The 42,406-nt window shown below is 66.9% G+C and carries 37 protein-coding genes and 1 CRISPR repeat array (1 of these 38 running past the window's edge); of the genes, 26 read left to right on the top strand and 11 right to left on the bottom strand.

What is annotated here, in order from left to right:
* From ACFX59_RS03120 to ACFX59_RS03110, 3 genes are all read left to right on the top strand, one after another.
* The coding region (locus ACFX59_RS03120) for a hypothetical protein (protein WP_387429534.1) at window positions 1–197 on the top strand (197 nt) is incomplete at its 5' end.
* Between the two features lie 96 nt (window positions 198–293).
* A complete protein-coding gene (locus ACFX59_RS03115) occupies window positions 294–593 on the top strand; it encodes a DUF1153 domain-containing protein (protein ID WP_307104629.1) in 300 nt (99 codons plus the stop codon).
* 106 nt (window positions 594–699) lie between these two features.
* Window positions 700–957, top strand: coding sequence for a GlsB/YeaQ/YmgE family stress response membrane protein (locus ACFX59_RS03110; protein WP_042483991.1), 258 nt, complete (start codon window positions 700–702; stop codon window positions 955–957).
* A gap of 146 nt (window positions 958–1,103) precedes the next feature.
* On the opposite strand, the gene ACFX59_RS03105 is transcribed toward ACFX59_RS03110, so the two are convergent.
* Window positions 1,104–1,847, bottom strand: coding sequence for an SIMPL domain-containing protein (locus ACFX59_RS03105; protein WP_387429531.1), 744 nt, complete (start codon window positions 1,845–1,847; stop codon window positions 1,104–1,106).
* A 215-nt stretch (window positions 1,848–2,062) separates the two neighbouring features.
* On the opposite strand from ACFX59_RS03105, the gene ACFX59_RS03100 reads away from it, so the two are divergent.
* From ACFX59_RS03100 to ACFX59_RS03050, 11 genes are all read left to right on the top strand, one after another.
* Complete coding sequence (locus tag ACFX59_RS03100) at window positions 2,063–3,241, top strand: efflux RND transporter periplasmic adaptor subunit (protein ID WP_387429634.1); 1,179 nt, start codon at window positions 2,063–2,065, stop codon at window positions 3,239–3,241.
* Between the two features lies 1 nt (window position 3,242).
* Window positions 3,243–6,446: an efflux RND transporter permease subunit gene (locus ACFX59_RS03095; RefSeq protein WP_309700946.1), complete on the top strand. Its 3,204-nt coding sequence runs from the start codon at window positions 3,243–3,245 to the stop codon at window positions 6,444–6,446.
* Between the two features lie 159 nt (window positions 6,447–6,605).
* The gene (locus tag ACFX59_RS03090; protein WP_387429631.1) at window positions 6,606–7,811 is read left to right on the top strand and encodes a DUF445 domain-containing protein; all 1,206 of its coding nucleotides are present in this window, start codon (window positions 6,606–6,608) and stop codon (window positions 7,809–7,811) included.
* A 97-nt stretch (window positions 7,812–7,908) separates the two neighbouring features.
* Window positions 7,909–9,015: an MlaE family lipid ABC transporter permease subunit gene (locus ACFX59_RS03085; protein ID WP_387429529.1), complete on the top strand. Its 1,107-nt coding sequence runs from the start codon at window positions 7,909–7,911 to the stop codon at window positions 9,013–9,015.
* On the top strand, window positions 9,015–9,932 hold the full coding sequence (locus ACFX59_RS03080) for an ABC transporter ATP-binding protein (protein WP_387429526.1): 918 nt from the start codon (window positions 9,015–9,017) through the stop codon (window positions 9,930–9,932). The genes ACFX59_RS03085 and ACFX59_RS03080 overlap by 1 nt, the downstream gene beginning before the upstream one ends.
* Window positions 9,932–10,894, top strand: a complete 963-nt coding sequence (locus ACFX59_RS03075; protein WP_307100754.1) for an MlaD family protein — start codon at window positions 9,932–9,934, stop codon at window positions 10,892–10,894. Before ACFX59_RS03080 ends, ACFX59_RS03075 begins: the two co-directional genes overlap by 1 nt.
* 20 nt (window positions 10,895–10,914) lie before the next feature.
* Window positions 10,915–11,499, top strand: coding sequence for an ABC-type transport auxiliary lipoprotein family protein (locus ACFX59_RS03070; RefSeq protein ID WP_387429524.1), 585 nt, complete (start codon window positions 10,915–10,917; stop codon window positions 11,497–11,499).
* A gap of 188 nt (window positions 11,500–11,687) precedes the next feature.
* Window positions 11,688–13,163 carry an efflux transporter outer membrane subunit gene (locus ACFX59_RS03065; RefSeq protein ID WP_309697346.1) on the top strand — a complete coding sequence of 492 codons (1,476 nt, stop codon included), beginning with the start codon at window positions 11,688–11,690 and terminating at the stop codon, window positions 13,161–13,163.
* Window positions 13,163–14,542 carry an efflux RND transporter periplasmic adaptor subunit gene (locus tag ACFX59_RS03060; protein WP_387429522.1) on the top strand — a complete coding sequence of 460 codons (1,380 nt, stop codon included), beginning with the start codon at window positions 13,163–13,165 and terminating at the stop codon, window positions 14,540–14,542. The genes ACFX59_RS03065 and ACFX59_RS03060 overlap by 1 nt, the downstream gene beginning before the upstream one ends.
* Entirely contained in the window at window positions 14,532–15,278 is a 747-nt protein-coding gene (locus ACFX59_RS03055) for an ABC transporter ATP-binding protein (RefSeq protein ID WP_309697342.1), read from the top strand. The genes ACFX59_RS03060 and ACFX59_RS03055 overlap by 11 nt, the downstream gene beginning before the upstream one ends.
* On the top strand, window positions 15,278–16,483 hold the full coding sequence (locus tag ACFX59_RS03050) for an ABC transporter permease (RefSeq protein WP_354296614.1): 1,206 nt from the start codon (window positions 15,278–15,280) through the stop codon (window positions 16,481–16,483). Before ACFX59_RS03055 ends, ACFX59_RS03050 begins: the two co-directional genes overlap by 1 nt.
* Here ACFX59_RS03050 and ACFX59_RS03045 read toward each other — a convergent pair.
* From ACFX59_RS03045 to ACFX59_RS03025, 5 genes are read right to left on the bottom strand one after another with little or no spacing between them, the layout of a single operon-like run.
* Window positions 16,452–17,072: a nucleotidyltransferase family protein gene (locus tag ACFX59_RS03045; protein ID WP_307100740.1), complete on the bottom strand. Its 621-nt coding sequence runs from the start codon at window positions 17,070–17,072 to the stop codon at window positions 16,452–16,454. The genes ACFX59_RS03050 and ACFX59_RS03045 overlap by 32 nt on opposite strands.
* A complete protein-coding gene (locus ACFX59_RS03040; protein ID WP_387429518.1) occupies window positions 17,059–17,982 on the bottom strand; it encodes an XdhC family protein in 924 nt (307 codons plus the stop codon). Before ACFX59_RS03040 ends, ACFX59_RS03045 begins: the two co-directional genes overlap by 14 nt.
* Window positions 17,982–20,222, bottom strand: coding sequence for a xanthine dehydrogenase family protein molybdopterin-binding subunit (locus ACFX59_RS03035; RefSeq protein WP_387429515.1), 2,241 nt, complete (start codon window positions 20,220–20,222; stop codon window positions 17,982–17,984). The genes ACFX59_RS03040 and ACFX59_RS03035 overlap by 1 nt, the downstream gene beginning before the upstream one ends.
* 4 nt (window positions 20,223–20,226) lie before the next feature.
* Window positions 20,227–21,210, bottom strand: a complete 984-nt coding sequence (locus ACFX59_RS03030) for an FAD binding domain-containing protein (RefSeq protein ID WP_387429512.1) — start codon at window positions 21,208–21,210, stop codon at window positions 20,227–20,229.
* Window positions 21,207–21,743: a 2Fe-2S iron-sulfur cluster-binding protein gene (locus ACFX59_RS03025; RefSeq protein ID WP_387429510.1), complete on the bottom strand. Its 537-nt coding sequence runs from the start codon at window positions 21,741–21,743 to the stop codon at window positions 21,207–21,209. The genes ACFX59_RS03030 and ACFX59_RS03025 overlap by 4 nt, the downstream gene beginning before the upstream one ends.
* Before the next feature lie 113 nt (window positions 21,744–21,856).
* On the opposite strand from ACFX59_RS03025, the gene ACFX59_RS03020 reads away from it, so the two are divergent.
* On the top strand, window positions 21,857–22,855 hold the full coding sequence (locus ACFX59_RS03020) for a glycerophosphodiester phosphodiesterase (RefSeq protein ID WP_387429507.1): 999 nt from the start codon (window positions 21,857–21,859) through the stop codon (window positions 22,853–22,855).
* A gap of 14 nt (window positions 22,856–22,869) precedes the next feature.
* On the top strand, window positions 22,870–23,160 hold the full coding sequence (locus tag ACFX59_RS03015; protein WP_309697328.1) for a hypothetical protein: 291 nt from the start codon (window positions 22,870–22,872) through the stop codon (window positions 23,158–23,160).
* Here ACFX59_RS03015 and ACFX59_RS03010 read toward each other — a convergent pair.
* Window positions 23,154–23,864, bottom strand: coding sequence for an esterase/lipase family protein (locus tag ACFX59_RS03010; RefSeq protein ID WP_387429505.1), 711 nt, complete (start codon window positions 23,862–23,864; stop codon window positions 23,154–23,156). The two genes, ACFX59_RS03015 and ACFX59_RS03010, sit on opposite strands and share 7 nt — an antisense overlap.
* The gene (locus ACFX59_RS03005; protein WP_387429503.1) at window positions 23,855–24,550 is read right to left on the bottom strand and encodes a TIGR02117 family protein; all 696 of its coding nucleotides are present in this window, start codon (window positions 24,548–24,550) and stop codon (window positions 23,855–23,857) included. Before ACFX59_RS03005 ends, ACFX59_RS03010 begins: the two co-directional genes overlap by 10 nt.
* Before the next feature lie 14 nt (window positions 24,551–24,564).
* On the opposite strand from ACFX59_RS03005, the gene phhA reads away from it, so the two are divergent.
* The 10 genes from phhA to lpdA all read left to right on the top strand — a co-directional run bounded on the left by phhA (window position 24,565) and on the right by lpdA (window position 36,737).
* A complete protein-coding gene (gene phhA, locus ACFX59_RS03000; RefSeq protein WP_387429500.1) occupies window positions 24,565–25,434 on the top strand; it encodes a phenylalanine 4-monooxygenase in 870 nt (289 codons plus the stop codon).
* A gap of 145 nt (window positions 25,435–25,579) precedes the next feature.
* Window positions 25,580–26,155 carry an ATP-dependent Clp protease proteolytic subunit gene (locus ACFX59_RS02995; protein ID WP_387429498.1) on the top strand — a complete coding sequence of 192 codons (576 nt, stop codon included), beginning with the start codon at window positions 25,580–25,582 and terminating at the stop codon, window positions 26,153–26,155.
* 109 nt (window positions 26,156–26,264) lie between these two features.
* A complete protein-coding gene (locus ACFX59_RS02990) occupies window positions 26,265–27,044 on the top strand; it encodes a succinate dehydrogenase iron-sulfur subunit (RefSeq protein WP_261268934.1) in 780 nt (259 codons plus the stop codon).
* Window positions 27,045–27,272: 228 nt separating this feature from the next.
* The gene (zapE, locus tag ACFX59_RS02985) at window positions 27,273–28,391 is read left to right on the top strand and encodes a cell division protein ZapE (protein ID WP_387429497.1); all 1,119 of its coding nucleotides are present in this window, start codon (window positions 27,273–27,275) and stop codon (window positions 28,389–28,391) included.
* 127 nt (window positions 28,392–28,518) lie between these two features.
* Window positions 28,519–29,481 carry a malate dehydrogenase gene (gene mdh, locus ACFX59_RS02980; protein ID WP_261268936.1) on the top strand — a complete coding sequence of 321 codons (963 nt, stop codon included), beginning with the start codon at window positions 28,519–28,521 and terminating at the stop codon, window positions 29,479–29,481.
* A 58-nt stretch (window positions 29,482–29,539) separates the two neighbouring features.
* Window positions 29,540–29,839, top strand: coding sequence for a GIY-YIG nuclease family protein (locus ACFX59_RS02975; RefSeq protein WP_387429495.1), 300 nt, complete (start codon window positions 29,540–29,542; stop codon window positions 29,837–29,839).
* Window positions 29,840–29,892: 53 nt separating this feature from the next.
* Window positions 29,893–30,777 (top strand): succinate--CoA ligase subunit alpha, encoded by an 885-nt coding sequence (sucD, locus tag ACFX59_RS02970; protein ID WP_307100711.1) that lies wholly within the window; start codon window positions 29,893–29,895, stop codon window positions 30,775–30,777.
* 130 nt (window positions 30,778–30,907) lie between these two features.
* The gene (locus tag ACFX59_RS02965) at window positions 30,908–33,886 is read left to right on the top strand and encodes a 2-oxoglutarate dehydrogenase E1 component (RefSeq protein ID WP_387429492.1); all 2,979 of its coding nucleotides are present in this window, start codon (window positions 30,908–30,910) and stop codon (window positions 33,884–33,886) included.
* A gap of 114 nt (window positions 33,887–34,000) precedes the next feature.
* On the top strand, window positions 34,001–35,233 hold the full coding sequence (gene odhB / locus ACFX59_RS02960; protein WP_387429490.1) for a 2-oxoglutarate dehydrogenase complex dihydrolipoyllysine-residue succinyltransferase: 1,233 nt from the start codon (window positions 34,001–34,003) through the stop codon (window positions 35,231–35,233).
* A gap of 109 nt (window positions 35,234–35,342) precedes the next feature.
* Window positions 35,343–36,737, top strand: coding sequence for a dihydrolipoyl dehydrogenase (lpdA, locus tag ACFX59_RS02955; RefSeq protein WP_387429488.1), 1,395 nt, complete (start codon window positions 35,343–35,345; stop codon window positions 36,735–36,737).
* A 122-nt stretch (window positions 36,738–36,859) separates the two neighbouring features.
* Window positions 36,860–38,277: a CRISPR direct-repeat array (repeat unit 36 nt; unit sequence GTTGTCGCTGGACCGCAATCTCTGAGCGGCTATGCT).
* A gap of 73 nt (window positions 38,278–38,350) precedes the next feature.
* On the opposite strand, the gene cas2 is transcribed toward lpdA, so the two are convergent.
* The 3 genes in view from cas2 to cas9 are tightly spaced (at most 44 nt apart) and all read right to left on the bottom strand, a layout consistent with a single transcriptional unit that may run on beyond the window.
* On the bottom strand, window positions 38,351–38,656 hold the full coding sequence (gene cas2, locus ACFX59_RS02950; RefSeq protein ID WP_387429485.1) for a CRISPR-associated endonuclease Cas2: 306 nt from the start codon (window positions 38,654–38,656) through the stop codon (window positions 38,351–38,353).
* A gap of 44 nt (window positions 38,657–38,700) precedes the next feature.
* Window positions 38,701–39,630 carry a type II CRISPR-associated endonuclease Cas1 gene (gene cas1, locus ACFX59_RS02945; RefSeq protein WP_387429482.1) on the bottom strand — a complete coding sequence of 310 codons (930 nt, stop codon included), beginning with the start codon at window positions 39,628–39,630 and terminating at the stop codon, window positions 38,701–38,703.
* Between the two features lie 15 nt (window positions 39,631–39,645).
* On the bottom strand, window positions 39,646–42,406 hold the 3' portion of the coding sequence (cas9, locus tag ACFX59_RS02940; RefSeq protein ID WP_387429479.1) for a type II CRISPR RNA-guided endonuclease Cas9. The gene runs 512 nt beyond the window's last position; only the last 2,761 of its 3,273 coding nucleotides appear in the window; its start codon lies off the right edge, out of view; its stop codon occupies window positions 39,646–39,648.

The following is a 42,406-nucleotide window of genomic DNA, read 5'->3' as shown; positions in this document are numbered from 1 at the left end:
CTGAACTGACGGTGTTGCCGCCCGATCTGGCGGTGCTGATGGTCGGCGCGACCGCGCGGCAGGCGGCCAGTCATACGGCCGCGGTGCAGGCGGGCTTTACCCGCGAGCCAGTCGATCCGGCGCTGTTCGCCCCGCTGGACGGGGCGTTCAACGGGGCGATGGCACGGGCTCTTGCCGAATGGAGTCAGGGTAAATGAAGAATTAACCGGTTGGTTTTAAGCCGTGTTCAACGGCCTGTGTTACCCATTCCCTGGTAGACGATATGGGGTAGGGAGCCCCGACGAGGTTGCATGATGATCGAGAACCAGAAGATCCGCCCTGCCAAGGTAATCGGGCCGCTCGGCGAACCGCTGACGCTCGAAACCTTGCCGCCGGCCAGCACGACCCGCTGGGTGGTCCGCCGCAAGGCGGAGGTGGTGGCGGCCGTCAATGGCGGATTGCTGTCGGTCGATGAAGTGTGCGACCGCTATGGCCTGTCGGTCGAGGAATTTGCGGGGTGGCAGCGCGCGATCGACCGGTCGGGCATGCCGGGCCTGCGCGTGACCCGCATCCAGCATTATCGCACCCTTTACGAACGCCAGCAGAAATATTGACAAATCGATTTTTGCGTCGAGTTGATGATACGGGTACGGAACAAGTAACGCCATTCGCACGTCTAAACCCCGTGTCCCGCTTGCGGGCCCAACGGAGGGAAAGACAATGGGTATTATCCTGTGGCTTATCGTCGGTGGTGTCATCGGCTGGCTGGCTAGCATCATCATGCGTACCGATGCTCAGCAGGGCATCTTCCTGAACATCGTCGTCGGTGTGGTCGGTGCGTTCATCGGCGGCCTGATCTTTGCCGGCGGTTCGATCAACAATGCCGGACTGACGCTGACGTCGTTCCTGGTTTCGCTGCTGGGCGCCGTCGTCCTGCTGGCGATCGTGAACCTGGTTCGTCGCGGCCGGGTACGTTAATCGCTCCCACAAAGGGCGATTAAACGAATGGGCCGTCCGGGCGACCGGGCGGCCCTTCTCGTATCACAATATGTTTTTGCCGCCGGGATCGTCCCGGCGGAATGAGCGACGCCCCCAAGCCGATCGGCCATGGGGGCGTCGTCCGTTCAGTTCAGCAGGAAGCGGACCGAGACATTGACCGTCACGTCGCGCTCGCCGGGGGCGATGCTGGTCTTGGCCACCGCGTCGCGCGCCATCGCCTGCATCATCATCGGGCGCTCGGGGCCGCCCGCATCCTGGCCATTTTCGGTGATCGACACGATCCGCGCGACCCGCAGCCCCGCCGCCTTGGCATAAAGCTCGGCACGCGCACGGGCTTTCTGGATGGCATCGGTGCGCGCCTCGTTCAGCGCGGCATCGGGATTGTCGATCGACAGATTGGGCCCGTCAATCTGGTTCGCGCCCTGCGCGACCAGCGCGTCGAGGACGCTGCCCGATTTGGCGATGTCGCGGAAACGGATGCTGAGCGTGTTGGTCGCCTGATAGCCGGTGATGGTCGGCGGGACATTCTCGCCATAGCGATATTGCGGCTGCAACTGCACCGTCGCGGTCTGGATGTCGCGATCGGCGACCCCGGCGCGTTTCACCGCCGCCAGCACGCGCGCCATGCGCTGCGCATTGTCGGACAGCGCGGCGGCGGCGGTCGCGCCCTGGCTGACCACACCCGCACGGATCGTCGCCAGGTCGGGGACGCGGCTCGTCCGCCCCTCGGCCGAGACGTCGAGGACCGCACCCGCCGCCGGGACCAGCGGCTCGACCGTGGTCGGCACGGACGCGCTCTGGGCCCAGGCGGCCCCCGGAATCAGCACGGCGGGCGCCAGTGCGGCGGCAAGCAGAATTTTGTTCATCATCATCTCCCGTTGATGCAGTTTGAAGCTGGCAAAGCTTTGGCGAGGCTCGGCAAAACGTGCGATGAACGCGCCGGAATCATTCTTGAGCCATCTTGATCCAGTATCGCGCAAAGACGCTTGAGCATGGTGATATATTTCTATAACACAGCGGGTCATGGCGCATCCCAAGGGTGAAAATGCGCACGAAGGATGCGGATCGGGGATCGGTGACGAACATGAATTACGAGACGGGGGCGATCGGTGGCGGCCGGCATCTGGGGCTGGAGGGGCCGACGCCCGCGCGGCGTGGGCGCTGGATCGCCATCGCCCTGGTGGTGATCGTGCTGGCGCTGGGCGGCTGGTACATGCTCGGCGGCAAGAAGCATGAGGCGGCCTCCGCCGCGGGTGCGGGGACGCAGGTGCCCAACATCACCGTCGTCGTGCCGGGGCAGCAGGCGGTCAGCCGGGTGGTCTCGGCCACCGGCACGCTGGCCGCGCGTCGCGAGATGCCGGTCGGCGTCGCGGGCGAGGGGGGCATGATCACCCGCGTCCTGGTCGAACCGGGCCAGTGGGTCCGCGCGGGCCAGGTGCTGGCGACCGTCGATCGCTCGGTCCAGACCCAGACCGCCTCGGCGCTGAACGCGCAGGTCGCGGTCGCGCAGTCGGATCAGCAGATCGCGCAGGCCGAGCTGGACCGCGCGCAGCAGCTGGTCGATCGCGGCTTCATCTCCAAGGCCGATCTCCAGCGCCGCGCCGCCACCCGCGACGCCGCCGCCGCGCGCGTCCGCGCCGCGCAGGCGACGTTCCGGGAAGCGCAGGCGCGCAACGGCCGCCTCGACATCCGTGCGCCCGCCGAAGGGCTGATCCTGACCCGCGCCGCCGAGCCGGGCCAGATCGTCAGCTCGGGCTCGGGCGTCCTCTTCCGCATGGCGATGGGCGGCCAGATGGAGCTGCGCGCGCAGCTGGCGGAGGCCGATCTGGTCGGCCTGGCCGTCGGGGCGCCCGCGACCGTCACTCCGGTCGGCGGCGACAAGACCTTCAAGGGCGAGGTGTGGCAGGTGTCGCCGGTCATCGATCCGCAGACGCGGCAGGGCGTGGCGCGCATCGCGCTGGCCTATGACCCCGCGCTGCGTCCCGGCGGCTTTGCGGCGGCGACGATCCGCGGCGGCGCGGGCCATGCCCCCGTCCTGCCGGACTCGGCGATCCAGAGCGACGACAAGGGCAGCTTCGTCTATATCGTCGGCGCAGACAACAAGGTCGCCCGGCGCGACATCAAGATCGGGCAGGTGTCCGACGACGGCGTCACCATCGCCTCGGGCCTGACCGGCAATGAGCGGGTGGTCCGCTCGGCGGGCGGCTTCCTGGCGGCGGGCCAGCTCGTCCATCCGATCCTCGGCGGCCCGGAGGCCAAGTGACATGAGTTTCCGCAACATCTCCGCCTGGGCGATCCGGAACCCCGTTCCGCCGATCGTCCTGTTCGTCGCGCTGACGCTGGCGGGGATCGTCAGCTTCATGCGGATGGACGTGAACAACGACCCCGACATCGACTTCCCGATCGTCGTGGTCGTGGTCAGCCAGCCGGGTGCGGCGCCGACCGAGCTGGAGACCCAGGTCACCCAGCGGGTCGAGGCGGCGTTGCGGAACCTCCAGGGCGTCGACCAGATCACCTCGACCGTGACCGAGGGCCAGTCGCAGACGCTGGTCCAGCTCGATATCGGCACCCCGATCGACCGTGCGGTCAGCGATGCGCGCGACGCGATCACCCAGATCCGCTCGATGCTGCCCGACGGCATCCTCGAGCCGCAGGTGATCCGCGTCGATTCGACCGATAACGACCTTGCCAGCTATTCGGCGGTCGCGTCCAACATGACGCCCGAACAGCTCAGCTGGTATATCGACAACAATGTCACCAAGGAGCTGTTGTCAGTCCCCGGCCTGTCCAAGGTCATCCGCAACGGCGGCGTGACGCGCGAGATCCGCGTGATCCTCGACCCGCTCAAGCTCCAGGCGCAGGGGCTGACCGCCAGCGAGGTCAACGCACAGCTGCGCATGACCAACCTGAACGCCGCCGGTGGTCGCGCCGAGATCGCGGGCACCGAGCAGGCGGTCCGCGTGCTGGGCAATGCGCGCAACGCCTATGATCTGGGCCAGAGCCAGATCAACGTGCGCGGCGGTCGCACCGTGCGGCTGGCCGATATCGCGACGGTGCGCGACCTTTATGCCGAGCGGCGCTCGCAGGCGGCGGTCGACGGGCGCCAGGTCATCAGCTTCGACTTTCAGCGTGCCAAGGGCGCCTCGGACGTCAGCGTCTATAATGGCGCGGTGGAAAAGCTGAAGGCGCTGGAAAAGCGCAATCCGGAGGTGAAGTTCGTCCTTCGCTCGAACAGCGTGAAATATACCGAGCAGCAATATGAAAGCGCCATCCATGCGATGATCGAGGGCGCGGTGCTGGCGGTGATCGTCGTGTTCCTGTTCCTGCGCGACTGGCGCGCGACGGTGATCTCGGCGCTGGCGATCCCGCTGTCGGCGATCCCGACCTTCTGGGTCATGGACCTGCTGGACTTCACGCTGAACCAGATGACGCTGCTGGCGCTCAGCCTGGTGGCGGGCGTGCTGGTCGACGATGCGATCGTGGAGATCGAGAATATCGTGCGCCATATGCGCATGGGCAAATCCGCCTATCAGGCGTCGATCGATGCGGCGGACGAGATCGGCCTGGCCGTGCTGGGCACCACCATGGCGATCGTCGCGGTGTTCCTGCCGGTGTCGATCATGCCGGGCGTGCCGGGCCAGTATTTCAAGAATTTCGGCCTGACCGTCGTCGTCTCGGTCCTTATGAGCCTGGCGGTGGCGCGCATGATCACCCCGATGATCGCGGCCTATTTCCTGAAGTCGGCGGGCCATGCCAGTCACGGCGAGGGGCGGCTGATGGACGCCTATATGGCGACGCTGCGCTGGTCGCTGCGCTATGACCGGCCGACCGACGGCGTGCGGCGCGGGGTGGTGCGGCGTTTCTTTGGGCGGTTCCGCGACCATCGCCTGTGGGTGATCGGCATCGGCTTTGCCGCCTTCGCGCTGACCGTCGTGATGTTCGCGGTCATCCCCAAGACCTTCCAGCCGCCGCAGGACAATGACCAGGCGGTCGCCAAGGTCGAGATGGTGCCGGGCACGACGCTGGCCCAGACCGACCAGGTCGTCCGCCGCGTCGCCGCGTTCCTGAAGAAGCAGCCCGATGTCGAATCGGTCTATTCGCGCACCAGCGTCGGCAATGGCCGCGTGGTCGCGACGCTGAAGGAGGATCGCTCGATGAAGAGCACCGACTTCGAACGGTCGCTGGCGCCCGAGCTGGCGGCGATCCCCGATGCGCGCGTGTCCTTCCAGTCGCAGTTCGGCTGGGGATCTAGCGGCCGCGACCTGACCATCACCCTGGGCGGCGACGATCCGGCGGTGCTGCGCGATACCGCCAACAAGATCGTCGAGCAGATGGGGACCGTCCCCGGCTTGGTCGCGCCGCGCATCGTCGGCAATCTCGACCGGCCCGAAATCGTCATCCGCCCGCGCCTCGACCTCGCGGCCAATCTGGGCGTGACGACGCAGGCGCTGTCGAGCGCGATCCGCATCGCGACGCTGGGCGATATCGACCAGAATTCGGCCCGCTTCTCGCTGTCCGATCGTCAGGTGCCGATCCGCGTCGCGCTAGACCAGAATGCCCGCGCCCGCCTGTCGACCATCCAGAACCTGCCGGTCCAGACCCAGACCGGCGGCTCAGTGCCATTGAGCGTCGTGGCGGATATCGGCCTGGGCGCGGGGCCGACTCAGATCGACCGCGTGAACCAGCGGCGGCAGATCACGGTCGGCGCCGACCTGGCCAAGGGCGTCATCAGCGGCGACGCGATGAAGAAGGTCCATGACCTGCCCATCATGAAGACCCTGCCCATGGGGGTCAGCGAGATGGTGCTGGGCCAGGCCAAGATGCAGAACGAGATGATGACCAACTTCTTCACGGCCATCATCTCGGCGGTGTTCATGGTCTTTGCGGTGCTGGTGCTGCTCTATCGCCGCTTCCTGCCGCCCTTCGTCAACATGGCCTCGCTGCTGCTGGCGCCACTGGGCGGGTTGCTGGCGCTGTATTTCACCGGCAATCCGCTGTCGCTGCCGGTCTATATCGGGCTGCTGATGCTGCTCGGCATCGTCGCCAAGAACTCGATCCTGCTGATCGACTTCGCGCTGGAGGAGATCGCCAAGGGCGTGCCGATCCGCGAGGCGGTGCTGGATGCGGGCCACAAGCGCGCCCAGCCGATCGTGATGACCACGGTGGCGATGGTCGCGGGCATGGTGCCGACCGCGCTGTCGCTGGGCGGCGACGGATCGTGGCGCAGCCCGATGGGCGTGACGGTGATTGGCGGGCTGGCGCTGTCGACCATCCTGACCCTGTTGATCGTGCCCGCGGCGTTCAGCCTGGCGGTGGGGGCGGAGCGCTGGATCGGGCCGCGCCTCGGCCGGCGTCTGCTGACCTACACCCCCGGCGACGAGCGGGGCGGGCCGGTGATCGAGGGGCCCGCGGGCGGCCCCGCGCTGCCCCCTGCGACGGGCAAGCTGGGCTATGATCCGGCGGAGTGACGCGGTGAATTGCTCCCCTTGCAGGAGAGCAATGGGTGGTTTCGTTACGCTTGGGAAAGATTCCGCTTGAACAAAGCCGCCGTTCACGAATTGTCATGATCGATGGACCTGAACGCGCGACCGGGGGGTAGCCAGCCCGTTCCGCCCGCCCTGCGAAAGATGCGGGTGGTGGCGACCGGACTGTTGCTGTCGATGGCGGCGCTGTTCCTGATCGCGCGCACCTTTCAGCCGCTGCATCCCGCCTGGGGCTTCGTTCGCGCCTTTGCCGAGGCGGCGATGGTCGGCGGGCTGGCCGACTGGTTCGCGGTGACGGCGCTGTTCCGCCATCCGCTCGGCCTGCCCATCCCGCATACCGCGATCGTGCCGCGCAACAAGGATCGGATCGGCGACACGCTCGCCAATTTCCTGCGCACCAATTTCCTGATCCCCCGCGTCGTCGCGCGCCGGATGAGCCGGGTCGACGTGGCGGGCGCGGCGGGGCGCTGGTTGGCGCAGCCGCCGCAGGAAAGCGGGCGGATCCGGCGCGGGGCCTCGCGCCTGTTCGCCGAGATGCTGACCGCCTTCGATCCGCAGCGGCTGGGCGGCATGGTCAAGGCGGGGATCGGATCGCGGCTGCGCGCGACCGAGGTGGCGCCGATCCTGGGCCAGTTGCTGAAGGCGACGATCGCCGAGGGGCGGCATCTGCCGCTGTTGGACTCAGGGCTGCGCTGGGCGGCGGGTGCGCTGGAGTCGAACGAACCGATCCTGCGCGCGATGGTGCATGAGCGGGCCGGGGCGATCCTGCGCTGGACCGGGCTGGACGAGACGCTGGCCGACAAGCTGATCGACGGGCTGTACAAGCTGCTGAACGACGTCGCCGAGGATCGCGAGCATCCGCTGCGCCAGAAGATCGAGGAGGGGCTCGACCGCCTCGCCTGGGACCTGCAATATGACCCCGACACGCGCGCGCGGGTCGAGGCGATGAAGGCCGAACTGATCGCCAATCCGGCGATGCAGCGCTGGCTGGACGGGCTGTGGGAACAGGCGCGCGAAGCGTTGCTGCGGCTGGCGCGCGATCCGGAGGCGGTGACGGCGGGGCGACTGGGCGATGCGCTGCGGCAATTGGGGCAGACCTTGCAGGCCGATCCCCGGCTGGCGGCGACGATCAACCGCTTCGTCCGGCGCGCGGCGGTGGGCGTGGCCGCCGATTACGGCGACGGGATCGTCCGGCTGGTGTCGGAGACGGTGCGCGGATGGGATGCCGACACGATCACCACCCGGCTGGAAAATGCGGTTGGCCGCGACCTGCAATATATCCGGATCAACGGCACGCTGGTCGGCGGCAGCGTCGGCCTGGTCCTTCATGTCGTGGACAGGCTGCTTTGAAAACGTCACCTATCCGTATAATTAAGGCGCGGGATCGATTCGTCGCGAGGCGGAAGCGCCTTGTCGATGCCCCCGCTTTCCCGCAAAGAGGCAGGTGATGAACGCCAAGGCCGATTATCAGCACGACCCGGCCGACGGAGGGGCCCTGCGCTTCACCGGCAGCCTGTCGCTGGCGATGCTGGGCGACCTGCCCGAACGGCTGGATCGCGAGGACGCCTCGGTCCGCCGCCTCGACCTGTCGCGGGTGGACCGGATTGACACGGTGGGCGCGTGGCTGGTCCACCGCTTCGCCGCGCGCAACGACGCCCGGATCGAGGGGCTGAGCGAAGACCAGCGCCACCTGATCGACAAGGTGGTCGAGGCGGACCAGCCGGTGGCGATGCGGCCCAAGCCGATCAGCCCCTTTGCGCGCGTGGCGGGCGAGGTCGGCGATGCGGTGGTGGCGGCGTTCCAGACGCTGTACGGCCTGCTCGGCTTCATGGGCGCGACGGTGATCGCGGGGCTGGCGGTGATCCGCCATCCGCGCCGCTTCCGCTTCAACGCGGTGGTGCACGAGTTCGAGACGGTCGGCGTCTCGGCGCTGGCGATCATCGGCCTGATGAGCTTCCTGATCGGCATCGTCATCGCACAGCAGGGGGCGGTGCAGCTTCGGCAGTTCGGTGCGGAGGTCTTCACGATCAACCTGGTCGGCCGCCTCACCTTGCGCGAACTGGGCGTGCTGATGACCGCGATCATGGTCGCAGGGAGGTCAGGCTCGGCCTTCGCCGCGCAGATCGGCACGATGAAGCTGACCGAGGAGATCGACGCGATGCGGGTCATCGGCGTGTCGCCGATGGAATCGCTGGTCGTGCCGCGCGCCCTGGCGGCGATCACCCTGATGCCGCTGCTCGGTTTCTATGCCTCGCTGATCGCGATGATCGGCGGCTGTTTCCTGGCGGCGGTGTCGCTGGGCATCCCGCCCGTCACCTTCATCGCGCGCATCCGCGAAGTGGTGCCGATCACCGACCTGTATGTCGGGCTGATCAAGGCCCCCGTCTTCGGGGCGATCATCGCGATCGCGGGCTGTTTCCAGGGGATGCAGGTCAAGTCGGATGCCGAGCAGGTCGGCCTGCGCACCACCGCGGCGGTGGTGCAGGCGATCTTCCTGGTGATCGTGCTCGACGCGTTCTTCGCGGTCTTCTTCACCTGGATCGGATGGGATTGATGGCCGAACAGGACGAGCATCTGATCCAGGTTCGAGGCCTGCGCAACAGCTTCGGCGAGCAGGTCATCCATGACGGCCTCGACCTGGACGTCCGCAAGGGCGAAATACTGGGCGTGGTCGGCGGGTCGGGCACCGGCAAGTCGGTGCTGATGCGCTCGATCATCGGGCTCCAGACCCCCGATACCGGCGAGATCACCGTGTTCGGCGAACCGACCATCGGGCGCGAGGCGACCGAGGCGACCGAGGTCCGCAAGCGCTGGGGCGTGCTGTTCCAGGGAGGCGCGCTGTTCTCGACGCTGACCGTGGCGGAGAATGTCGCGGTGCCGTTGCGCGAATTCTATCGCGAGCTGCCCCAGGCGCTGATGGACGAGATCGCCTCCTACAAGGTGGTGATGACCGGCCTGCCCGCCGATGCCGGGCCCAAATATCCCGCCGAACTGTCGGGCGGCATGAAGAAGCGGGCCGGGCTGGCGCGCGCGCTGGCGCTCGACCCCGAGCTGCTGTTCCTTGACGAGCCGACGGCGGGCCTCGACCCGATCGGCGCGGCAGCGTTCGACCAGTTGATCAAGTCGCTCCAGAAGACGCTGGGGCTGACCGTCTTCCTCATCACCCATGACCTCGACACCCTCTATGCCATTTGCGACCGCGTGGCGGTGCTGGCGGACAAGAAGGTTATCGCGGTCGGCACGATCGACGAACTGATCGCGCTCGACCATCCGTGGATCGAGGAGTATTTCAAGGGGCCGCGCGGCCGCGCCGCTATCGCCGCCAAGGACGAGATCGCCGACATGACGCCCCGTTCGGCGGATGCGGACGCCGCACGCCACCCCACCGAAGTCGAAGCCCACGCCACCGGCCAGCATAGCCAGGGCAGTGGGGCCGATGCCCATGCGAGAGGCGAAGCAGGGACACGCTGATGGAAACCCGTTCGAACCACGTCCTTGTCGGCTCTGTCGTGCTGATCCTGCTCGCAGTGCTGGCGATCTTCACCGTCTGGATCGCCCGGCTGGGCGGCACGTCGGAGAAGGAATATGACATCTTCTTCCGCCAGTCGGTGGACGGCCTGGCCAAGGGCTCGGCGGTCACCTATTCGGGCGTGCCCTCGGGCCAGGTGAAGGAAATCGCGCTGTGGCGGCCCGATCCGCAATTCGTGCGGGTGCGGGTCGCGGTCAACGACCAGACGCCGATCCTTCAGGGGACGACCGCGTCGATCTCGGCCAGCTTCACCGGCACCAGCACCATCTCGCTGGACGGCGCGCGCAAGGGCGCACCGCCGATCACCTGCCCGACGCCCGAAAACCGGACCGTCTGCCCCTATGACGTGCCGGTCATCCCGACCAAGCAGGGCGGCATCGGCGCGATCCTGAACTCCGCGCCGCAGTTGCTGGAGCGGCTGTCGACGCTGACCGAGCGGCTGACCGGGCTGTTGTCGGATCGGAACCAGGCGTCGATCGCGGGCATCCTCGACAACACCAACCGCCTGACCGATGCATTGGCCGATCGCGGGCCGGAGATCGCGGCGACGCTGGCGCAGACCCGCGTGGCGATCCAGCAGGCGGGCGATGCGGCGCAGTCGATCGGCCAGCTGGCGGCGACGACCAACGGCCTGCTCGCCGAGGACGTCAAGCCGACCATGGTCAATCTGAACAAGGCGATCGCGTCGGCCCAGAAGAGCGCCGATACGCTGAATTCGGCGATCGGCGATGCACGGCCGGGCCTGCAGACCTTCTCGAAGCAGACCGTGCCCGAGGTCGATCGTCTGGTGCGCGACCTGCGCGTGATGACCCAGTCGCTGTCGGCGGTCGCCGAAAAGGTCGACCAGCAGGGCGCAGGGTCGCTGATCGGGCAGCCCCAGCTGCCGGACTATAAGGGCAAGTGAGGAAGTCGATGAGGACCGTCATGAAGACTCCGCTGATCGTTCTGATGGCATCGCTTCCCCTGGCGGGCTGCATCAGCTTCGGCGCCAAGCCGCCGCCCTCGCTGCTGACCTTGCAGGCGCAGTCGCAGCCGACCGTGGGGCAGACGCAGGATTCGGGGCGCGGCAAGTCGATCACCGTCCAGGTGCCGACCGCGCCGCAGGAACTGGCGACCCCGCGGGTGCCGGTGCAGGAGAATGCGACCAGCATCGCCTATGTGAAGGACGCGCAATGGGCCGAGCCGCCCGCGCGGCTGTTCGCGCGGCTGATGGCCGATACGCTGACCGCGCGGATGGGCCGTGTGGTGCTCTCGGCGCGTGAGTCGGTGGCCGATCCCGGCGATCGGCTGGGCGGGGAATTGCGCCAGTTCGGCCTGGACGCGACCCGGCGCGATGCCGCGGTGGTGTATGACGCCGCGCTGGTCCGCGAAGGCCAGACCACGGTCGAAAAGCGCCGGTTCGAGGCGCGCGTTCCGGTCGGCAAGATCGACAGCACCAGCGTCGGCCCCGCGCTGAACCAGGCCGCCAACCAGGTGGCGCAGCAGGTCGCGGACTGGGTGGGACGGTAATCCTTCCCGGCAAGGGAGGATGTTGCAGGACAACCGCAGCCCCGCGATCCTGTGGGCAAGAGCGCATGGACCTGGGATGGACCCACCCCTCTCCCTCAGGGGTGGGTGACAGGAATTTGTCGGCGCTGTAACATTTTGCGACATAATCGCACTGGACGGGGCCGTATCGGCGGGGCAGGTTCGCGGGCATGAAGCCTCGCGCCCGCGTCCTTCTTCTGGCCTCGGCGGCCCTGTCCGCCTGCACGGTCGGTCCCGATTATCATCCTGCCGCTCCCCAGGCGCTGGGGGTGCCCGCCAGCTGGTCGGTTCCCGCCGCCACGGCGCAGGCGCAGGATATGGGCCGCTGGTGGCGGTCGTTCGACGATCCGCTGCTGGCCGAGCTGGTCGAACGCGCGGTGGTCGCCAATACCGATGTGGTCCAGGCCGTCGCCCGGCTGCGGCAGGCGCGCGAAAGCCTGGTGCAGAGCCGGTCCTCGCTGCTTCCCACCCTGTCCGGCTCGACCGGCTATCAGCGCAACGAGAATCTGCGCGGCGGCGGGCGCAGCTTCACCCTGCCCGACGGCACGGTGGTCGATACCGGCGGGGGCGGCAGCAACAGCTTCACCGTGGGCCTGTCGGCCAGCTATCAGGTCGGCCTGTTCGGCGAGTTGCGCCGCACCGTGGAGGCGACGCGCGCGACCTATGAGGGCGCGGGGTTCACCTATGCCGCGACGCTGCTGACCGTCGAGAGCGAGCTGGCGCGCAACTATGTGCTCGCGCGGGCCTATCAGGCGCAGCTTGCCAATGCGCGCGCCAGCCTGGCGTTGCAGGACGACAATCTGGAGATTGCGGGCTTCCGGGTGCGGGCCGGGCTGGTGTCCTCGCTCGACGCCGAGCAGGCACGGGGGCAGCGGGCGCAGACCGCCGCGACCATCCCGACGCTGGAGCAGCAATACAACACCGCCGTCTCGCGCCTGGGCGTGCTGACCGCGCAGGCGCCCGGTGCGCTGAAGGCGCGGCTGGAGGCGGTGCGGCCGATCCCCAGCGGACCGGCGGTGATCGGCGTCGGCATCCCGGCCGACATATTGCGCCGCCGCCCCGATGTCCGCGCGGCCGAGCGCAACTTGGCCGCCGCCACGGCGCGGATCGGCGTGGCGCAGGCGGCGCTCTACCCCGCGCTCGCCATCTCCGGGAACATCAACGCCGCGGCGACCAGCATCGGCTCGCTGGGCGATGCGATCACCGGCAGCCTGTTCGCCGGGCTGACCCAGGCGATCTTCAACGGCGGCCGCCTGCGCAGCCAGGTCCGCAACGCGCGGGCGCTCGCCGATCAGAGCTATGCCGCCTATCAGGGCACCGTGCTGCTGGCGCTGGAGGATGTCGAGAACGCCATCGTCGCGCTCAACACGGCGCGCGAGCGGGAGCGGCTGTTCGCGATCCAGCTCGACGCGGCGCGCAACTCGGCGATCCTGGCGCGCAGCCAGTATCGCACGGGCCTGACCGATTTCACCACCCTGTCGCAGCAGGAGGCGTCGTTGCTGAGCGCCCAGAACGGGCTGGTCCAGGCGCGCTCGGACGCCGCCACCGCGCAGGTCGCGCTGTTCGCCGCGCTGGGCGGCGGATGGGACGACAGCACCACCCCCGAAGCGCCGCCGCGCGCGACGCAAACCCCGGACAACCGCTGATGGCCGATCAGACTCTCGACGATTTCCTGGGCGTGAAGCCGCAACCGCGCTGGCGCAAATGGGTGCAGTGGGGCGTCGTGATCCTGGGCGTCGTGCTGCTCGCGGTGCTGCTGAAAAGCTGTTTCGGCGGGTCGGATCAGGCGGGCTATGCCACCGCCGCCGTCTCGCGCGGCAACCTGACCGTGACCGTCTCGGCCACCGGCAAGCTCGCCCCGACCAACCAGGTGACGGTCGGTTCGCAGCTATCGGGTCTGGTGACGAAGGTCGTGGTCGATGTGAACGACCGGGTGAAGGCGGGCGAGGCACTGGCGCTGATCGATCCCGAACAGATTGACGACCAGATCCGCGCGGCGCAGGCGACGCTGTCCGCCAATCAGGCGCAGGTGGCGCAGGCGCGCGCGACCGTGGCCGAATCGCAGGCGCAGCTGCGGCGGCTGGAGGAAGTCTACAAGCTGTCCAACGGCCGCGTGCCCTCCGGCACCGAACTCCAGACCGGGCGCGCCGATGCGCAGCGCGCGGTCGCGGCGCTGAGGGTCGCGGAGGCCAATGTCGCCGCCGCGCGTGCGCAGCTGGCCCAGTCGCAGACCCAGCGGCAGCGTGCGATCATCCGCTCGCCTGTGTCGGGCGTGGTGCTGGCGCGGCAGGTCGATCCCGGCCAGACGGTCGCGGCGTCGTTCAACACGCCGACCCTGTTCGTCATCGCCGAAGACCTGACCAAGATGAAGCTGGAGGTGGCGATCGACGAGGCGGATGTCGGCGAGGTGAAGGTCGGGCAAAAGGCCAATTTCACGGTCGACGCCTTTCCGGGGCGCACCTTTCCCGCGACGATCACGCGGGTCGACCTGGGGTCGAACCTGACGGTCAGCGCGGCGACCTCGTCCTCCTCGTCCTCGACCGCCAGCACGTCGACCACGGGACAGGTGGTCAGCTATGCCGCCGACCTGACCGTCGCCAATCCCGACCTGCAACTTCGCCCCGGCATGACCGCGACCGCCGATATCGTGACCTCGGACAAGCGTAACGTCGTGCTGATCCCCAATGCCGCGCTGCGCTTCCAGCCGTCCGATGGGGCGAGCCAGGGTGGCGGCGGCGGCATTGCGGGCTCGCTGACCTTCCGTCCGCGCCGCGACCGGGCGGCGCGTACCGCGACCGTCCAGCGCGGCGCGACGCAGACCGTCTATGTCCGGGGTACGGACGGCAAGCCGCAGCCGGTGCAGATCGTCACCGGCGACACCAACGGATCGATGACCGAAGTCCTGTCGGGCGGGCTGAAGCCGGGAATGCAGGTCATCACCGGCCAGCTGGCGGCGGGAGAGGCCGCGCCGGCGGCGGGGGGACAGCGTCGCCAGGGCCAGCAAGGGGGCGGTGGTGGCCGCTGATGCGCCCCTGATCCGGCTTCGCGGCGTCACCAAGACCTATGGCAGCGGCGCGACGCAGTTCCAGGCGCTAAAGGGCGTCGATCTGGACATTGCGGGCGGCGATTTCGTCGCGGTGATGGGGCCTTCGGGGTCGGGCAAGTCGACCACGATGAACATTCTGGGCTGTCTCGACGTGCCGAGCGGCGGCAATTTCCTGTTCCGCGGCCATCATGTCGAGACGCTGGACCGCGACCAGCGCGCGATGCTGCGGCGGCGCTATCTGGGCTTCGTGTTCCAGGGGTTCAACCTGTTGTCGCGCACCACCGCGCTGGAGAATGTCGAGCTGCCCCTGCTGTATCGCGGCGAGGACAAGAAGACGCGGCGCGAGATGGGCATGGCGGCGCTGGAGAAGGTCGGGCTCGACCAATGGTGGGACCATACCCCCGCCGAACTGTCGGGCGGGCAGCAGCAGCGCGTGGCGATCGCGCGCGCCATCGTCACCAGCCCCGACGTGCTGCTGGCCGACGAGCCGACCGGCAATCTCGATTCCGAACGCTCGGTGGAGATCATGGAGTTGCTGACCGGGCTCAACCGGGACAGCGGCATCACCGTGCTGATGGTCACGCATGAGCCCGACATGGCGGCGTTCGCGCGCACCGTCATCCACTTCAAGGACGGGCTGGTCGACCGGATCGAGGCACAGCATCGGCCGGGCACCATGCCGGAGCCGGATGCGCCCGCGACGGATATGCACTGATGTTCGGCACCACGCTTCTCCTCGCGATCCGGTCGATCCGGCGGCATATGCTGCGGTCGTTCTTGACGACGCTGGGTATCATCATCGGCGTCGGCGCGGTCGTGACGATGGTGACGCTGGGCAAGGCGACCACGGCCGCGGTGCAGCAGTCCATCTCGTCGCTGGGCACCAACATCCTTCAGGTCCGCCCCGGCCAGGGCTTCGGGCGCGGCGGCGGCGGCCCGCGTCCGCCCGACTTCAAGCCCGAGGATGTCGAGGCGATCGCCGACCAGATCGCGGGCGTGACGGCGGTCGCGCCCCAGGCCCAGACGACCGCGACCGCGATCTATGAAGGCGCGAACTGGTCGACCACGGTGACCGGCACGACGCTGGCCTATTTCACGGTGCAGCCTTGGCCGCTGGCATCGGGGCGTCTGTGGACCCCGGCCGAGCAGGCGGCGGGCAAGGCGGTGTGCATCATCGGCAATACCGTGCGCAAGAACCTGTTCCCCAGCACCGAGGCGGTGGGCAAGCGCTTCCGCATCGGCGCGATCAGTTGCGACGTGGTCGGCGTGCTGACCACGCGCGGCCAGGGCGGGTTCGGCGATCAGGACGATGTCGTGCTGATGCCGATCAAGGCGGTGCAGCGTCGCTTCACCGGCAGCCGCGATATTCGGCTGATGCTGGTGGGCATCGATCAGGCCTATCAAGCCAGCGCGGTGCAGGCCTCGCTGACCGACCTGCTGCGCGAACGGCGCAACATCACGGGCGGCAAGGAAGATGATTTCAACATCTTCGACACCAAGCAGATCAGCGACACGCTGACCAGCACGACGACGATGCTGACCCGGATCGTCGCGGCGGTGGCGGCGATCAGCCTGGTGGTCGGCGGCATCGGCATCATGAACATCATGCTGGTGTCGGTGACCGAACGGACGCGCGAGATCGGCATTCGCCTGGCCATCGGCGCGGTCGCGCGCGAGGTGCTGATGCAGTTCCTAGTCGAGGCGGTGGTGCTGTCCTGCCTGGGCGGGATCATCGGCCTGATCCTGGCACAGGCGATCATCGCCGCGCTGGTGCCGTTGATGCAGGTGCCCTGGACCTTCGATCCGCAGATCAACGTCATCGCCTTTGCAATCTCGGCGGTGATCGGGGTGGTCTTCGGCTATTTCCCTGCGCGGCGGGCGGCGGCGCTCAATCCGATCGATGCTCTACGGCACGAGTGATCCGCTCGGGTGCGTGGACGAGCTGGCGTAGCCGTTCCAGATCCTCGGGCGTGTCGATATCGATCAGCTCGGCCGGGGCGGTGACGACATGGCGCCCACCGGCGACCAGCTTGCGGCCGCCTTCGTCGCCCTCCAGCTTGAGCAGCGCGTCGAACCGGCCCGCGCCGAAGACGCCGGGCGGGGTGGGATGCTCGCCATTGCTCGACACGACGACCGCATCCGGGCCGTCAAAGGCATCGAACAGGCGATAGATATGCGCTGCCGTCACGCGCGGCATATCGGCCAGCGCGATCAGGATCGCCTTGGGGCCGGACTTGATCGCCTCCTGCACGCCCAGATGCAGCGAGAAGGACATGCCCTTGGCAATGTCGTCATTATGGATCACGCGGTAGCCACGCGACGCGAAGTCGAGCTGGCACCCGTCGGTCACGACGATCCGGTCGGCAAAGGGAATGCTTTCCAGCGCGGTGGTGACGTGGAAGCCCACCGGCTTGCCGAGGAATTCCGCCTCCAGCTTGTTCTCCATCCCGAAGCGGCTCGATTGTCCCGCCGCCAGCAGGACCAGAACCACATCCTCAGCGTCGATCATGAAAGGCTCCTATCATCGCCGCCGCGATCGACAGCGCGATCTCGGACGGGCCGATCGCCCCGATGTCCAGCCCGACCGGGCCATCGATCCGGTCGATCGCTGACGGGGAAACGCCCAGCGCCGCCAGACGCTCCCGCCGCGCGGCATGGCTGCGCCGACTGCCCAGCGCGCCGACATAGGCGGTATCGGTAGCGAGCGCAGCGACAAGCGCGGGATCGTCGATCTTTGTATCGTGGCTCAGCGTCACGACGGCGGTTGCCGGGCCCGGTGCATAGGCGGCGACCGCCTCGTCGGGCCAGCGATCGTCCAGCGTGACCCCGGGGAAACGCTCCTCGGTCAGGAAGCGGGCACGCGGATCGATGACGACCACCGCGATGCCGAGCGTCTGCGCGAGTTGCGCGAGGCTTTGCGCGATCTGCACCGCGCCGACGATCAGCAACCGGCGCGGCGGGTCGTAGCGATTGGCGAAGACCTCGCCGGTCTCAACCGGGCGCAGGTCGGAATGGCCGGTCGCCAGGTCAGTGGTGACGGTCAGCGACCGACCCGCTGCGCGCGCCTCGGCGATCCGGTCGAACAGTTCGGGATCGAACCCGTCCGCCGACACCGGCTGGACCATCACCGCGATCTCGCCGCCGCAGGGCAGGCCGACCTCCCAGGCCGAGGCGTCCGCCACGCCATAGCGCTTCACTTGGAACGGCGCGCCCGCGATCACCTCGGCGGCGGTGTGGAGGATGTCGTTCTCGACACAGCCGCCCGAGACCGACCCCTCGAACCGGCCATCGGCGTGGACCAGCATATGGCTGCCGCGCGGACGCGGGGCCGACCCCCAGGTCGACACCACCGTCGCGATCGCCATCTTCTCGCCCCGCCATTCGCGGGCGGCGGCGAGGACGCTGTCATTCTCGCTCATCAAAGCGCCGGAAGATGATCGAGCAGCTTGTCGAGCGTCACCGGCATCTCGCGCACCCGGACGCCGGTGGCGTTGTAGATGGCGTTGACCACCGCAGGCGCCGCGCCCGAGATGCCCAGCTCGCCGATCCCCTTGGCGTGGATCGGGTTGGCGTGGATGTCGCGCTCGTCGAGGAAATGGACCTCCAGCTGGGGGACATCGGCATTCACCGGCACATGATATTCGGCCAGATCATGGTTCACCAGCTTGCCGGTGCGCGGATCGTGGATCAGCTTCTCGGTCAGCGCGGTGCCGATGCCGAAGGTCATGCCGCCCAGACATTGCGAGCGCGCCGTCTTGGCATTGAGCACGCGTCCCGCCGCGAACACGCCCAGCATTCGCCGCACGCGGACCTCGCCGGTGACGACATTGACGCCGACCTCGGCGAAATGCGCGCCGTAACTCGCCTGCTGGAACTGCTTCTCCTGCTGCCCCGGCTTGATCTCGCCGATCGCGGACAGGCCGTCCTTGCCGACCAGCTCGGCCAGCGGCACCGAGCGATTGTCGCCGATCGCCATGCCGTCCTTCAGCGTCAGGTCGGCGGGCTTGACGCCCATCGCCTTGGCCAGCTTCTCGCGCACCCGCTCGGCGGCGAGATAGACCGCCGAGCCCGCCGAGGCCGCGCCCCAGGAGCCGCCCGATCCGGCGGCGGGGGGATCGTTGGTGTCACCCAGCGACATGCTGACCTTCTCGACCGGCAGGCCGAGGATCTCGGCGGCGATCTGCGCCATGATCGTATAGCTGCCCGTGCCGATATCGGTCATCGCAGAGGACACGGTGGCGCTGCCGTCCGGGTGGAGTTCGACCTTGGCCGCCGATTGCTGGAGCTGGTTGGAGCGGCACGCGGCGGCGACGCCCATGCCGATCAGCCAGTCGCCCTCGCGTCGCTGGCCCGCCGCCTTACGCTGGTCCCAGCCGAAACGCTTCGCGCCTTCCTCCAGCGAACGGGTCAGGTTGCGCGAGGAATAGGGGACCTTGAGTTCGGGGTCCTGTTCGGGATCGTTGATCTTGCGAAGATCGATCGGGTCGATGCCGATCTTCTCGGCGAGTTCGTCCATGGCGCATTCCATGCCGACCATGCCCACCGCCTCGCCCGGCGCGCGCATCGATCCCGACAGCGTCCAGTTCAGCCGCACCACGTCATGGTTGATCCGCCGGTTCTCGCCCGCATAGAGGAAGTGGGTGCCGATCCCGACGGGCTCGAAGAAATCCTCGTCCGGCAGGTTGGAGGTGATCGCCTCATGCCCCAGCGCGACGATCCGGCCACCCGCTTCCGCGCCCAACCGCATCCGCTGTTCGGTGTTGGAGCGGCGGACGGTGGCGTCGAACACTTGCTGGCGCAGCATCACCGCCTTGACCGGGCGGTTCAGCCGCTTGGCGGCGATGGCGGCGGCGACGCTTTCGGGCGCGATGCCCAGCTTCGACCCGAAGCCGCCGCCGATATAGCGCGAGATGATCCGCACCTTGGACTGCGAGACGCCCAACGCCTTGGCGAGCTGCTGCGCGTCCGAGGAAGGCATCTGGTACGCGCCGTACAAGGTCAGCGCACCGTCCTCCCACACCGCGATCGAGGCATGCGGCTCCATCGCGGCCGAGTTCTGGCTGGGGGTGGTGTAGGTGACGTCGAGCCTGACCGCCGCATTTTCGAACGCCTTGTCGAAATCGCCCTGGTCGTAATGGCCCTTGATCAGCCCGTCCGGCGCGGGTTCGGCCTTGTCCTTGTTCGCCTCATAGTCGAACGCGCCATCGTCCAGCTCTTCATACTCGACCTTCAGCCGCTTGGCGGCGTCGCGCGCGACCTCGAAGCTCTCGGCGACGACGATCGCGATGATCTCGCCGAAATAGTCGATGGTGCGCACGCCTTGCGTCGGGGCCTCGGTCTCGCCGCCCTGCTGCGAATTGCGGATGAAGGTCTCGTAATCGGTGATGACGTCGATCACGCCGGGGATCGCCTTCACCGCATCGGCGTCGATCGCCTTGATCTTCGCATGGCCCTTGGTCGCGCTGACGAGGACGCCATGCGCGCAGTTTTCGATGGCATATTCGGCGGCATAGGTGGCGGTGCCCGTCACCTTTTTCGGCCCGTCCACCCGGTCGAGCGGTTTGGAGATCACCCCCTGCACGCCCGTATCGAGCAGGCTGTCGGGATGCGGCTGATTCATGGTCAGCGAATGTGTGTCGTCCTTGCCGAATCCGAACATGGGATCAGCCCTCCTGAGTCAGTTCACGGAGCGTCGCGACCAAAGTGCGGCGCGTCAGCGGAATCTTGAAGTCGTTCGAGCCATAGCCCTTGGCGTCGGCCAGCAGGACATCGGCGGCGGCGTGGAAGGCGGCGTCGGTGGGCTCCTGTCCGACCAGCGCGGCTTCCACCGCCTCGTTACGCCAGGGCATCGGGCCGAGGCCGCCGAATGCCAGACGGGCCGAGGCGATCCTGCCATTCTCCACCGCGACGATCCCGGCGACCGACACCAGCGCAAAGGCATAGGAGGCGCGGTCGCGCACCTTGCGATAGGTCTGGCGGCCCGCAGGGGCGGGGGGCAGTTCGACATGGGTGATGAGTTCGCCCGGCTCCAGCACGGTCTCGATCTCGGGCGTGCTGCCCGGCAGGCGATAGAAGTCGCCGATCGCGATCCGGCGGCGGTCGCCGTCTGGCTTCTGGGTGATGATGACGGCCTCCAGCGCGCGCATCGCGACGGCCATGTCGCTGGGGTGCGTCGCGATGCACTGGTCCGAAGTGCCGAGGATCGCGAGGATACGGTTCTCGCCGCCGATCGCTGAACAGCCGCTGCCCGGATCGCGCTTGTTGCACGGGGTGGCGGGGTCGTAGAAATAATAGCAGCGGGTCCGCTGGAGCAGATTGCCCCCGGTCGACGCCTTGTTGCGCAACTGACCCGACGCACCCGCCAACAGCGCGCGCGACAGGACCGGATAGCGTTCGATCACGCGGGGGTCGGCGGCGAGGTCGCTATTGGGCACCAGCGCGCCGATGGTCAGGCCGCCATCCTCGCGCGCCTCGATCTCGCCCAGGTCCAGGCGGCTGATGTCGACCAGCGTGTCGGGCGTCTCGACCTGCAATTTCATCAGGTCGAGCAGGTTGGTGCCGCCCGCGATGAAGCGCGCGCCCGGCACCGCGCCGTCGCAGGTGGCGGTGCCGATCGAGTCGGCGCGGGCATAATCGAACAGCTTCATGCCGCGACCTCCCGGCCGACATCCTCATTGGGGTTGCGGTCGCCCAGCCCGGCGACTTCGCGAATCGCGTCGACGATATTGGGATAGGCGGCACAGCGGCACAGATTGCCGCTCATCCGCTCGGAGATTTCTTCCACGGTCAGTTCGGCATGGCCAAGATCTTCGGTGACATGGCTCGGCCAGCCCTTCTTCACCTCGTCGAGCATGCCGACCGCCGAGCAGATCTGGCCCGGCGTGCAATAGCCGCACTGGAACCCGTCATGCCGCACGAACGCATCCTGCAAGGGGTGGAGATTGCCCGGCTGGGCCAGTCCCTCGATCGTGGTGATCTCGTCATCCTGATGCATCACCGCCAGCGTCAGGCAGCTATTGATCCGCCGCCCGTCGACCAGCATCGTGCAGGCGCCGCATTGGCCATGGTCGCAGCCTTTCTTGGAACCCGTCAGCCCCAGATGTTCGCGACACAGATCGAGCAGCGAGGTGCGGACATCGACCTCGATGTCATGCGATTGACCATTGATTGTGAAATGCATCGCGCCATCCCCTTGGGATTACAGTTGGATGAACAAACGCCATGATTTCCCTGCGTTTCCCGTTGCGAACCACTCTCATTGCCGTAGCTCTGGTCATGGGGCAGGGTGAGGCCATGTCCGCCGACCTGTCCCAGCCGCTGTCCTCGCCAATCGTCATCGCGCATCGCGGGGCCAGCGGGGAACGGCCCGAGCATACGCTGGCCGCCTATGATCTGGCGATCCGTGAGGGGGCGGACGTGATCGAGCCCGATCTGGTGCCGACGAAGGACGGCCACCTCGTCGCCCGGCACGAGAACGAGATTTCGGGCACGACCGATGTCGCCGCCCACCCGGAGTTCGCCGATCGCAAGACGACCAAGACGATCGACGGACAGCGCGAGACCGGCTGGTTCACCGAGGATTTCACGCTGGCCGAGCTGAAGAGCTTGCGTGCCCGCGAACGCCTGCCGCAGCTTCGTTCAACCGCCTATGACGGGCAATTCCAGATCCCGACGCTGGAAGAGATCATCGCGCTCGCCAAGCAGCGGTCGAAGGAGTTGGGGCGGACCATCGCCATCTATCCCGAAACCAAGCATCCGACTTATTTCGCGTCGATCGGCAAGGGCACTGACGCGCCTTTGGTCGCCGCGCTCGACAAGGCGGGGTGGAAGACCGCCGATGCGCCCGTCTTCATCCAGTCGTTCGAGGTGAAGAATCTCAAGCATCTCAAGACCATGACCGGCATCCGCCTGATCCAGCTGGTCGCGGGCGAGGGCGGTCCGGCGGATGGCGCCGCGCCCAGCTATGCCGCGATGATGACGCCCGAAGGGCTCCGCCAGGTCGCGACCTATGCCTGGGGGATCGGCCCGGACAAGGCGATGTTGTGGAAGGGCGACGCCCCGACGACGCTGGTGGCGGACGCGCATGCGGCGGGGCTGCGGGTGCATCCCTGGACCTATCGTGCGGAGAACCAGTTTGTCCGCCCCGCTTTCCGCCGGGGCACCGATCCCAAGGCGCATGGCGATGTCGCGGGCGAGATTCGCGCCGCGCTGGGCCAGGGCATCGACGGATTCTTCACCGATTTCCCGCAAATCGGGGTAGAAACGCGCAACGCCGTCGTGCGCGCCCGCTGAAAGACCCCGTGACCATGCGTAATCTCGTCCTGAAAATCGCCGTCCTGACCCTGCCGCTCAGCCTGGGGGGCTGCGTCAAGACCGTCGCCAGCGTGGTGAAGGCCCCGTTCCAGGCGGCGGGGCAGGTGGTCGACTGGACGACGACCAGCCAGGACGAGGCGGACCGCAATTACGGTCGCAAGATGCGCAAGCAGGAAGCGCGCGAAGGGCGCGAGCGTCGCGATTACGAGAAACAGTGCCGCAAGCACCCCGAGCAGTGCCAGCAGGGCCAGCAGGGCTATGAAGGCTATCGCGCCGGTTACTGACCGCTGACGGGCGGCGGCCATCCCGCCAGGATGGTCGCCACCGCCGCCAGCACCTGGGGCCGATGCTGCACCCATAAATGGCTGGAGCGGACCTCGACCGCCGGGGTCGTGTCGTCGCGGCAGATGATCCCGGCGACCAGCCCGTCGCTCCGGCTCCAGATCGCGGCGGAGGGGCAGGGCAGCGGCCCGGCGATCGCCGCCGAGCGCGCGATGACGGCCGGATCGTCCACGCACTCGCCGGTCAGCGTCTCGAACGCGCGCCAGACATTGGTCGCGCGGGCCGGTCCCGCATAGGGCGAGGAAATGGTGACGACGCCCGCGACCAGATCGGGGCGCGCCTGCGCCACCATCCGCGCCATGATCCCGCCCAGGCTGATGCCGATCAGCGTCACCGGCCCGCGATCGGCGACCGACTCGATCCGTGCGATCAGATGTCCGGCGTCCGGCCCGACGCTGCGCACCCCCAGATTGCGCCCCAGTCCCCAGCCATGAACGCGGTAGCCCCTGGCGGCCAGATAGCGGCGCAGGACGATGTTCGACCGGTCGCTGTTGAACAGGCCGGGCAGCACCATCACCGCCCGCCCGTCGCCCCGCGGCGCGGCGGCCAGCTCGGCGCGGTGCCGCCACCAGGTCGCACCCATCCACAGGGCACGCGGAAGCTCGGCCACCCACAGCGCCTTGGACGGCGGCGGGATCACAGCCATGCCATCACCGTCCAGGGGAAGGGCGTCCACCACCCCATCCGCACCCCCGCCGCCGCCAGCGCGTCGCCGGTCCAACTGTTGCAGGTGTGGGCGGCGCTGTACCGCCCCCTCGCTTCGTAAAAGGCATCGTACACGTCATAGCCGGGATAATGAGCGCCATTGCTCCGCCAGCTTCCCCGGATGAACGCGACCATGTGGCGATACGCCTCGGGCGACAGGCGGATCATCCGCACATCGTCGCCATTCGCGTGCGGAAGCGGCAGGTGGTCGACATGGATCAGCGTCCGGTCGCTGCCCAGCGCGGCATGGAGGATCGTCCCCGGCCTGACGTCGCGCCAGTGCGGCGTCTCGCGGAAAAAGCCGGCCTCGCCCCAGCCGATGGCGAGATAGGGAAAGCCCGCATAGCGCGGATCGCGCAGATCCTCGGCGCGCGCCCAGTCGCGCCAGTCCACTCCCGCCGCCTGTTTGGGGAGGATGATGGCGGTATGGACCGCGCTCGACTCGACGAAGATGGTGACCGCATCGGGGCCGGGGGCGGGCAGGGCGATGGTGCGACGCGGAACCGCACCCAGCGCCAGTCCCAGCGCGAAATAGCCCAGCAGGATCAACCCGATGGCGGCAGCGATCCCCCTTGCAACCCGGCCGAGCCGTCGCCACGATGTGGTTTCATTTGTCACCATCATCATGATAAGCTCCACGAATGGCACAGGATACCCATGTTCTCGCCGCTCCGCCCGAAGGGGCCGGTGCCGACTGGACCATCCCCCAGGGCTGGGCGCATTATACGGCCGAGGAGCATGCGACCTGGGACACGCTGTTCGCGCGCCAGTCCAGATTGCTGCCGGGCCGCGCGTCGGAGGCGTATCTGCGCGGCCTCGACGTGCTCAAGCTGTCGCGCCCCGGCATTCCCGATTTCCAGGAATTGTCCGAACGCCTGATGGCGCTGACCGGGTGGCAGGTGGTGGCGGTGCCGGGGCTGGTGCCCGACGCGGTGTTCTTCGATCATATGGCCAATCGCCGCTTCGTCGCGGGCAACTTCATCCGGCGGCCCGATCAGCTCGACTATCTTCAGGAGCCCGACGTCTTTCACGACGTGTTCGGCCATGTGCCGATGCTCGCCGACCCGGTCTTCGCCGATTATCTCGCCGCCTATGGGCGCGGGGGGCAGCGCGCGCTGGGAATGGATGCGCTGAAATATCTCGGGCGGCTCTATTGGTACACGGTCGAGTTCGGGCTGGTGCGCGAGGGCGGGGACCTGCGTATCTATGGCGCAGGCATCGTGTCGAGCTATTCGGAAAGCCGCTTCGCGCTGGAGGACCCGAGCCCCAACCGGATCGGCTTCGACCTCGCCCGCGTGATGCGCACCGAATATCGGATCGACGATTTCCAGCAGAATTATTTCGTGATTCCCAGTTACGAGGAATTGCTTCGCACCACGCTGGAGACGGACTTCGCGCCGCTTTACGCGCAGATCAAGGCGTTGCCGGATATTCCGGTGGCGGAGATCGTGGACGGTGATGAGGTCCTGACCCACGGGACGCAGGATTATGCGAAGGGAAGGCTGGGATAGGGTGTCGCTTGGGCTTCGACTTCGCTCAGCCTGAACGGCGGTGGGGAGGGGCTGGATACCAAACTCCGTTCAGCCTGAGCGAAGTCGAAGGCCACGGACAAACCACCCATCGGAACCTTCGCCTCCGCCCCCGGTTCGCTGCATCATGCACGACCATCCCAACAATGCGGTAAATTATCCGCTGCTCGCCCGCCCGCACATCCAGCTTTACGGCACGGTGGACGAGATGATGTATGCCGGGTTCAAGGACCAGCTCGCCGCCGCGCCGGCGGACGGTCCGCTGGTCGTGTCGATCACCACGCTGGGCGGCGATCCGGAAATGGCGCGGGCGATGGGCGATTCGATCCGGCTGCTGCGCGACTATACGGGGCGCGACACGCTGTTCCTGGGCAAGGTCGCGGTCTATTCGGCGGGGGCGACCTTCATGTCGGCCTTTCCGGTCGAATATCGCTTCCTGACGCGCGGCACCCGCCTGATGCTGCACGAGCGGCAGATGAGCGGCAGCATCGACCTGTCCGGCCCGCTCACCAACCTGCCCGTGGTGCTGAAGGCCAAGCTGCACGAGATCGAGCAGTCGGTGCTGATTCAGGAGGAGGGCTTCCGCGCCATCGTCAACGGATCGAAGGTGACCTTCGAGACGCTGCAGGAAAAGGCGCGCAGCAACTGGTATATCGATGCCGAGGAGGCGCGCGAGCTGGGCCTCGTCCTTGATGTGATCTGAGGCAGCGCCTAAATCGGTCAAGACATTTGCGACATGCGCCCCTGTCATGTATCGGCGGGAGCGATCCTTTGCCGACATGCCTGTCGGCCCATCCAGCGGGTTTGTGACCATGGCCGAATTTGCCCTGCCGAAGAACAGCGTCATCAAGAAGGGCGAAACGCATAAGGCGACCACCGGCGGCCGTCTGAAAAAGTTCAAGGTCTATCGCTACGATCCCGACTCGGGCCAGAATCCGCGTTACGACACGTTCGAGATCGATCTGGACGAATGCGGGCCGATGGTGCTCGACGCGCTGATCAAGATGAAGGCCGAGCAGGACAGCTCGCTGACCTTCCGCCGTTCGTGCCGCGAGGGCATTTGCGGATCGTGTGCCATGAACATCGACGGCCGCAACGGCCTGGCCTGTACCACCGCGATCGAGGATGTGAAGGGCACCGTCCAGATCACCCCGCTGCCGCATATGGACGTGGTCAAGGACCTGGTCCCCGACTTCACGCACTTCTATGCACAGTACGCCTCGATCAAGCCGTGGCTGCAGACCGTGTCGCCCGCGCCCTCGGGCAAGGAGCGGCTCCAGTCGCCCGACGACCGTGCGAAGCTCGACGGTCTGTACGAGTGCATCCTGTGCGCCTGCTGCTCGACCTCGTGCCCCAGCTATTGGTGGAACAGCGACAAGTTCCTCGGCCCGGCGATCCTGCTCCAGGCCTATCGCTGGCTGGCCGACAGCCGCGACGAGATGACCGGCGAGCGTCTGGACGAGCTGGAAGATCCCTTCCGCCTCTATCGCTGCCACACCATCATGAACTGCGCGAATGTCTGCCCCAAGGGCCTGAACCCCGCCAAGGCGATCGCGGAAATCAAGAAGATGGAAGCCGAGCGGATCATCTGATCCGATTGGTTCGACGGAAACGGAAAGGGGGTCGGAAACGGCCCCCTTTTTTCTATTCCTCCCCAAGCTTGCTTGGGGAGGGGGACCATCGCGCAAGCGATGGTGGAGGGGCGGTATCCCTGATCGGGCGGTGACACCCCTCCGTCAGCCCTGCGGGCTGCCACCTCCCCTTCCAGGGGAGGAATGGGGTTGACGGGAAAGAGGCCAGGGCAGACACCGCCTCTCAACATGCCCGACATCCTCAATGCCTATCGCCGCCTGATCGAAGCCGGAGAGCTTCGCCCCGATCCCGAACAGGCCGCCGCCGCCGCCCGGCTCCAGCAACTGGCGACCGAATTGGAAACGCCGCGCAAGACCGGCTTCTTCGCACGCCTGACCGGCAAGGGCGCGCCCGCGCCCAAGGGCGTCTATCTCTGGGGTGATGTCGGGCGCGGCAAGTCGATGCTGATGGACCTGTTCTTCGACCATGTCGCGGTCGAGGCCAAGCGCCGCGTCCATTTCGCCGAGTTCATGCTGGAGGTCCATGCCCGCATCGCCACCGAGCGGGCCAAGCAGGCGGGCGAGCCGATCGCGCCCGTCGCCGCCGCGCTGGCCGAGGAAGTCCGGCTGCTGGCGTTCGACGAGATGATGGTGACCAACAGCCCCGACGCGATGATCCTGTCGCGGCTGTTCACCGCGCTGATCGAGGCGGGGGTGACGATCGTCACCACCTCCAACCGTCCGCCCAGGGACCTCTACAAGAACGGTCTCAACCGCGAGCATTTCCTGCCCTTCATCGCGCTGATCGAGGCGCGGCTGGACGTGCTGGCGCTCAACGGGCCGACCGATTACCGGCGCGACCGGCTCGGGCGGCTCGACACCTGGCTAGTGCCCAATGGGCCCAAGGCGACGCTGACGCTGTCGGCGACCTTCTTCCGCCTGACCGACTATCCGGTCGAGGATGCGGCGCATGTGCCCAGCGAGGACCTTAAGGTCGGCGGCCGGGTGCTGCATGTCCCCAAGGCGCTGAAGGGCGTCGCGGTCTTCTCGTTCAAGCGGCTGTGCGGCGAGGCGCGGGGGGCGGCGGACTATCTGGCGGTCGCGCGGCGCTTCCACACCGTCATCCTGGTCGGCATCCCCAAGCTGGGGCCGGAGAATCGCAACGAGGCGGCACGCTTCGTCCAGCTGATCGACGCGTTCTACGAACACAAGGTCAAGCTGCTCGCCGCAGCCGATGCGCAGCCCGCCGAACTCTATGAAACCGGGGATGGTCGATTCGAGTTCGAACGGACGATCAGCCGCCTCGAAGAGATGCGCTCCGAGGACTATCTGGCGCAGGGCCACGGGTCGGGCGAGCCCTTGATTTGACCTTAATGCACTTGCGAACCATTATCGTTTAAAATCTTAAACTCTGTGGAATAACGGTTGCCCCGACGCCCAGATAGGCGTAGGCCGCGTGACCAATCACGCACGTCCACTACGGAGTAGGATTGGAATGGCTCGCAAGAAGATCGCGCTGATCGGCGCCGGCAACATCGGCGGCACGCTGGCGCACCTCGCCGCGCTCAAGGGGCTGGGCGATATCGTCCTGTTCGACGTCGTCGAGGGCGTGCCCCAGGGCAAGGCGCTTGACCTGTCGCAGTGCGGCCCGGTCGAAGGCTTCGACGCGAATATCAAGGGTTCCAACGATTACGCCGACATTGCGGGCGCCGATGTCATCATCGTCACCGCCGGTGTCGCGCGCAAGCCCGGCATGAGCCGCGACGACCTGCTCGGCATCAACCTGAAGGTGATGAAGGCGGTCGGCGAGGGCATCCGCGACAACGCCCCCGACGCGTTCGTCATCTGCATCACCAACCCGCTCGACGCGATGGTCTGGGCGCTGCGCGAATTCTCGGGTCTGCCCGCGAACAAGGTCGTCGGCATGGCGGGTGTGCTCGACTCGGCGCGCTTCAGCCACTTCCTCGCCGAAGAGTTCGGCGTGTCGGTGAAGGACGTGAACACCTTTGTGCTCGGCGGTCACGGCGACACCATGGTCCCGGTCCTGGAATATTCGACCGTCAGCGGCATCCCGGTCAGCGACCTGATCGAGATGGGCTTCTCGACCAAGGAAAAGGTCGAAGAGATCGTCAAGCGCACCCGTGGCGGCGGCGGCGAGATCGTCGCGCTGCTCAAGACCGGCTCGGCCTATTATGCGCCCGCCACCAGCGGCATCGCGATGGCCGAGGCGTATCTGTACGACCAGAAGCGCATCCTGCCCGCCGCCGCGCACCTGTCGGGTGAATATGGCATCGACAACCTGTACGTCGGCGTGCCCGTCGTGATCGGCGCCGGTGGCGTCGAGAAGGTCGTCGAGGTCAAGCTGTCGGATGAGGCGAAGGCGAACCTTCAGGTCTCGGTCGACGCGGTCAAGGAACTGCTCGTCGCCTGCAAGGGCATCGACGAGAGCCTGGCGTAATTCATTAAAGGAATAACACCGCCCCGGCGAAGGCCGGGGCCCAGTTGGGTTGGCCAGAGTGATCGAAGCGCAAGCCTTCGTCTACATCATGGCCAGCGGTCGGAACGGAACGATCTATCTCGGTTCGACGACTAATTTGCCGCGGCGCGTGTGGGAGCATCGCAACGACGTGGTGGCTGGGTTCACGCGGGATAACCGCTGTCATCGGCTCGTATGGTACGAGGTGCATGATAGCTGGGAAGCAGCGCGGCAACGCGAACTGCGAATGAAGAATTGGAAGCGGCTTTGGAAGCTGCGAGAGATCGAAGGGCTAAATCCCGATTGGGATGACCTGTATGATCGCATCGCACTGCCATAACCGTATCGCAACTGGGCCCCGGCCTGCGCCGGGGCGGTAAGGACGAAAAGCAGATGAGCATCCTCGTCAACAAGAACACCAAGGTCATCACCCAGGGCATGACGGGTGAAACCGGCACGTTCCACACCCAGCAGGCGCTGGCGTACGGCACGCAGATGGTCGGCGGCGTGACGCCGGGCAAGGGCGGTACCGAGCATATCGGCCTGCCGGTCTTCAACACCGTCGCCGAAGCCAAGTCGAAGACGGGCGCCGATGCGAGCGTGATCTATGTTCCGCCGCCCTTCGCGGCCGACTCGATCCTGGAAGCGATCGACGCCGAGATTCCGCTGATCGTCGCCATCACCGAGGGCATTCCGGTCCTCGACATGGTCAAGGTGAAGCGCGCCCTGTCGGGTTCGAAGTCGCGCTTGATCGGTCCGAACTGCCCGGGCGTGCTGACGCCGGGCGAGTGCAAGATCGGCATCATGCCGGGTTCGATCTTCAAGAAGGGCTCGGTCGGCGTCGTGTCGCGCTCGGGAACCCTGACCTATGAGGCGGTGTTCCAGACCTCGAACGCAGGGCTCGGCCAGACGACCGCGGTCGGCATCGGCGGCGATCCCGTCAACGGGACCAACTTCATCGACGTGCTCGAGCTGTTCCTGGCCGATGACGAAACGAAGTCGATCATCATGATCGGCGAGATCGGCGGCTCGGCGGAAGAAGAAGCCGCGCAGTTCCTGCGTGACGAGGCCAAGCGCGGCCGTTCGAAGCCGATGGCCGGCTTCATCGCGGGCCGCACCGCGCCTCCGGGTCGTCGCATGGGCCATGCCGGTGCGATCGTGTCGGGCGGCCAGGGCGGCGCCGAGGACAAGATCGCGGCGATGGAAGCAGCCGGGATCAAGGTCGCGGCCAGCCCCTCGGAGCTCGGCTCGACCCTGTTGTCGGTGCTGAACAAGTAAGGCGTATCGCGTCACCCCGGCACACCCGCCGGGGTCCGTGGCGGCAGGCGGGCCGCTCGCGGCTGCGGACCCCAGGCGGATGTGCCGGGGTGGCGATCATGAAGAAGACGGGCGGTCGAGGAAGCGTCTCATGGGCTACGAAGGCCAGGAATTCAGCGAAATCGCGGCGGGCGTCAGCCCCGCTTTCATCGAAACGCTCTATGCCAAGTATCAGGCCGACTCGTCGTCGGTCGATGCGGGCTGGCGGACCTTTTTCGACGGTCTGGAGCAGGGCGTGGGCGCCCCCAGCTGGCAGAACAAGCGTTGGCCGCTGACCTCGACCGACGATCTGACGGCGGGCCTCGACCCGACCCAGATGGAACCCGCGCCCAAGCCCGCCAAGGGCGGCAAGCCCGCTGCGGCGGCTCCGGCTGCGGCCCCCTCGACCGCCGACATCGTCAAGGCGGCGGGCGACGCGATCCGCGCGCAGATGCTGATCCGCACCTACCGGGTGCGCGGCCATCTCGCGGCGAACCTCGACCCGCTCGGCCTGTCGGGCCTGCGTGAACTTCCCGAGGACCTGAAGACCGAATATCACGGCTTCACCGACGCCGATCTCGACCGCAAGGTCTATCTGGGCGGCACGATGGGCTTCGAATGGGCGACCGTTCGCGAGCTGGTCGACACGCTGCGCAAGAATTACTGCGGCAATATCGGCCTCGAATATATGCATATCGCGGATGTGGAGGAGCGCCGCTTCCTCCAGGACCGGATGGAAGGCCAGGACAAGGCGATCGACTTCACCGTCGATGGCAAGAAGGCGATCCTGAACAAGGTCATCGAGGCCGAGCAGTGGGAAAAGTTCCTCGGCAAGAAATATGTCGGCACCAAGCGCTTCGGCCTGGATGGCGGCGAGTCGATGATCCCCGCGCTGGAATCGGTCATCAAATACGGCGGCCAGATGGGCGTGCGCGAGATCGTGTTCGGCATGGCGCATCGCGGCCGTCTGAACGTGCTGGCGAATGTCATGGCCAAGCCGCTGCGCGTGATCTTCCACGAATTCGCCGGTGGTTCGGCCAACCCCGATGACATCGGCGGTTCGGGCGACGTGAAGTATCACCTCGGCACCTCGACCGACCGCGAGTTCGACGGCCACAAGGTCCATATGTCGCTGGTCGCCAACCCCTCGCACCTCGAGGCGGTGAACCCGGTCGTGCTGGGCAAGACCCGCGCGATCCAGACCATCGCGGGCGACCTGACCGATCACGCGGCCTCGGTGCCGGTTTTGATCCATGGCGACGCGGCGTTCGCGGGCCAGGGCATCGTCTGGGAGTGCCTCGGCTTCTCGGGTATCCGTGGCTACAACACGGGCGGCTGCGTCCACTTCATCATCAACAACCAGGTGGGCTTCACCACCAGCCCGCAGTTCGCACGCTCCTCGCCCTATCCGTCGGATGTGGCCAAGGGCGTCCAGGCGCCGGTCTTCCACGTCAATGGCGACGATCCCGAGGCGGTGACCTTCGCCACCAAGATGGCGATCGAGTTCCGCCAGAAGTTCCACCGCGACATCGTGATCGACATGTGGTGCTATCGCCGCTTCGGTCATAACGAGGGCGACGAGCCGGGCTTCACCCAGCCGCTGATGTACAACAAGATCCGCTCGCACCCCGGTGTCAGCGAGATCTACTCGAAGCGCCTCGTCGCCGAGGGTGTCGTGGACCAGGCCTGGGTCGACGAGAATATCAAGCAGTACACCACGCGCTGCGAAGGCGAGTTCGAGGCGGGCCAGAGCTACAAGCCCAACAAGGCCGACTGGTTCGCTGGTCGCTGGTCGGGTCTGTCGGCGCCGAAGGAGACCGATCAGGGTCGCCGCAACGTGGAGACCGGCCTCGACAAGAAGCTGTTCGACGCGATCGGCCGCACGCTGACCACGATCCCGGAAGGCTTGCAGGTCCACAAGACGCTGAACCGTGTGCTCGACGCCAAGCGGCAGATGTTCGCTACGTCCGAGAATTTCGACTGGGCGACCGGCGAGGCGCTGGCCTTCGGTTCGCTGCTGTCGGAAGGTTACGGCGTTCGCCTGTCTGGCCAGGATTCGGGTCGCGGCACCTTCTCGCAGCGTCACGCCGTCTGGGTCGACCAGACCGACGAGCACAAATATGTGCCGCTGAAGACCGTCGAGCATGGCAGCTTCGAGGTGCTGGACAGCCCGCTGTCCGAGTATGGCGTGCTGGGCTTCGAATATGGCTATGCGCTCGCCGATCCGAAGACCTTGGTGCTGTGGGAGGCGCAGTTCGGCGACTTCGTCAACGGTGCGCAGATCATGATCGACCAGTTCATCACGAGCGGCGAGTCCAAGTGGCTCCGCGCCAACGGCCTCGTGATGCTGCTGCCGCATGGCTATGAAGGGCAGGGGCCGGAGCACTCGTCGGCACGTCCCGAGCGCTTCCTCCAGTCCTGCGCCAACGACAATATCCAGGTTGCGAACTGCACCACCCCGGCCAACTATTTCCACCTGTTGCGCCGCCAGATGCACCGTAACTTCCGCAAGCCGCTGATCGTCTTCACGCCGAAGTCGCTGCTGCGTCACAAGCTGGCGGTGTCGAAGGCCGAGGACTTCCAGGGCGAGAGCCACTTCCGCCGCCTGCTGTCGGACACCAACGGCGCCGCCGACGAGGCGACGACGCGTCTGGTCCTGTGCACCGGCAAGGTCGCCTATGACCTGATCGAGGCGCGCGACGCGGCGGGCGACACCACGACCCAGATCGTGCGCGTCGAGCAGCTCTATCCGTTCCCGAGCGACGCGCTCGCCAAGCGGATCGCGCGGATGCCGAACCTGCAGGACGTGGTCTGGGCGCAGGAAGAGCCGAAGAACAACGGTTACTGGTTCTTCGTCGAGCCGCTGATCGAGGAAGCGCTGGCCGAGGCTGGGGCGTCGGTGAAGCGGGCGCGCTATGCGGGTCGTGCGGCGGCGGCATCGCCCGCCACCGGCCTGATGAAGCGCCACACCGCCGAGCAGGGCGCGCTGGTCGCCGATGCGCTGGGCCACAATGTCCGCGAGGAAATCCGCCGGACGCGCGCCGAGGGCAGCAACACCACCGCCAAGCCGACCACGGCGGCGGCGGACTGACACTTAACCGAGTTCCCCGGTCCTTCAGGGGCTGGGGAGGGATGAAATCTGGCGCGGGCGTTTTGCCCGCCCGCGTAAGAGCCCCGGTCGATGGACCGGGCGGAGGAAATGGGAATGGCGACTGAAGTTCTGGTGCCGGTGCTGGGCGAATCGATCTCCGAGGCGACGCTGGGCGAATGGCTGAAGCAGCCGGGTGACGCGGTGGCGGTCGACGAGCCGATCGCGAGCCTGGAGACCGACAAGGTCTCGGTCGAAGTGCCCTCGCCGGTGGCGGGTGTCATGGGCCAGCATGCCGTCAAGGTCGGCGACACGGTACAGGTCGGCGCGCTGCTGGCGACCGTCGATGCGGGTGGCTCGGCCCCGGCCAAGACCGAAGCGGCGACCCCGGCCGTGACCGCAGCCCCGGCGGCAGCCGCTCCGGCCCCTGCGGCGGCTCCGGCCGCTGACGAGTCGAGCGACTCGCCCGCCGCGCTGTCGCCGTCGGTCCGCCGCGCGGTCCTCGAGCATGGCCTCGACCCCGCGACGATCAAGGGCACCGGCAAGGACGGCCGCATCACCAAGGAAGACGTCGCCGCCGCCGCCGCCAGCAAGTCGAGCGCGCCGGCCCCGGCGGCCGCTCCGGCTGCTGCTGCCCCCGCCGGTTCGGCGCGCAAGGAAGAGCGCGTGAAGATGACGCGCCTGCGTCAGACGATCGCCAAGCGCCTGAAGGAAGCGCAGAACACCGCCGCGATGCTGACGACGTTCAACGACGTCGACATGACCGCGGTGATCGAGGCGCGCGCCAAGTATAAGGACCTGTTCGAGAAGAAGCATGGCGTCCGCCTGGGCTTCATGGGCTTCTTCGTGAAGGCCGCGACGATGGCGCTGAAGGACATTCCGTCGGTCAACGCCTCGATCGAGGGCGATGAGATCGTCTATCACGACTATGCCGACATCTCGGTCGCCGTCTCGGCCCCGAACGGCCTGGTCGTGCCGGTCATCCGCGATGCGCAGGACCTGACGGTCGCGGGCATCGAAAAGACGATCGGCGACTTCGGCAAGCGCGCCAAGGATGGCACGCTGAAGATGGAAGAGATGAAGGGCGGCACCTTCACCATCTCGAACGGCGGCGTGTTCGGTTCGCTGATGTCGACCCCGATCATCAATCCGCCCCAGTCGGCGGTGCTGGGCCTCCACCGCATCGAGGAGCGCCCGGTCGTCGTCGACGGCCAGATCGTCATTCGCCCGATGATGTATCTGGCGCTGTCCTATGACCACCGGATCATCGACGGTCGCGAGGCGGTGACCTTCCTCGTCGCGCTGAAGAACGCGATCCAGGACCCGACCCGCATCCTGATCGACCTCTGATCGCTTTGTGATCTATACGGGCCCTCGCCGCGGCGAGGGTCCGTCCTTGCTATGTAAGGCGGGTGCGCCCGCAGGCTGGACCCCGAAAGCCGGGGAACGGGAGAGACAAATGGCTGAGTATGACTATGACGTCCTGGTGATCGGCGCTGGCCCCGGCGGCTATGTCGCGGCGATCCGCGCGGCGCAGCTGGGCCTGAAGACCGCATGCGCCGAGTCGCGCGATACGCTGGGCGGCACCTGCCTCAATGTCGGCTGCATCCCGTCCAAGGCGCTGCTCCATGCCTCCGAGCTGTTCGAGGAAGCGTCGCACGGCGCGCTCGCCAAGTTCGGCGTCGAGATCGAGGGCGCGAAGCTCAACCTCGACCAGATGCACGCCGAAAAGGCCAAGGCGGTCGGCGAGCTGACCGGCGGCATCGAGTATCTGTTCAAGAAGAACAAGGTCACCTGGCTGAAGGGCAAGGCCGCGTTCCAGGATTCGAGCACCGTCAAGGTCGGCGACCAGACCGTCACCGCGCGCGACATCGTGATCGCGACCGGCTCGGTCGTGACCCCGCTGCCGGGCGTCGAGATCGACCAGAAGGTCGTGGTCGATTCGACCGGCGCGCTGGCGCTGCCCAAGGTGCCCGAGCATCTGGTCGTCATCGGCGGCGGCGTGATCGGCCTGGAGCTGGGCTCGGTCTGGCGGCGTCTGGGGGCCAAGGTCACGGTTGTCGAATATCTCGACCAGATCCTGCCCGGCTTCGACGGCGAGGTCCGCAAGGAATCGGCCAAGCTGTTCAAGAAGCAGGGCATGGAGCTGAAGACCTCGACCAAGGTGACCGGCGTCACCGTCGAGGGCGACCGCGCGACCGTGTCGGTCGAACCGGCGGCGGGCGGTGCGGCGGAAACGCTGTCGGCCGATGCTGTGCTGGTCGCGATCGGCCGCAAGCCCAACACCGACGGGCTGAACCTGGAGGCCGCTGGCGTAAAGCTGAACGGTCGTGGCCAGGTCGAAATCGACCATGACTTCGCGACCAATGTCGACGGCATCTGGGCGATCGGCGACGTCGCGCCGGGCCTGATGCTCGCCCACAAGGCCGAGGACGAAGGCGTCGCGGTGGCCGAGAATATCGCGGGCCAGACCGGCATCGTGAACCACGACGTCATCCCCAGCGTCGTCTATACGATGCCCGAGATCGCCGGTGTCGGCCTGTCGGAGGAAGCCGCCAAGGAGCGTGGCGAGGTCAAGGTCGGCAAGTTCCCCTTCATGGCGAACAGCCGCGCCAAGACCAACCGCGACACCGACGGCTTCGTGAAGGTCATTGCGGACGCCAAGACCGACCGCGTGCTGGGCGTGTGGATCATCTCGAGCCTCGCAGGCACGATGATCGCGCAGGCCGCGCAGGCGATGGAATTCGGCGCGACGTCCGAGGACATCGCGTACACCTGCCACGCACACCCGACCCATGCCGAGGCACTCAAGGAAGCCGCCATGGCGGTGCAGGGCAAGCCGATCCACATCTGACCCGTCACGGCCGGGCTATCCGAAAAAGGGGGCGGGCATCGCAGGATGCCCGCCCTTTCTTGTTTCGCGCGTCGGGGGCGATGGTTACGGCGACGCATCCCGTCGTGCTCTCGTACGGGGAGGTTTTTGCTGGACCGCAATCTCTGAGCGGCTATGCTCCAGCCCGAAACTTCATAGCCGCTGCCTGGGTTGTCGCTGGACCGCAATCTCTGAGCGGCTATGCTTTACGGCTCGCTCGACACCTTAGCGCATCAGTTGTCGCTGGACCGCAATCTCTGAGCGGCTATGCTCCGCCCCCTTCCCGCCCGCATGGTCGACATGTTGTCGCTGGACCGCAATCTCTGAGCGGCTATGCTATGGGGCGGCAAGGCGACTATCGCTTTTTGGTTGTCGCTGGACCGCAATCTCTGAGCGGCTATGCTGGACGCGGTGCTGGCGGCGATCATTACCGTGTTGTCGCTGGACCGCAATCTCTGAGCGGCTATGCTATCGCGCGGGTGTGCCAGCGCATCAGCTCGTTGTCGCTGGACCGCAATCTCTGAGCGGCTATGCTCCCGAGGTCTATTCGGGCGCGACCACCGAAGTTGTCGCTGGACCGCAATCTCTGAGCGGCTATGCTTTAGCGCGATCTTGCCAGACCCGACCATTGGTTGTCGCTGGACCGCAATCTCTGAGCGGCTATGCTAATCGTCTGCCATGGTCATGCTTCCTTCGGTTGTCGCTGGACCGCAATCTCTGAGCGGCTATGCTGGCGGGCGGGCGGCGCAGAGGTGGGTCATGGTTGTCGCTGGACCGCAATCTCTGAGCGGCTATGCTTCGCGCTGGCGCCGTTCCACTGCGACGCATGTTGTCGCTGGACCGCAATCTCTGAGCGGCTATGCTCGCCGACGCGGTCGAGGTGTGGATCGTTGAGTTGTCGCTGGACCGCAATCTCTGAGCGGCTATGCTGTGCATTGTTTGCGCTTGCCTGCGCTGCGTGTTGTCGCTGGACCGCAATCTCTGAGCGGCTATGCTTCGCCCATCAACATGGCCAACAGCCTGTTGGTTGTCGCTGGACCGCAATCTCTGAGCGGCTATGCTCCCGGATCGAAGCCAAGGCTCGGGGCAACGTTGTCGCTGGACCGCAATCTCTGAGCGGCTATGCTGGCGGGAAACGCCTTGGCGAGCGCGCCGGGGTTGTCGCTGGACCGCAATCTCTGAGCGGCTATGCTACAGCCGATCGTCTGGCCTGAGCCGACGCAGTTGTCGCTGGACCGCAATCTCTGAGCGGCTATGCTGATGGCGGTCGCGGTCTGCGGATCGACGTCGTTGTCGCTGGACCGCAATCTCTGAGCGGCTATGCTTCGACCGGCTGAACGCGACATTCACCGCCTGTTGTCGCTGGACCGCAATCTCTGAGCGGCTATGCTTCTATGCCGATCGGCGCGGTTCGATCATGGTTGTCGCTGGACCGCAATCTCTGAGCGGCTATGCTCACGGCCATGGCGACCTGCGGATCGATGCCGTTGTCGCTGGACCGCAATCTCTGAGCGGCTATGCTGAATGGTGGGATATCGTATTGATCTGCAACGGCGAAATCTCCCATCCGGCATAGTCAAACCCTTCGCGAATCATCAAAACAGCGCCAGCTGATCGGGGTTTTTTCGCGGCTGTCGGCGGGACTGGCCGGCGAAGCGGATGATGTTTTCATATTGGCGGTCGGTAAAGCTCAAGATGTGAACCTCTCCCTTGTCGGGCAGATGGGCCTCGATACGACGCAGATAGGCCTCCATCTGTTCCTTGCCGCTGCAAAAGCGCGCATAGACCGAAAACTGGCTTTTCTCGAATCCCTCGTCGAGCAGATATTCGCGGAACTTGGTCGCGGCCCGGGCCTCCGACTTGGTGGTCACCGGCAGGTCGAACATCACGAAGATCCACATCAGCCGATATCCCGACAATTGCCCGATGCTTGGCGATCCCATGGTCATCGGACTAGGCCGTCCAGCCCGGCCAGCTCCAGCGCGGAGGGCGGCAGGGGCAGGATCAGGTCTGCGGCACGCCCGGTCTGAAAGCTGCGCGCCAGCGTCTGGGCGACGCGCTGGATGGCGAGCCAGACGGTGGTGATCCCGTCGTCCAGCATCAGGTCGACCGCGATCAGCCCGGCATAGGCGCGCTTGGCCTCGGGCGTGACGCGGGTGATGTCACGTGCGATCAGCCTCAGGGTCAGCGCATCGACCAGCGCGCGAAACGGCTCGATCACGTCGTCGGCCAGCGCCAGCGGATTGCCGCGATGCGCATGATGCACCCCGATCGACGGATGCAGCCCCGCCGCGACCACCGCGCGGGCACAGGTCGCGCGCATCACCGCATAGCCATAGTTGAGCAGTGCATTGGTGCCGTCCGCATCCCGGTCGCGACGAAAGGTCTCGCCCATCAGCAGCGGCCAGTATCGCCGCGCCGCCTGTGCCTCGACATTTTCGGGATCGCCCGACCCGACCTTGCGCGCCAGATGGTCGAAGGCGGTGGCGGAGTGGCCGTTGGCGGCGAGCACCGCGCCCTGCCAGCGGATCTTGGCGACGACCAGCGCGCGCCACAGTTGCTTCGACAGCGGCCGACCGGCCTCCCATTGCGCGCGCATCCGGCCGTTCTGCGCATGATGGCCGTCGATCGGCAGGCAGATGGCGGCGGGGCTGTGATTGGCACCGCATAGCAGCAGGACCGCGCCCCGCTCGGCCAGCGCGACGATGAGGTTGGTCGACCAGGTGATGCCATGCGCATGGACGATGACCGCGCCGACATCGTCGAGCGGCACGCGGCCGACCTCGACCCGATCCTCCGAGACGATCAGGAAGCCGCGATGGGCGGACAGATGCCGGTTGTCGGTGGCGATATCGACGATCCGTTCCAGCCCCATTGCGGCGCGCGTCCCTTAGTCGGCCGGGGCGGCGCGGGGGCGGGTGCGCCTTACGGTCTTGCGGGCAGGAAAGCCGGGGTCGAGCACACGGCCGAGTTCGTCGATGCGCACCTGCCGGGCCCGCCAGCCCTTGAGCGTGTTAAGTGACGGATAGAGATAGCGGAACGGATCGTCCCCATCGGCATCGCGGGCCTTCAGGGCTCCGCCTTCATGCGGTGCCGCGACGGCGAATTGCTTCTCCGAGAATTTCACGACGCGAACCAGCTCGCGGTTGCCGTGGGTCCGCTCGACCGCGAGCATATCGTTGCGCTGAAGGCTCAGGATTTTTCGCGCGGCCGGATGGGGGCGTGGCTGTTCGGAGGTCTGGTGGGCATCGAACATCGAGATCACCTGACACCGCCACTTCCCGTCGGGCATCTCCCACACATCGTACCGGTAATTGCTGTCGCCCTTATAGCCCTTGTACGCGCGGCCATCGCGGTCGCGGATCGGGATGATGGTCAGGGGCTCGGTCACGCGCACCCGGCGGATGCCGCGGTAGAGCAGGGGGCCCAGTTCGCCGAAGCGCGCCATCCGGGCTTCGAACGCCTTGCCGTCATGCCCCAGGGTGAATTCGGCCAGCGCCGTTCGCAGCAGCGGATCGCGGACCCGGGCGATATCGGCGGGCTTCCTGATCGCGCCCAGCGGCACGCGCCGCACGACGATGCTGTTACCCTTGGCATCCGTCTCGCCCGTCAGGCCATAGGCGGTGTCGTTGTGCAGCCGCCCGGCGGTCTGGTCGCGACCGGGGCGCAGACCCGCCTTGGACACCGTGCCGTGATCGGGGCGGTGCGACACGATGATGCGGTTGACCGCCGCGCGCAGATCGTCGCGAAAGCCGTCCCACGGGGCAGGGACATGGATTCGCTCGCGCCCCTCGCTGCCCTCCTGCCCCGAAGCGCGGGCGATGGCGTTCAGCATGCCCCGGTCGACGATCGCGACCACGACCGCGTCGATGGCGTGATGGCGATGGTCGAGCCGGTTCTTGGGCTGGTCCGCGCCGCCGCCGAAATTATGGTCGGGCAGCAGATCGTTCAGCCCCAGCTTGCGCCGGACCATCTCGGTCAGGCGGCCGGGCGATACCCAGACGGGGTTCGATCCCTCCCCGCGTCCGGGATAGAGCGAGGTCAGATATTCGCGCGCCAGTCGCCCCAGATATTGGGTGTCGACCAGATGCCGCGCCAGGAACCCGTCATCCTGCGCGAAACGCTGCATCGCATCGGGTTCGAACCGCCAGCGTTTGGCCTTGGGCAGCCGAGAGGCGCGTTCGGCGATCCCCGGCCAGCGATCAGTGTGGCCCCAGGCCTCATAGGGGGAGCGGCGCCGCTTCTCGCGATTGGCCTCGCGCAGGCAGAGCAGCTTGTTGCCGTTCGAATCGTCCAGTGTCTCGGCAAAGGGCAGGATGTGATCGACCTCGACCTGGGCGGAGAACAGCATGTCGATCGAAATCTGTTCGTCGGTATAGATGCAGCGGCGATCGAGCACATTGCCCGGATTGAGTTCCTCCCACAGCTTTAGAAGCGCGCGGTTCGCGCCGCTGTCACGCTGGCGGATTTCTTCCAGCTTGCGGGACCGCCCCTCGGCAGCGAGGCGGTTCTCGCTATTCTCGCGGTTGCGCCGCTTCTTCTCCTCGTCGGTCAGCTTCAACTCGCGCGCGAGTTCGACCGCGATTTCGTCGGGCGGGCCATAGGCGCGGATCAGGCGGTTCACGACATGGCGAAGCTGGTTCAGCCCGATATGCACCGTGGGGTTGGTCAGGCGGCCGATCCGCATCTCGTCGGGATCGGTCGGCTCGGCGGTGCCCGGCATGATATGCCGTTCCAGCGCGACGCCGTAATAAGGCAGTTCGCTGACCTCCCTATCGGAGTCGTCGCGGCGGAAATCGCTGTGATGGCCGAGGCCCGATCTCTGCACCGCCTCGCTATAGACCAGGACCCGGCCATCCTCGGTCCGGTCGTGGAGCAGCGAGTCGATCAGCGTCGTCGTCGCGGTCGGCCCGAAGCGGCCATGCCCCTCCGGCAAGCGCGCGCCCAGCACCGCCCGGGCCTCGTCCTCCGAAAGCCCATGGGTCTGTCGCAGCCAGTCCGCGAACGCCGCCTCGTCGCGCTCGCTCTCGACCGCCGTCAGCCGCTGCACCACCTCCCATTGCGCCTCGGTCGACAGATGCGCCCAGCGTGTCCCGAACCGCTTCTTTGCGCCCAGTTCGGCGGCGACCTCGTCGCCCTTCAAGTCGGTGCGGTTCTCGCTTTCCTTGTTGAAACGGTCGGCGGGGTCGAGCTTCAGCTGCTTGCGCAGGGCGGCGAAGCTCATCTTCGCGCGCGTCTTGAGCGCCAGGAACAGGATATCGCGCTGCTCGGGCGTCAGCCGCTGCGCGATCTCGCCCGCCCGGACGATCGTCAGCGCGTTGATCTCCTCAAGCAGGCGGCGCTTCTGGAACAGCGGATGCGCCTTGGCCAGCCGCGTCTCGCCGGGGACCAGCGTGCATTGCCCGACCGGCGGGGCCTTGAGCGGGCGCTGGTGAAAGATGATCTCGTACAGCCGGTCATGGACCTCGCGCGTCAGCACGGTCGGATGATGCGGCGCCTGTGCCGCCCAGATCTCGGCGAACTCCTCGGCGATCAGCGCGCGCGAGGGGTAGAAGTCATAGCCGTCGCCCTTGGCCCCCTCGCCGGTTTCGGGGCGCAGCCGGGTGCGGACCGAGGGGATATGGTTGGCATCCTCCGCCGCCTGACGCCGT

Origin of the sequence: Sphingomonas sp. NCPPB 2930 (assembly GCF_042867205.1) — a bacterium.
GTDB lineage: Bacteria > Pseudomonadota > Alphaproteobacteria > Sphingomonadales > Sphingomonadaceae > Sphingomonas.
The sequence above is the reverse complement of the archived record's forward strand: the minus strand, read 5'-3'. Positions and strand labels throughout refer to the sequence as shown.

Coding starts and splice junctions, on each gene's coding strand:
- ACFX59_RS03060 (WP_387429522.1), top strand. CDS start 13,163: ATGGCCGATCAGACTCTCGACGATTTCCTGGGCGTGAAGCCGCAACCG.
- zapE (WP_387429497.1), top strand. CDS start 27,273: ATGCCCGACATCCTCAATGCCTATCGCCGCCTGATCGAAGCCGGAGAG.
- ACFX59_RS03050 (WP_354296614.1), top strand. CDS start 15,278: ATGTTCGGCACCACGCTTCTCCTCGCGATCCGGTCGATCCGGCGGCAT.
- ACFX59_RS03045 (WP_307100740.1), bottom strand. CDS start 17,072: ATGATCGACGCTGAGGATGTGGTTCTGGTCCTGCTGGCGGCGGGACAA.
- ACFX59_RS03090 (WP_387429631.1), top strand. CDS start 6,606: ATGCGGGTGGTGGCGACCGGACTGTTGCTGTCGATGGCGGCGCTGTTC.
- ACFX59_RS03025 (WP_387429510.1), bottom strand. CDS start 21,743: ATGCATTTCACAATCAATGGTCAATCGCATGACATCGAGGTCGATGTC.
- sucD (WP_307100711.1), top strand. CDS start 29,893: ATGAGCATCCTCGTCAACAAGAACACCAAGGTCATCACCCAGGGCATG.
- ACFX59_RS03100 (WP_387429634.1), top strand. CDS start 2,063: ATGAATTACGAGACGGGGGCGATCGGTGGCGGCCGGCATCTGGGGCTG.
- ACFX59_RS03075 (WP_307100754.1), top strand. CDS start 9,932: ATGGAAACCCGTTCGAACCACGTCCTTGTCGGCTCTGTCGTGCTGATC.
- ACFX59_RS03015 (WP_309697328.1), top strand. CDS start 22,870: ATGCGTAATCTCGTCCTGAAAATCGCCGTCCTGACCCTGCCGCTCAGC.
- ACFX59_RS03070 (WP_387429524.1), top strand. CDS start 10,915: ATGAAGACTCCGCTGATCGTTCTGATGGCATCGCTTCCCCTGGCGGGC.
- ACFX59_RS03010 (WP_387429505.1), bottom strand. CDS start 23,864: ATGGCTGTGATCCCGCCGCCGTCCAAGGCGCTGTGGGTGGCCGAGCTT.
- lpdA (WP_387429488.1), top strand. CDS start 35,343: ATGGCTGAGTATGACTATGACGTCCTGGTGATCGGCGCTGGCCCCGGC.
- ACFX59_RS03105 (WP_387429531.1), bottom strand. CDS start 1,847: ATGATGAACAAAATTCTGCTTGCCGCCGCACTGGCGCCCGCCGTGCTG.
- mdh (WP_261268936.1), top strand. CDS start 28,519: ATGGCTCGCAAGAAGATCGCGCTGATCGGCGCCGGCAACATCGGCGGC.
- ACFX59_RS03035 (WP_387429515.1), bottom strand. CDS start 20,222: ATGTTCGGATTCGGCAAGGACGACACACATTCGCTGACCATGAATCAG.
- ACFX59_RS03085 (WP_387429529.1), top strand. CDS start 7,909: ATGAACGCCAAGGCCGATTATCAGCACGACCCGGCCGACGGAGGGGCC.
- ACFX59_RS03020 (WP_387429507.1), top strand. CDS start 21,857: ATGTCCGCCGACCTGTCCCAGCCGCTGTCCTCGCCAATCGTCATCGCG.
- ACFX59_RS02965 (WP_387429492.1), top strand. CDS start 30,908: ATGGGCTACGAAGGCCAGGAATTCAGCGAAATCGCGGCGGGCGTCAGC.
- ACFX59_RS03040 (WP_387429518.1), bottom strand. CDS start 17,982: ATGAGCGAGAATGACAGCGTCCTCGCCGCCGCCCGCGAATGGCGGGGC.
- cas2 (WP_387429485.1), bottom strand. CDS start 38,656: ATGTGGATCTTCGTGATGTTCGACCTGCCGGTGACCACCAAGTCGGAG.
- ACFX59_RS02995 (WP_387429498.1), top strand. CDS start 25,580: ATGCACGACCATCCCAACAATGCGGTAAATTATCCGCTGCTCGCCCGC.
- odhB (WP_387429490.1), top strand. CDS start 34,001: ATGGCGACTGAAGTTCTGGTGCCGGTGCTGGGCGAATCGATCTCCGAG.
- ACFX59_RS03095 (WP_309700946.1), top strand. CDS start 3,243: ATGAGTTTCCGCAACATCTCCGCCTGGGCGATCCGGAACCCCGTTCCG.
- ACFX59_RS03110 (WP_042483991.1), top strand. CDS start 700: ATGGGTATTATCCTGTGGCTTATCGTCGGTGGTGTCATCGGCTGGCTG.
- phhA (WP_387429500.1), top strand. CDS start 24,565: ATGGCACAGGATACCCATGTTCTCGCCGCTCCGCCCGAAGGGGCCGGT.
- ACFX59_RS03080 (WP_387429526.1), top strand. CDS start 9,015: ATGGCCGAACAGGACGAGCATCTGATCCAGGTTCGAGGCCTGCGCAAC.
- ACFX59_RS02990 (WP_261268934.1), top strand. CDS start 26,265: ATGGCCGAATTTGCCCTGCCGAAGAACAGCGTCATCAAGAAGGGCGAA.
- ACFX59_RS03030 (WP_387429512.1), bottom strand. CDS start 21,210: ATGAAGCTGTTCGATTATGCCCGCGCCGACTCGATCGGCACCGCCACC.
- ACFX59_RS03115 (WP_307104629.1), top strand. CDS start 294: ATGATCGAGAACCAGAAGATCCGCCCTGCCAAGGTAATCGGGCCGCTC.
- cas1 (WP_387429482.1), bottom strand. CDS start 39,630: ATGGGGCTGGAACGGATCGTCGATATCGCCACCGACAACCGGCATCTG.
- ACFX59_RS03065 (WP_309697346.1), top strand. CDS start 11,688: ATGAAGCCTCGCGCCCGCGTCCTTCTTCTGGCCTCGGCGGCCCTGTCC.
- ACFX59_RS03005 (WP_387429503.1), bottom strand. CDS start 24,550: ATGATGATGGTGACAAATGAAACCACATCGTGGCGACGGCTCGGCCGG.